This window comes from Thalassobacillus cyri (assembly GCF_900107755.1).
GTDB classification, from domain to species: Bacteria; Bacillota; Bacilli; order Bacillales; family Halobacillaceae; genus Thalassobacillus; species Thalassobacillus cyri.
The window spans coordinates 1-50,412 of sequence record NZ_FNQR01000027.1 but is presented as its reverse complement, the minus strand read 5'-3'; the positions used below and the strand labels follow the sequence as shown (position 1 = coordinate 50,412).

The following is a 50,412-nucleotide window of genomic DNA, read 5'->3' as shown; positions in this document are numbered from 1 at the left end:
TGCGTTGTTTTATTTCCTCATATAATGAAGAAATTAATTTGACGTACTGGTTGGTTCGTTCAGTTTTCAAAGATCAAATTGTTTTGCCGCTCAAATTGGCGACTTAATAAATATATCATGTAGTTGTTTTAAAGTCAACAACTTTTCGTGAATATTTTTTGGCTTGGTTGCTTTCTCTCTTAACGCAACGTTTAATAATTTATCATGGTTCTAGAAATCAATCAAGGGGAAATTAAAATATAAATTAATTCTGATTATTTAAGATTACTTTCAGTATTAAAAAGCTGGCTTAGTTACGTTTCTCATCCTTCGTTCTGCGCGTTCCGCACCAACATCAACACCTCAGATAAATGGGTGTAAACCTAAAAAGAACTCCGGCCAGTAATCAGCCGGAGTTCTTCTTTATTACATTCTATTCGCGATTTCTCATTTGCGGGAACAGTAATACGTCACGGATTGACGGTGAGTTGGTCAATAACATAACAAGACGATCGATCCCGATACCCAATCCGCCTGTCGGTGGCATCCCATATTCCAGAGATTCTAAAAAGTCTTCATCCATCATATGCGCCTCATCGTTACCTTGCTCTCTTTCTTTCAATTGACCCTCAAAGCGCTCACGTTGATCAATTGGATCATTTAACTCAGAGAAAGCATTCGCATGTTCACGGCCTACGATGAATAACTCAAAACGATCTGTGAAACGAGGATCTTCTGGATTCTTTTTAGCGAGTGGAGAGATTTCAATCGGATGACCATATACAAATGTAGGCTGAATCAATTTTTCTTCGACTCGCTGTTCGAAGAATTCATTTAAAATGTGTCCAAAGGTCATGGTTTCATTAATTTCAATACCCTGCTCTTTGGCTAAAGCCTTCGCTTCTTCATCACTCATCTCTTTCCAAAAATCTACCCCAGTATACTCTTTAACTAAGTCTGCCATATGGCGGCGATCCCATTTTGGCTCCAAATCAACCTCTACTTCTCCATAAGCCACTTTTGTGGTGCCAAGTACATCTTTGGCAATATGGGCAACTAGATTTTCAGTCAAGTCCATGACATCATGGAAATCTGCATAAGCCTCATAGAGTTCGAGCATGGTGAACTCTGGATTATGGCGGGTAGAAACTCCTTCATTTCGGAAAACTCGTCCAATTTCATATACTTTTTCTAGTCCACCTACAATCAAACGCTTCAAGTGAAGCTCGATAGCAATTCGCATGTATAAAGGAATATCAAGCGCATTGTGATGGGTAATGAAAGGTCGCGCAGATGCCCCGCCTGGGATTCCATGCATCATTGGCGTTTCTACTTCAAGGAAGCCAAGACCATCAAGGTAGCGACGCATCGATTGAATGATCTTACTACGTAAAACAAAGGTATCCCGGCTGTCCGGATTCGTAATCAAATCAAGATAACGCTGACGATAGCGTTGTTCTACATCTTTTAAGCCGTGAAATTTTTCTGGAAGAGGGCGCAATGATTTCGTAAGCATCGTGAATGCATCTGCTTTAACCGACAATTCCCCAACCTTTGTTTTAAAAACCGTGCCTGTAACACCGACAATATCACCCATATCTGCTGTGTTGAAAAGCTCATAAGCATCTTCCCCGACCCGATCTTTCCTTACGTAGATTTGAATTTGACCGCTCAAATCCTGGATATGGGCAAAACCAGCTTTCCCTTTTCCACGCTTCGTCATAATTCGTCCAGCAATGGTTGTGGTAATCTCCTTTTCTTCCAGTTCCTCTTTCGTGAAAGATTCGTATTGTTCTTTCAAATCCTCAGCTACATGGGTCCGTACAAACTTGTCCCCGAAAGGATCCAGACCTTTCTCACGATAAGAATCCAACTTTTCTCTACGCACCCGCATGAGATCATTCAATTCTTCTGTCACTACAATCACTCCATTTCCTATCTGGTGTAGATATAACAACGCCCTTCTCAGGCTGCCATTTGGCTACTATCTAAAAATGTTACGTTCTTCCATATAAAAACTGCCAGTATGACAACTGGCAGTATTACAGCTAAGATTTAGTATAGAAAAGACTTAATAAAGTGTCAACGTAAAGCATCAGGTCACTTTCATGCGTGCTACCAGATCATTTGAAAATTCATATAAGTTCCCTTACGTGTGTCTACCTGATTGATACGGTTGCGGGTTGCATACCCCAACGGTTGGTGCAAGCGACACGGTTCGGGATAGTAATGCCTTCAACCTTAAACATATAAATCCCCCTCTTGGCTGTTAGTCACGCGCCTAGTAGCAGCAATTTCTTCTAAAGGGACATCCAGCGTCTCAGCAATCAATTCCAGGGTAGCGTGTGTTGGTTGACGTACGCCCCGTTCCAACTCTCCAACCACCGATACGGACATATTCAATTTTTTTGAAAAATCCACTTGGGTCATGCCCTTTAGTTTTCTGAACCCTTTTATTCTTCTTCCCCATTGGTTGTCTGCCATGGAACTACTCCTTTTATTTCATCCTCAGGAATTTTATATAAAACAGCATCAACTGTCATGTTACGAGTAGGTATATAGGCATCTGGATTGATTTCCGCCAGCGGTACCATTACAAATGCCCGTTCATGCATATTAGGATGTGGTACAATCAGATGCTCTGATACAATACTTTCTTGATTATAGAGTAGTATGTCAAGATCTATTGTTCGAGGACCCCACTTGATTTCCCTTTTTCTTCCTAATTCCTGCTCGACGGATTGACATACGTCGAGAAGATCAACCGCTCTAAGTGTTGTCTCGACTTCGATCACCATATTTAAAAAGTCGCTTTGAGCTGTGTATCCCACCGGAACCGTTTCATATATGGCGGAAGATTGAGTTAAATTTATTTCCGCATGCTTCTTGAGTTCAGCTATCGCCTCATCCAAATAGTGTATTCTCGGTTCAATATTAGAACCCAAGGCAATATATACCTTATTCTTCATTCAATCACGGCTCCTGTATATCTCAATCGCCACCGATTGATAATGTCCTGGAATCGGTGGATCCGGCTTAATCACCTTAACCCGGCAGCCTTCTAGCTTTGAAAATGCGGCTAGTAAATCGTCTGCCACGTTTTCTGCAATTGCCTCTACCAGGTTTTTGGCTTCTCCTTCTACTACCGACTTGGTGACTTGATAAATTTCTCCGTAATCGATAGATGCATTCATATCATCGGTTTTTCCCGCTTCTTTCAAATCTACATCCAGCTCCAAATCTACATAAAAGCGCTGGCCGAGCTTATTTTCTTCAGGAAAAAGCCCATGGTATCCATAGAACTCCATTTTATTTACATATATTTTATCCATACTCATTCTCCTTTACCTAGCATAGCGTCCATCATTTTCACCATGCGTACAACTGGTTTGACATCATGGACCCTTACCATATGAGCACCCTTTGATATACCGAGACAAACAGTTGCACCGGTCCCTTCCATACGTTCTTCAGCAGGAAGATCAAGGATTTGTCCGATGAACCTTTTTCGGGATGTCGCCAAAAGGAGAGGGTAGTTCAAGTCCTGAAATGCTTCCAGATGACGCAAGACAATCAGATTGTCCTCATGTTCTTTGGCAAAACCGATGCCGGGATCCAGGATGATATTTTCATCCCGGACACCAGCCTGTTTGGCGATGGTTATACTTTCATGCAAGTCTTGTATCATGTCTTCAATCAAATTCCGGTAATTTTTATTAGTCCGATTATGCATCAGTATAATTGGGACATCCAGACTTGCTGCTACCTCAGCCATATGTGCATCTTTTTTAGCCCCCCAGACATCATTGATAATGTCTGCTCCGGCTTCGATTGCCTGTCTGGCAACTTCCGCTTTATAAGTATCAATAGAAATCGGGATAGAAAGAGATGCGGAAAGTTTTTCGATCACCGGAAGCACCCGTTGAAGCTCTTCATCTTCCGAGACAGGTTCATGACCCGGGCGAGTGGATTCTCCGCCAACATCGATAATGTCAGCACCATCTTCTTCCATTGTTGCCGCTTGTTCTATCGCTTTCTCTATATCAACGAACTTTCCGCCATCTGAGAAAGAATCAGGGGTGACATTCAAAATCCCCATTACTAATGACTTTTCATCTAAATCATATACTCGCTTCTTTGTAGTCAATGTAAAACCCATCGTTATATCCTCATTTCCGTACAGTATATCCCTTGTCTATTTTACACTATTTGAAGAATGAATTCATTGCTCACCCCCGACAAGCTTAAGCCAAGCCTTGCCGTGATGTTTGTCGTACTTTCATTCCAATTAAGTTTAATAAAGGGTTAAAGTATAAGTAAAACGAAGGCTTTCGCCATAAACCATTGGCGATAAGCCTTCGTTTTACTTATCACAGAGAGGATTGACTTATGACCTCGAGGGGGAGGCACTAGAGCTGGATGCAGCCCTTTTTTTGGTTTTCCCAGAAAACCAAAAAAAGGGCTGTGCCACTTCTGCTTGTGACACAGCCCCCCGCTATTATTACTCATCTTCAAATTGATAGAGTGGTGTGGAAAGATACCTTTCCCCATTACTCGGAAGAATTGCGAGTACTTTTTTTCCTTTTCCTAACTCCTTGGCTACTTTCTTAGCAGCGTGAATGGCTGCACCAGAAGAAACTCCTCCTAAGATGCCATCTTTCCGCGCTGCTTCCCTGGCAGCCTCATAAGCTTCATCATTAGAAACCTGAAGCACCTCATCATAGATATCCGTCTCCAAGATGCTGGGGACAAATCCTGCACCGATTCCCTGAATTTTGTGGGGACCAGGTTGACCGCCAGATAATACAGGGGAGGCTTCCGGTTCTACTGCATAAATTTTGATGTCTTTGTAATGCTTTTTTAATACTTTGCCGGCACCGGTTATTGTACCACCGGTTCCGATTCCAGATATGAATGCATCTAATTGATCACCCATTTGCTCGACAATCTCTGGTCCTGTTGTCTTTTCATGGATATCAGGGTTTGCGGGGTTATTGAATTGCTGGGGCATGAAGTAGCCATACTCCTTTTGCAGTTCTTCCGCTTTTTGAATCGCACCTTTCATCCCATCTGCCCCTGGTGTAAGTACTAAGTCTGCACCGTAGGCTCGCAACAGGTTGCGTCGTTCCTGACTCATGGTGTCAGGCATGACCAAAACCGTTTTATACCCTTTTGCTGTTGCAATCATTGCCAGACCGATACCCGTGTTTCCGCTTGTCGGTTCCACAATTGTATCGCCTTCCTTCAACTGACCATTTTCTTCGCCAGCCTCAATCATCGCGAGAGCAATACGATCTTTTACGGAACTCCCGGGATTCATAAATTCAAGCTTCAAGTATATATCCGCACTGTTTTCGTCCACGCCGCCATTCAGCTTGACGACAGGCGTATTCCCTACAAGCTCACTGACATTTTTAGCAATTCTCATTATCTCACTCCTAAAACCAAGTATTTTTATAGGATTTATTAATAATGTACGCAAAATCTTTTAAAATGTCAAACAATTTGAAGTTATTTTAACGATTTCCACCTTTGTTACTGGATTGCATTTCCTGCAAGTCTTTCACATCGAAATGGTAAGCTTCATTGCAAAAATGACATTTTGCTTCTGCCCCATGATCTTCTTCAATCATTGTTTGAAGTTCTGCGTCATCCAGGCTGGACAGTGCAACTTCTACACGTTCCCTTGAGCAACGGCACTTAAACTGTACGGGAACACGGTCAAGTATATGCAATGTTTCTTCTCCTAATAGTCTATTCAAAATCTCCTCCGGTGTATTACCTTCCCGGATCAGGCTGGAGATAGGAGGTATTTCAGTCAATCTTTTTTCGATGGTACTGATGGTTTCATCATCCGCTCCCGGCATCATTTGAATGATGAACCCACCAGCAGCAAGGATGGAATGATCGGTGTTAACCAGTACCCCAGCACCTACAGCGGAAGGCACCTGTTCAGAGTTCGCAAAGTAGTACGTGAAATCTTCGCTTACTTCCCCTGATACAATCGGAACCTGACCGGTGAAATGGTCTTTCATCCCTAAATCCTTAACAACACTTAAAGTACCCTCGGTGCCTACCGCTCGGGCTACATCCAATTTCCCTTTTTCATTCAAGTCAAAATCGACATGAGGGTTCTTTACATATCCTCTGACATTGCCATGTGCGTCAGCATCTACAATGACCGCTCCAATTGGCCCATTTCCTTCAAGTTTGATGGTAAGTTTATCTTCACCTTTAAGCATGGTCCCCATCATTGCACTAACTGTCAATGTCCGGCCGAGCGCAGCTGAAGTGGTTGCCCATGTATCCTGGCGGCGGCGCGCTTCCTCAACTGTCTCTGTAGATTGAATTGCGTAAGCACGGACCTTCCCTTCATAAGCGGTAGCACGAATTAAATAGTCTGCCATCTATCATCATTCTCCTTTGAATTCTTTTTTTTCTCTATTTCTTTGATATATCGTATAAAGACCCTTCAAGGTCAAATAGGGATCCACGACATCGATTGTCCTGGATTCACCCGCAATCAATCCGGCTAATCCGCCGGTAGCGATAACCTTAGGATTAGATGGAGCTGTCTCTTTCATTCTTCTCACAACTTCATCCACTTGTCCGACATAACCGAAGAAAACACCGGATTGCATCGCCTCCACGGTACTTTGACCGACTACCTGACCTGGGTTTTTTATTTCGATTTTAGGAAGCTTGGCCGCTTTAGCATAGAGAGCTTCCATAGAAACATTAATCCCCGGAGCTATTACACCCCCGAAGTACTCTTCTTTTTCATTGATATAACAATAAGTAGTAGCTGTACCGAAATCGATGATTACAAGCGGAGCGGTATGTTCTTGCAATGCACCCACTGCGTTGACAATCCGGTCGGCTCCGATTTCTTTTGGATTCGGATAAGCCATGGACAACCCTTCATCCACTTCTTCGGCGCCAATGATCATCGGCTTTCTTTCAAAATAAACACGGGACATGCGCTCTAAAGCGAACATAATCGGTGGTACTACGGAAGAAATAATTACCCCATCGATATCTGAAAAGGACAACCCTTCATGATCGAGCAGTGATTTGATCAACATACCAAATTCATCTTCTGTTTTATATCTATCCGTTTTGATACGCCACTGATACTTCAATTTATCTGCTTCAAAAACCCCAAGTACGGTGTTTGTATTCCCCACATCCAACACAAATATCATGACCTGACCCCACTTTATATATCGTTTTTGCGCTTTTATCATAACACACTACTCATTCATGCTTTATGATATATTTTCCTGCCAATCCAAAGCAAGGCCAAAGGCTTATCATTAAAAATAACAATATAAAAAGTCACGCTGCATTGGTACAGCGTGACTTTTTATAAAAATTATTCTTTACGGTCCTGATCGTCTTTTTCTTCTGTTGCTTCCCTGTCACTCTCCACGGATGAGCCTTCAGCTGGTTCTGTAGGTTTATTATCCGTTTTGATTTCGTCCTCTTTCGTTTGGACATTGACACGGACATCAGAAGCATCAGTTTTAGTAGATGTTTCTTTTTTTCTTTCTTTTTCTCTTTTTTGCGCCAGTTCTTCTAACTCTTCCTGGGTAGGAAGGCGGCCTTTTTCGAAAAGGGATTTGATTTCAGTCGCATCCAATGTTTCGATTTCCAGCAATGTAGAAGCAACCAACTCTAGTTTATCGCGGTTTTCTGTAAGAATCGTTTTGGCACGCTCATAGCAATAATTGATGAAGTTCTGTACTTCTTTATCAATATCATAAGCGATCTGATCACTGTAATTCTGTTCATTCTGAATGTCACGGCCAAGGAAGACCTGTCCACCAGAATTAGAACCGAATTGCAACGGGCCTAATTTTTCACTCATGCCATACTCAGTAACCATCTTACGGGCAATGCTTGTAGCACGCTGGAAGTCATTATGAGCACCGGTACTTACTTCGCCGAAAATGACTTCTTCCGCTACACGCCCACCGAGCAGCCCGGTAATCTTGTCAAACAGTTCCGGTTTGGTCATGAAATAACGGTCTTCACGCGGAAGCATGACAGCATAGCCGCCAGCCTGCCCACGAGGCACGATTGTAACCTTGTGTACCATATCTGCATCGTCTAATACCATGCCGATGATGGTATGTCCACTTTCGTGATAAGCCACGATGTTGCGCTCTTTCTTAGAAATGACCCTGCTCTTCTTAGCAGGACCAGCAATGACACGATCAATCGCTTCATCGACATCTTCCATGTCAATACTATCTTTGTCACCACGCGCCGCTACAAGCGCCGCTTCATTCAGTAAGTTTTCCAAATCTGCACCTGAGAAACCAGGTGTACGCATTGCAATTGTCTTCAAGTCCACATCTTTACTTAATGGTTTATCTTTAGCATGAACCGCAAGCACTTCTTGTCTTCCTTTTACATCAGGACGATCGACTGTAATTTGACGGTCAAAACGACCTGGACGCAGTAAGGCTGGGTCTAAAATGTCCGGACGGTTAGTTGCTGCGATAATGATGATTCCTTCGTTTACACCGAAACCATCCATCTCGACTAGCAATTGGTTCAAGGTTTGTTCACGCTCATCGTGACCGCCGCCAAGCCCTGCACCACGTTGACGTCCAACTGCATCAATCTCATCAATGAAAATGATACATGGTGCATTCTTTTTAGCATTTTCAAACAAGTCACGTACACGGGACGCACCGACACCGACGAACATTTCTACGAAGTCGGAACCACTGATGGAGAAAAACGGAACACCTGCTTCTCCTGCAACAGCACGGGCAAGCAAGGTTTTACCTGTACCTGGAGGTCCTACTAACAGGACACCCTTCGGAATACGCGCACCGACTGCTGAGAATTTCCGAGGATCTTTAAGAAAGTCGACGACCTCCACAAGTTCCTGCTTCTCTTCATCTGCACCCGCCACGTCTTTGAAACGGACCTTTTTCTTTTCTTCCGTATATTGTTTTGCCTTACTTTTACCAAAGTTCATGACACGGCTGCCGCCGCCTTGAGCCTGGTTTAGCAAGAAGAAGAATAAGATGAATATGATGATGAACGGAATCATCGTTGTCAGGAACGATACCCAGGCACTAGGCTGTTCCTCTTCTTCTACGCTCAGAATACTTTGTTCCGTAGCAGTCTCGTAAACATTTGAAATCACTTGTTCATTTGCTGGAAGCTTGGCTGTGAAGGAATTCTCACCCTCTTCACCGCCATCTTTAAGCGTTCCTTTGACTTGATACACTCCATTGACAGGTTGAATCGTCATTTCTTCAATCTGACCGCTATTCAGCTGTTCATTGAACTGATTGACAGTCAGTGTTTTCTGTGGTTCACCTTGTCCTCTAAATAGACCGACTACGCCGATTACTACGAGGAAGATAAGTAAATAAAAGATTGTGTTACGAAATATCCGGTTCATTGCCTACCTCCTCCCAATCAACAAAAACTATATTAAATAGTATCATACTAAAAAGTACCAGCACAACTAATTACCCTTAAACAATATGTGAATATTTTGTGTTTTATACACCAACATTATTACCCTCCATAAACTTCCGGTTTCAACACTCCGATATAAGGAAGGTTCCGGTATTTTTCATCATAGTCAAGACCATAGCCTACAACAAATTCATCTGGCACTTCAAAGCCGATGATATCAGCCTTGATATGGGAAGTACGACCCGTCGGTTTATCCAATAAGGTGACGATCTTAATTGACTTCGCTTTACGATATTTGAATAGATCGACCAGATAGCTCAAGGTCAAGCCGCTATCGATGATATCTTCGATAATCAGTAAATCTCTTCCTTCAACCTGAGTATTCAGGTCTTTTTCAATCTTAACCTCTCCGGAAGACCTCATCCCTTCATAACTGGATACATCCATAAAGTCCATCTCTAAGTGTGTTTCTACTCGTTTAAGCAGGTCTCCCATAAACGGCATGGCACCTTTCAGGACGCCGATTGCCAGAGGAAATTTCCCCTCATACTCTTCGGTCAGCTGCGCACCAATTTCCTTACACTTCGCTTGTATTTCTTCTTCAGAAATTAATATTTCCTTAATTTCGCTATGCATTGTTTGCTCCTCCTACGTGTCTTCCTTTGGCTGTTTATAGTGTATTTGAAGCCATTCTCCCGGCCTCTCACTTTCTGGTCCTGCACTCTTCTTCAAGCCGACGAGCCACAGAATCTTTCCTGTCTGATCTGTGATGACCGGCCAACTATCCCTTAGTTCTTTCGGGATCTTGTGGTCAATGAAAATATCTTTGATTTTTTTTGAACCTTCCATACCCTTCCATGTCATACGATCGCCTGCACGGCGAGTCCGTACAATCAAAGGAAGCTCTACGTGAGTCAAATCACAAGTAAAGGTCCAAGTGTCCTCTCGCAAATGATTCCCAGATACCACCTTGGCAGAAAGTTCGGAACCGTCAGGCAACCGATATGTATCTCCTATATCAAGCGTGCTCCTATATGGGACAGGTTTTTCCGGATCGCCGAAATGAAGAGTAATCCTTTCGTAATTACGCTGTAACCATAATCCACCAGGCCAGTCCAGCTTGGCATTAGCGATATTCCGTGTCAAAAAATCAAAAAATTGTTCTTCATGTATATAAGAAAAATCTTCAGAGTTTCCATCATAAAGATAGTTTAATATTAGATGAAAGGACCTTCTTTGTAAAGCTATCGGAAACGCTTTGAATGCAGAAATGGAAAAAGACACTTTTTTAGGATTCTTCTCAAAATCAACTGCCTGCTCCAAGAGCTTTTCTGCCTCTCTTTCCAGATATTCTTGATCCTCTTTCACCACTTGGCTGAGCTTCCATAAATGTTCAACCAATTTCGGGTTTTCTTCTTTCAATAGCGGCAAAATCTTGTGTCGAAAATAATTCCTCGTATATTTCGTATCCTGGTTCGAAGCGTCTTCTCTTGGCTCGATGCGATGATCTTCGCAATAGGTGAGAATCGATTCCTTAGGGATGCCTAGAAAAGGCCGGATGATTTTTCCACCAGCAAATTCCCTTGTTACAGGAATACCTGTCAACCCTACAGGGTTCGCGCCTCTTACCAGGCGCATCACTATGGTTTCTGCCTGATCGTCCCCATGATGTCCCAATGCAAGAACATCCGCTTTCTTCTCTTCCATTTGCTGATGAAAAAAACGATAGCGTAAAGTACGGGCAGCTTGCTGTGTATTCAAGTGGTTCTGTTTCTTATACGTATGGACATCGATAGAAGTTCCAATAAACTCAATATTCCATTGCCTGGACATTTCTTCCACGTATTTCAAGTCTTCAGCGGAGGCTTCACCGCGAAGACCATGATCGACAGAAACAGCTATCAGCCTCAACTTCCACCGCTTGCGGATGGTCGTAAAATAATGAAGCAGCGCCATGGAATCCGGCCCGCCGGAAACAGCTACCAGAACTGTCTGCTCTGGTTTGAGCATTTGATTTCGTTCCATGAATGAATCGACAGCCGTTTTCATGTCCACTTCCACCTCAAGTAGTATTAGTATTTGATCAATACTGAACACCATTATCCTATCATTTGTAGCCATGCTACTGCAAAATATAGGAGCTTTACCAGGCAACTATCGAATATAGGAAATAAAAAAGAATGACTGAAATAAAAATCACTATTGCTTCCGCTGATGCGAATGACGTTTTTTCAGCTTCTTTTCTTCTGGAGACACGGGTGTTTTTCATTTCTGCGGCTTTATACTTTGCCGGGCTGCTCAACATGGAGGAAAGATCCCTTTTCATTTCTCTGCTATGACCATATCCCCCTGCCCACACTTTTTGAATAAGCGGACGATAAGGCTTTAAAACTGGCGCATGCTGTAATTTCTTTTCCAGGGTTTGCTTTGGTTGAGCACCTCGCTCAAATCGGCTTCCATAAGCGATTTCTAACATGACCATCGTGAGAGCAAATAAATCATAGGAAGGGTCGGCTTTCCTTGAACCCCTCTGCCAATAACCACGGTCGTAGAATTCTGTATACTCTTTAATCGCCCGACCGGTTTGCGTGGTCCCTCCCACATCAATCAAACGCAACTTAGGAGGAGGAGTGGTGACGAGCAGATTATCTGTCTTCAAATCTCCGAACACCCAACCCTGATCATGAAGTTCTTCTAAATCAGTCAATAATTGCAGCATCATGACCCCGAGCCACTCTTTTCCCTTACCACGAAGAAAACTGGCAAGTTCTGTCCCTCTCAGATACTCCATCACATAGTATGGGAAAGTAATACCATCAGGAGTCACCCAATCATCTACATCCAACAAAGAAGGCCCAAGGCGTTTTCCCTGGACCTTTTGAAAGGTTTTCAGAACATTCACTTCCGTAATGATCCTCGAACTGTCGGTACCAATCTTCAGTGCCGCCTGAACGCCATTTCGCTCACACAAATAGACAACACCACACGCACCTTCACCCAGCTTTTGAATCACCTGGTATTTCGTTCCGTTCCATTTCCCCCGGATAATGGTCCCTCGCTTTAAGTTAGTAACCAGTTTCTTCGTATGGTTCACTTGCATGTTTCATGCTCCCAAACAAGCTTTTTTTGCCGAACTGGTACATCGCTTCTTTCAAGGCTGGTCCAGTAGGCGTTATTCCTCCACTGGCCAACTTAGGAAAAACTTTAGAGATCCCGTCCAACTCCGGGGTCCAATCCATCAGCTTTTGAATCGGTTTTATTTTATTAGGGAAGCAGAAGATGCTGAAGCGATTGTTCCCAGACCGTGCATTCAGACTCAAAGACAAGTCAAAAAGAGCTTCCTTGACTGTAGAAAGCTTCGGAGTCATACTGGCACTCGTATCGACAAGAACCAGCACCTCAAGGTCACACGTTTCCCCGAGGTCTTCCACTACTTCCATCACCTCGCCACGTTGATCAGGAGGCAATTCTTCAAACGTCTGCTTCTCCCCAAGAATTTGTTTCAGTTCCTGGTTCACAACCCCCTGCAACGTTTGTGTCATTGCTTGTTTGGTGACCATCTGTACGGTCTGGGAAAGAGCCTTCTGATATACAATCTGGCTGACACCACCACCAGACATAGCAATCGCTTCAACTTCTTCCAGTCCATCCGGCTGCTCGCTTTGATCATCATCCAGTACTCCAATAACATTCACCGTGATACCTTGATTATTAGCGAGAGCAGCAACTGCTACTGGATCTTCCCCCTGATTCGAGCACCCATCCGTCAACAACAAGATTTGCTTCAATGTACCTTTTTTCACTGGATCACCCCTCCTGTTCGTTATCTTCATCATCGCCGAACATCGAGGGGTTTATACCTGTGCCCCGGTTTTAAAAAGTTAAATTATGCCTCCTTTCGTTTATATGGTATTGCTGCCCATTGTGGCTGATTATGGTCCAACCTTGCTACCAGTACAGTCATGTCATCTCCGATCGATCCACGGGTTCGAATCACTTCCTCCAATATCAAATCCGCTACCGCCTGCGGATCGTCTGTCTCTAATTCTCTTATCTTCCGCTTCAGCCATGCTTCGATATTTTCTACGTGCTTTGGTCCTTCTAATATGCCATCGCTCATCATAATTAATAAATCACCTGGAGCCAGCTGTTCACTGACAATTTCAACATCTACATCCTGGATAATCCCTATAGGAAGATTACTGGATTCTACTTTCATCATTTGCGAGCCACGCTTAATGTAGCTTGGAGTGCTCCCGATTTTAATAAATTTTGAAGTAGCATCCTGTAAATCTACTACCGCTAAATCTAAAGTGGAGAATATCTCATCAGTCGTTCGCAGCGATAGTATAGAATTGATCGATTTAATCGCTACTTGTTCCTGGATACCTGATTGCAGGATTTGTTGTAAGAGCCGCAGCGTTTCCATACTCTCTTCATGCGCGCGGATGCCATTCCCCATTCCATCACTGATAGCGAGGGCATACTTCCCCGCCCCTAATTCCATCGTTGAATAACTGTCACCAGAAATAAACCCTCCATCCTTGGCGGCATGTGCGACTCCTGTCTCCATGATATATCTCTTCGCTGACTGAAAAGACAGTTCGCAATAACCATTCGGAAATGGGGCGATATTTTCCTTTGTTACGACAATCGTTTCTTTTAAAATATCAGAAAGCAGCGGAGCAATTAGTTTTGGCCCTTCCCCATGATAATTTCGCACATAGAAAGTAAGATCGATATCGATATTGCCGGCATCAAGTGTATAGATATCGAGCGTTTCTATTTCCAACCCTAATTGATTCAAGGCATACGTAATCTCTTGCTCCTGGAGCTCATGATTCTCCCTTTCTTTGGTAATTTCTTTTGCAAAGTCTTCCATAACTTCTGATACTCCGCGAAGCTGATCAGCAACAAACCTCCTGCTCTCAAGGACTTGCTTTTTCAACTGTTGATTCGCCTGGTAGAAAGAAATCTCGTACTTCATCGTGTCAATGAGCTTTTGTGGTTTGACGCAATATTGGTCCACATTTTTACGCACTAAGCGGCTTGGCTCGTCCCCCTCTTCGAGATCAGTCATCAAATCAGTCATCACCTGATACGTTTGATCAAATTGTTTGGCCCAGCATCGCTCCTTCTTAAAGCAAGATTGGCATGTCTTTTCCGTTACGTGGCTTAAGAAATAATCTTTTTCCCGCTGTTCCTCATCATTATCTGTTTGATGATCGATCAGATGGAAACTTTTTGATAACGCACGAAAAACGTCCGAAAATTTTTCCACCCTTACAGCAGTTACATCCCGTACTTTTTGCAAATATTGTTCTTGTTCCTGAGAATGCTCCTGCGTACCTGGAATAAAACGTGACAGCTTTCTTATCCAGCCTTCCGGCGTCAACGCGAACAGGATGATAGCCAAACCGGTTTCTGTTAGTGATGGTGATAGTGTCGATACACTTCCCCCATATATACCGATCAACAATGTACCGACAATCAAACCAATACTGACACCGGTTTTCTTCCCTTCTTTCAGCAGCCCCCCCAGCAAACCTGAAAAAGCAAGCAGACTCATTTGATAGAGGTTTGCTACATTTGCGAGACTCAACACCAGTCCCGTTACAACCCCGACAGTAGAACCTATCGCTGCTCCACCGATAAATGCAAGGAATAAAACCAGGTACCTGGAGAATATTTGTTCCAGCGAAACATCCTGGATTTGCCAGCCAATCGTACCCGTCAGCACGGAGGCCAGTAGAATGATCATACAGACGATTTCTTCATTTTTTAATGTTGCTTTATATCTTTTTGGTGATAAAAGCGGCACACTCTGCATAAATATAAGGACAAGCATCGCGCTTAGTACGCCTTCAGCAGCCATAAGCAGCGCTTCGTATGGCTGCCATGCATCCAGTAACGTAAATGCGATGGCCCTCGGGAGGACGCAGGCTAAGAATGCCATTAATGGCAGCAGCTTCTGATGTTCTCTCCACGTATGTACGATGAAGGCGAGAATCAAGAACGTCAGCATAGCTGTAAATACAAAGCCCGTTTGCAGCCATCCATAAGTAGAAGCTCCGATGACGGCAAATAAGACGACAGCCGGTACACGGTCTCTTCGCAGCCACCACACAGATGCAATCAATGCGATGACGAACGGGGAGATAGAAGATAAGATGACCGCTCTGCCCAGGAGCAAAGCTATAATCATCAACAACCAGCCCTTGTCGATCAATAAGTACTTCGCTCTACCTTCCGCTTTCTTCTTCAATTTGCTCCATCTGGCTTTTTCTACCCCAATTGTTTGTGAACCCTTTCTCGTTAATGTCCCCAACATCTTCACCACTCCTTCTTGTTGCTCTATTAAACCACATATCTATCATGTAATTTGTCAAAACAAGAGGAGAGCAGTAACAAAAAGTTCGACTGATTTCCAGTTTGAGAAGGACTCTTCTACAAATTCAACGACGCTTATTCGAGCTTTTAAAAACGCAGCTAAGGGCTAATCCCTTTATCCACACGGTTTCTATCATTTTCAAAAATTGACAGACTAATTCGAAAATATAAATTCTGTTGACACGTAATCTATCATGTTGTAATATATTGCTTGTGACTTTGAATCATGACTTTATGGCGGTGTAGCTCAGCTGGCGAGAGCGTACGGTTCATACCCGTGAGGTCGGGGGTTCGATCCCCTCCGCCGCTACCATTTCTTTTTAAAAAGGTTACATAACGACAAGGCCCGTTGGTCAAGTGGTTAAGACACCGCCCTTTCACGGCGGTAACACGGGTTCGAATCCCGTACGGGTCATCTATTACATTCTTGTCCTGCTGAGGCGGTTTCTTCGGAAGCCGCCTCAGCTTTTTATGTTTAAACATTTATATTTGGTTATTAATAATTTTAAACACCTATAATAGATTGGGTTCCATTAATAAAGGTTAGGGTAAGGAAAGCGAGTGGTATTCATCACCACGGCGCATAAAAATAAAAATATTTTTACAAAGTAAAAACGGGCTGCCATTTCTGGCAAGCCCGTTTTTTTGCACGTCCATGATATATTTACATAGGCAGCAAGTTAGCCTTTTTTAGCACCTCGACCTCCACGTTTTGATTCCGTATGCTTCTTCAAAGAAGCAAGACGCTCATCACTATCTTTCAGAAAGCGATTCATCTTTTGTTCGAATGATTCTGCCGGCTTCCGATTCTGCGGCTTATTGCGACGTCCGTAATTCTCTTTCGCTTTCTTGATGGAAAGGCCGATCTTTCCGTCTTTACCGACATTAATGACTTTCACTTCTACTTTGTCGCCTTCGCTTAAATGGTCATTAATATCTTTGACATAGTTGTCGGCAACCTCACTAATATGGACAAGACCTGTCTGCCCATCGGGAAGTTCCACGAATGCTCCAAAATTAGTGATACCAGTTACCTTACCCTGCAGCTTGCTGCCTACTTCGATTGACATAAAAAAAATGCTCCTCCTTAAGTTTTCGATAAATATCCTTCTTTACTATTATATATAAGGAATGAAAAGTGTGTCAATAAGATGGGTCTTCTTCGGGAAGTTTAAAGATAATTTCGCCTTCTTTAGAAAAGAAATAATTCGTCCGTGCAATTTGGAGAACATATTCTTCATTATTCAATAGCTCAATTTCTTCCTTGAGGTTCTTTTCCTGATTCTCAAGCGCGATTTTCTGTTCCTGCAATTCTTCCATGCGCTCCAGCTTTTCATTATAAGTTGCTTGTTGTTTAAAATGATAAGTCAGCATCGAGCCCATAATAACCAGGGTCAGGACGGTGAAAAGTGCCAGCCGACGAAACAGACGTTTTTTCTTTCGTTGTTGACGTGCTACGTATGTATCATACTGTTTCATATAGTTCGATTCTAATCGTGTCACTTGTTTTTCGGCCATCTACTCTGCCTCCTTATCGTTTCCATAAATCTGACAAGTTTATTAATGTATTCTTTATTGTAACGCAAAATCCTGCTAACGTGTGTAAGTATTTTTTCATATTTTTAGGAAGAAGCTTCCACAACAGGCGAAGCATCTGCCTAACGGGCCACCAAATCACCCGTAACATCAATATGCTACCCGCTAATAAGATGGATGAAACCCATAATACAATAGCTGAAGCAACATTCCATAACCATATTATCGGCTTTAAAATTAAAATTTCAAAGCAACGCAGGAAAAAACGCACCATCGCCATGGTCATATGGATCATCCGCTCAAGAATTCGAACATAAATACCTTGAAAAAGTGCACGGTATGCCGCATACCCACAGAGAACCGAAAGGAAAATATAAAGACGCAGCTCACCATAGTTCACTTGATATAAAAGAAAAAAAAGAATGAATGCTTGTAAAAGCCAAAAGCTGATGACAATGGTATAGTTCATCAGCGTCCGTTTTCGGTACAGCTTTTCAAATCTTTTTAGTGTATCCATGGCTGCACCCAAATAGATTCCCCCGGCAATCATTACTGCCATTGCGAGGAATTGGGTTGTCAACGTCATTTGAACAGCTTGCTAAAGAACCCTTTAGCTTTCTCCGCATGGTGTTCATCCAGGTATGTCATTTCAAAAACCTTCCCCTTGATTGACACAACTCCCTGGTCAACATCGAGATTCTTCATTTGCAGGTTTTCACCCCGGATCACTAAATACCCCATGCTGGTCTGCAATAAAAATTCTTCATTATCAAAGCTGTCTACTTCTTTAACCCCTGTAATCTCTAAGTTTTTTCTATTCATCATCCTGACGTGATGCTCGGCTTGTCCACGTAAGTTATTCGATTCTTTTTCATAGTATTCCATGGTTCTGATCCCCCTTCACTTAGTACAACCTATGATGAAAAAAGGGAAATTAGAACACGTGGAATGCTTAGATGGTTTATTAAGGAACATTAGAAAACTTGGCTTTTCGCCAAGTACTTATGGCGAAGCCCTTCGTACTTTTTTACACTTTAATCTTTTAACGAAGGTAAACTATCTTAAAGAATGACTCTGTTAAAGGTTGCTGTTGATTCATTAGAGACCTATTCAACTATAGGGCCGTATAATGGAAGACTCGATTCCGGGATATTGTAAGAGAGGAAGGGCGTTGGGGAACAACTCGCTTTCCGTGGGCGAGTGATGAGCCTCCTCGAGCTGACGCTCTGTGGGGTCTCATCTAACACGCATTTCCCACAGGACTTTGCATTTTCAACTTGACTTAACCCACGCACGAAGGAAATGCGTAGCATTTTCGAGGAGTCTCGCAGTTCCCCTACGCCCTTTACCATAGGAAGTTCTCGAAATCCCACTTGTGGTAAACGCCATGATGGTAGAAAGAAACCTTAGCCCCATATACCTCTTTATAAATTATGAAATGAAGATTTTAGTAGTTAACACTCTTTTTCCTTTTGAAGGGTCCGTTTAGTATAAAACTGGCTGGATGGGAAGGGAAACGGCGAGACTCCCGTGGGAGAAGGGGCTAGGCGAGATCCTGCAGGAAAGCGAGTCGTTTCCCGGACCATCCCATTCCTCTCATGGTAACGGCCCCAACTATATCGAAACTTAGTCTTCAGCAAAAGGGTGCTTTACTGTAAAATCAACTCGGAGATTTAACAGAGATTAAAGTACAAAAATACCACCTCATATATATGAGGTGGTACAAACTAAGACTGATGTACAGCTTCTTCTTTTACGATTTCATATAAGGTGGTCGCTTCGTCTTTTTTCACATTTTCCCGAAGATTCTTTACCTCCAGTGTCAATACTTTCTGTCCGAACTGAATTACCAATTCGTCTCCAACCTGAATGTTCGTGGCAGCTTTCGCCTGGTTGCCATTGACGGTGATCCGTCCCTGGTCGGCCACTTCTTTAGCTAACGTTCGCCGCTTAATCAAACGGGAAATCTTCAAAAACTTATCTAAACGCATCAGGCACAATCTCCTTTTTATCGTTTTTTTGCTTCATTCCACCATTTTTCCAACTCATCCAACGTCAACTCTTCTAATGCTGCTCCTTGTTCCCATGCTTTTTGTTCCATATGACGGAAGCGATCCCGAAACTTTTCATTCGTTCCTTGCAGAGCGCTTTCTGCATTGATCTTATAGTGGCGGGCAAGGTTTGCGATAGAAAACAAAAGATCCCCAAGTTCTTTTTCCATTTCTCTTGCATCAGCTGCTTGCTGAGCCTCTTTGAACTCCTGCCACTCTTCTTCTACTTTGCTCCATACCGGCCCTGCTTCTTTCCAGTCAAACCCTACCTTTGCTGCTCGCTTTTGGATATCCTCTGCCTGCAATAAGGCCGGGAAGCTGGCTGGTACTTGATCCAACATAGATTCCGGCTGGACAGCTTTCTCCTGCTTTTTTATTTCATCCCAATTCGTGATCACTTCTTCCGAAGAGTTTACCGATATATCCCCAAAAACATGCGGATGTCTGCGGATCATTTTTTCCGTTATTGATAATATTACGTCATCGACAGTGAAAAATCCTTCATCTTCTCCAATTTGGCTGTGAAGCATCACTTGTAATAGTACATCGCCAAGCTCTTCCACCATTGATTCATCATCCAGATTATTGACTGCGTCAATGAATTCATATGCTTCTTCAATCAAATACTTGCGTAATGATTCATGGGTTTGCTTTTTATCCCACGGACATCCGTCAGGTCCGCGCAGTTCCCTGATTACTTCCCGCAGTCGGGAAAATTGATGATTCAAAACTTCTTTTGCCACGGGAGCCAAGTACACACTTGTCAGATTATCGAGCTCAACAGAGCGGTCCAGCTCTTCCAGGGTTACGGGAACGATTTTCTCTTGTTCACTTCCTGCCGCTGTTACGATGGTAACGGGATGTTCTGGTTTCAAATCCTCTAACAAAGCCAGCTTCACTTCAGAAGCAATCATAGCGTCATATACCTGTGAAAAAATGATATGACCTTGATACTGCAGCTGGAATCGATCAAATGAGGTTGCATTGATAAATTGCATCCCTTCGATAGGATCGATTCTGAGCGCTGTATACAGATCATCGAGGTAGCTCTGTCCTCCGGCAATTTCTACTTTCAGCTCGCCCTGTTCCTCTTTTTCAAGCAGCAATTGAACGGTCCGTTCTGCAAGCATAGGGTGACCAGGCACAGCATAGATGATTGACTGCCCAGATGAAGCTTCCATTAACTGTTGTACGATTTGATGGTAAACCTCTTCGAACTGAGCATGCGCTTCATATATTTCATCAAAGGATTGATATGGAATACCTTCTTTCTTCAGCTCCTCAACGACTGGATGATGTTGTGTCCTCATATAGATAAAGTGAGATTTATTAGTCAATTTCCTGTAAATTCCGAGGGGAAGTTGATTGATATCTCCCGCTCCCAGCCCAATCACTTCAATCGTATTCATTTGTGCTTCCTCCTTGAAAACCATTTATCCAGCAGCTCTCCAGATGGTATTTGCCCCAATTCTTCCCTGGAAAAAGCCCCACTTTTGATTAATATCATCAAATAAACCAGCCCTCCAATGCCAGCCACTGTCAATGTGAACAGTAATAAAATACCTCGTGATTCAATCGGCAGCCAATAGGTTTCCAACATACTTATACCAACCAGAAACGCTGTCATTCCCCCCAGGGCTAAGAGGAGTTTAAAAAATGGCAGTTTGCGCCAGGCAGACGGCCTAAACCTGCGACGCATCAGCCATAAATTCCAAGCCAGTACTACAAACGCTCCACTGACCGAGGCCCAGGCAGCACCATACAAACCGAATAAAGGCACGAGCAGCACATTGCCGCCCCACTTTACTGCAGCTCCAGCCAGTATGACTCCTGCTGTCTGATAGACAGCATCCACTCCCTGAAGAACAGAGGATGTGGTAATCGCTATCGAACTGAACAGGATAACCACCATCAATATTCTTAAATAAGTTTCCCCATGATTGTTTTGGTAAAGAAGTTCATTTACATAAGGAAAAATCATGATTAATCCCACTGTAGCTCCAGCTGCTAAAAATAAACTTATCTTCAACGCTGAATGTAAATGATTATGAAATTTATCCGGCTGCTGCTCAAGACGCTGTTTAGTAATAGTTGGAATTAGAGCCAGAGCAAGTGACGATCCCAGCACAATGCCGAGCTGAATCAGTGGCTGGCCTCGGTCAAATATCCCTTTCATCACTTTTGCGTCATGTGAAGTAACTCCATAGCTTTCTAGCGCAGGAACCAAGGTAAAAGCATCAGCCAGTTGAACAAGCAGCAAAAACATATAATTCACACTAATGAATAAACCGTATAAGAAAACCGTTTTGAAAAAATAACTGTAAGGGAGTTCTCTATGTACGTTACGGCTCCATAATTGCCGCTTTGTCAAAGCTGTACCCAGATAGATAGCAGCAATCCCCGCACCAAAAATTGACGCGATAGCCGCCCCTGTACCGATGGCGTAGAAATCAGAATGTTGAAGCAATAAAACAGCTACTATGATGATAATACTCACGCGCACCATCTGTTCCAGAACTTGTGATACAGCAGTGGGCTTCATATCGCCCGTTCCTTGAAATATTCCTCTAAACAATGATGTGAACGGCAAAACCAGGAACACATAGGCACTTGCTCTTATTGGAACATATAAGGCTTTGTCTCCCATTAATCCTGCTATCCTGCCAGCTTGAGTAAATAATAATAAAAATAACAATAAGCTAAACAGAAATATAATGCCAAATACCGGTATAAAAAAAGAGCGTAAAGCCAGCTCTCGTTGTTGGTCTCTGAAATCTGCCACCATTTTAGATACTGCCACCGGAAAGCCGTATAATGAAAGCATGATTGCAATTCCAAGGAAAGGATAAACCTGCTGATAAATATAAAAGCCCAGATCCCCTGTAATATTTTGAAGTGGGATCCGGTAGCCTGCACTTAATATTTTACTGAATAGTCCTGCCAATGTAAGGATGAATGCACCCTTAAAGAATTGTCTGGTTTCCATATTGTCATTCATATTGGAACGCCTTTCCATAATAACTTCCATTTATTATAGCACAGGAGTATTCCCTGCTTCACATGTAAGAGGCTGTAAGTAAGAAAGGACTATTTAAAAAAGCCGTATGACGCCATTATGGTCATACAGCTCTTCCCAACACGTATAGAATAAATTCGCGTACTGTTATTCCATTTGACGAGCGAGAAAGCTTGCAGCTGTCTCTACAGACTTCGCTTCCACATCTCCTAATGCCGGCCCTTCTTTAGAATAAATGACCACACAACCGATTGGATCTCCTTGAGCAATGATCGGACCTACGACATACGACGCCAGCTCTTCTTCACGCCCCTGTACTAATTCTACCTGGCTGGAGTTTTTTTCTGTAACTACTGTACGATTATCAATGGCTTGTTCAATCTTTTGACCGATATGTTTGTTCAAATAATCCTTTTTAGATCCTCCTGCTACCGCAATAAATTCATCCCGATCGCAAATCAGAACCGGCTGGCCTAGCGAGTCAAATAAGGCATCCGCATATTCCTTCGCGAAATCTCCGAGTTCACTGATTGGTGAATATTTTTTAAGTATGACCTCACCTTCTCGATCGACGAAAATTTCCAAAGGATCTCCTTCACGAATTCTCAGAGTTCTACGGATTTCTTTAGGTATAACCACTCTTCCGAGGTCATCAATGCGACGTACAATTCCTGTTGCTTTCATAACTGAGAAGCCTCACTTTCCTTGATGATTAGTCTTAATATTTCTGGTGATAGGATACAACAAAAATACAGTTGATGACTTTAGTATGAATCAACAATAAAAACCTATTCACCTAAACAATGGATTTATAGCAATAAATAGGCGCGAAATCATAAAAAAGGAGAAGAGCCACAGCCCTTCTCCCCATTATTATTGTATCAAGCAGTGGAAACTTCTCGTCTCATTGCAGGCAGTCTTTGCAAGAATTCATCTACCACTTCGTAGCGACGCACATATGTCTTTTTATCCCATTGGAAAGTGACTTTCAGCTTTTGGTCTTCTGTCCCTAATTGGACCATCCGGCCATAGCTATTAGCGAGGTCGAATAATTTTGCCCCATCGATTTCCTGACTGGCTTCTGCTTCCATCACTAGTTCAATTTTGCGTTTTGTTTCTGACACAGCTTCGATGCGTGCTTGTTTCGCATGCATCTTCATAGAAGAAACAAGGAATAAATTCTCCACCTCATCCGGATAGTCTCCAAAGCGGTCAATCACTTCATCCCTTAAGTCATGGATATCTTCCACGCTTTCTATCGCCTGGAATTGTTTATATATATCGATTTTTTGTTTTTCATCAGCAATATACGTATCAGGCAGATAAGCATCGATTTGTAAATCGAGTTCAACCTGGAATGGCTGGATTTCTTCCGGTTCTTTTCCCTGTCTTTTAGCTTCGATAGCATCCTTCAGCATTTGAGAATACATATCGAAACCGACCGAATCAATGAACCCATGCTGTTGTGCACCTAGCAGATTACCCGCTCCCCGGATCGAGAGGTCACGCATAGCAATTTTAAACCCGGACCCCAGCTCTGTGAATTCCTTGATTGCCTGCAGTCGTTTTTCTGCAACCTCTGTCAGTACTTTGTCTCGTTGATAAGTAAAATAAGCATAGGCGACACGGTTAGAACGACCGACACGGCCTCTCAATTGATACAATTGACTCAGCCCCATCTTATCTGCGTCATACACAATCAATGTATTGACATTCGGGATATCCACCCCGGTTTCAATGATTGTGGTACTGACCAGGACATCGAATTCTCCTTCTAAAAAGGAGAACATGACATTTTCTAATGTGGTTTCGTTCATCTGCCCGTGCGCAGAAGTAACCCTTGCCTCCGGTACGAGTGCCGAAATCTCTTCTGCCATCCGCTCGATATTTTCTACGCGGTTGAAAAGGAAAAACACTTGTCCGCCCCTTGCCATTTCACGCTCGATTGCTTCCCGCATGAATACTGGATTGTATTCGAGCACATAGGTCTGGATCGGAAACCGGTTTTCTGGCGGTGTTTCAATGACGGACAAGTCCCGGACCCCCAGCATCGACATATGCAAGGTTCGTGGAATCGGTGTCGCAGTCAACGTCAACACGTCAACATTGGTTTTCAGTTGTTTGATTTTCTCTTTATGCTTAACGCCAAAGCGCTGTTCTTCATCAACGATCAATAACCCGAGTTCCTTGAATTGAGCATCTTTTGATAACAGCCGGTGGGTCCCTATCACCACGTCTACTAACCCTTTTTTCATTTGCTCGGTTGTTTCTTTTTGTTGTTTTTTTGTACGGAAACGGCTTAACAAACCGATATTGATAGGGAAATCCTGAAATCTTTCCTGAATTGTTTCATAATGCTGTTGTGCGAGGATAGTGGTGGGGACAAGGATTGCCACCTGTTTTCCTTCCGCAACAGCTTTAAAGGCAGCACGGATAGCTACTTCTGTTTTCCCATAACCGACGTCCCCGCAGAGAAGCCGGTCCATCGGACGGATTTTCTCCATATCCTCTTTAATTTCTTCGATACATTGCAACTGATCTTGTGTTTCCTGATACGGGAACGATGCTTCGAATTCTCGTTGCATTTCGCTATCTTCCTGGAAGGCATGCCCCTTTGAAGCTTCCCGCTCGGCATACAACTTGATCAAATCATCGGCAATATCCTCGACGGAGGATTGCACTTTACGCTTGACTTTACCCCATTCACTGCCACCAAGCTTATAGACCTTAGGTTCTTTGCCTTCAGAACCGACGTATTTTTGAATCAAATCTATTTGCTCGATCGGTACAAACAGTTTATCGTTACCAGAATATTTGACGAGTAAAAAATCTTTATGCACCCCGTTCATCGTCAGGGTCTCGACGCCAAGATACTTTCCGATCCCATGGTTAGCATGAACGACATAATCGCCGACCTTTAGTTCCTGGTAATTTTTGATGCGTTCAGCGTTGGATAATTTTTGTTTCCGTTTCGGTTTCGATGTTTTCTTTTTGAACATTTCATTTTCTGTAATGACAGCAAGCTTATGCAACGGCAATTCAAAGCCGCTGCTGATATTGCCTGTTAAAATCGTCGGTTTGGTAACGGGGAGGGTGACATCCTGTTTACTGATGACCGCTTCCATTCCATAGTCATCAAGCACAGATTGTACCTTTTCCGCTCTCTCGTCATTAGGTGCCAGGATTAATACAGAAAAATTCTGTTTTTCCCATCGTTCCATTTCATTTTTCAATAGATTCATCTGACCATGGAATTGCTGCATCTGACGACAGGAAATATTGACGACATTTTCCGGTTGTGTGTTAGGAATATGCCGCAAGAAAACTGACAAATATAACCTTGGATGTTTGATATTAGACCATACATCATGCCAATCATAAGAGATCGAGAGGTCCCGTACAATTTGATTGGCTTCTAAAAGACTTTGATACCATTCCGCCTCTTCCTGGTCCAGTCGCTGGGCAGTCTCCTGGATTCTGCTCATTTCATCCACTACTACAATGCCATCTTCTGGCAAATAATCTAGTAAATTAGCGGGCTCTTCATAGTAGAAGTTTATATATTTATACATTTCCTGAAAACGCTCTTGCTGGTTAAGTCGTTCCAGATCATGTTCGATTACTTCCGTCAGCCGAGACTTAGCTTCCGATTTGGTAAGTTTTTTCAGTGAATGACTTAAGGCCTCTCCTAAGCGATGAGAGGCTCGTGTGAAATCTTCTTCAGTTATTAAAAGTTCCGTAGCAGGAGCGATCGTGACCTGATCCAATTTTTCCTGTGAACGCTGGCTTTCGGAATCAAAGGTACGAATGGAATCTACTTCGGTGTCGAACAATTCGATCCGATAGGGAAATTCAGCAGTCAGCGGATAAACATCCATGATTCCCCCGCGAATACTGAACTCACCAGGGGAGGCTACCATTCCCGTGCGTTCATAGCCCATTTCTACTAAGCGTGTTAAATAATTCTCGACATCTATTTCCTCCCCCACTTTAAAGGGAAGACGGTAACGTTCCCAATAGGGCTTAGGGGGAAGTATCCGTTTTAATGCCGCTATAGGTGTAATCAAGATACCTGAGCCTTGTTTCAACCAATTATTCAATGATTCGATACGCTGGCTCTTTAACTCCGGACTTGCAATGGCAATCTCCGAAGCGATGAGCTCGTTGACCGGATATAAATGGACCTTCTCAGCCTCGGCTATCTCCTGTAAATCTTCATACAATTGTTGTGCCTGGACCAATTGGTGGGTGACAAGCAAAATAGGACGTTCCAACGACTCGTTTACAATGGAGACGAGCGCACTGCGGGCAGATCCCGATAACCCTGATACCATTTGTTCTTGCATGCCGGTAGTAAACCCGGAAGCTATGGAATGGATATCATCTTGGCCATGCAAATATTTCTTTAATCCTTGCATTAACGATTCCTCCACAATTATCGTTCTCACCGTTCGATGACCCTTGTTTTTGAATCCCGGCGGTTTATTGAATGAAAAAGTCTAATTCATGATATTGGGGATTTTGATCAAGTGCCTCCTGGCAATCATCGCAAATCGTTTTTATGCGTAGGTCTCCATTGTGTTGGAACTCGATCATTTCTTCTCGCTCCTGTTCCGTCAATTTTCCAAGACCAAGCATATTCTCATCTGCTATTTCCTGTTCTAATTTCCCCACAGTATTATTACAATGACGGCAAACGTATATGATCGACATCGCACAACCTCCTATTTAGAGCAATTGTGCTTAGTTTGACCGTCTCTAGTCTGATTTATACGATTCATACAGTTTATGACCAGCCGATTTAAGACATACCAATCTCTCACTTTTAGTAATGGAACGGGTGATTATTGATTGAAATCATTCATCACTTCCTGAAACGGGCGCTCAAACCACGCTTCACATGCCTTAGCTGCTTTATCAATGCTTTCCTGCACAGAATCGAGCTGTTCTTTATCGAAAGTACCCAGCACATAATCAATGACCGACATCGGCACATCAGGGCGCCCGATACCTACACGAAGCCGCTTGAAAGATTTATCCTGGAAATGGTCGATGATATTACGAATGCCATTATGTCCTCCATGTCCACCTTTCTGACGGAGGCGGATTTTACCAGGTGGCAAATCCAAATCATCATAAATGACAAGAAAGTCACCAATATCAAAATCATAATAATCCGCAAATGCACGGACCGCTTCACCGGAAAGATTCATATACGTTTGAGGTTTTAACAGCAAGACCTTTTCCCCGTTGATATGTTCTATCGTATAAAGGGTTTTGAATTTTTCTTGTTTCAGCTCCCAATGGTTATTAGCAGCCAAATGATCGATGACCATAAAGCCTATGTTATGTCTCGTTTTTTCATATTTTTTACCAGGGTTCCCTAAACCCACTATACACTTCATCTCTTCAACTTCCTTTTACAAATAAGTACTTATATTAGCATTATAGCAAATTTAAAAGCACAAGCGCCTTGCTCACCCCATACAAGATCTAGAGAAGCCTCATCTTGGCGCTTTTTGCCACAATGAGGGTAGACTTAAGAACTCGGAGGGTCAGGCGCTCGAGCCTGATTAAACTCACTATCATTCCAAGCCTAATTGTCCAGACGATTAGAAAAGCTTGGCTTATCGCCAAGTCCTTATGGCGAAAACCTAAGTGTTTCTTATACTTTAATCCTTTATCTTAAAGTAAAATAAAAGGGGCGCAACACAATGTCACGCCCCCTGTACACTTTCAAAGAATTACTCTTTATCGTTTTCTTCCTCTGATTCTTCACTCTTCTCGGCACCAACCAATTCAGGTTCTGCATCTGCATCATCCGTTTCTGGTTCTTCCGGCATTTCTTCCGGTGGAGTGACAGAAACGATTGTTTGATTTTCATCATCCAGGATTTCGTAATTACGGCCTTGCTTCAAGTCGCTGACCATGATACTGTCTCCGACTTCCAGTTCAGATACATCGACTGTAATCTCTTCTGGAATATTGTTTGGCTTAGCACGTACTTGCAGGTGGTAAAGCGGCTGTTGCAACACACCGCCTTCTTTGGAGCCAACAGATTCTCCATCCAGACGGACTGGCACTTCTACGTCCATTTCCTGTTCCATGTCGACAATATAGAAGTCCGCATGAATTAGCTCGTCCTTAAGCGGGTCGACCTGGTATTCATGTAACATGACATCTACTGTTTTATTTCCTTCTACATCAAGGGAAATAATTGCGTTTCTTCCCTCATCACGTACTGTTTTTAATAGTTCAATGCTATTGACAGACACGGTGATCGGTTCCTTATCTTTACCATATACAACGGCAGGTACATTGCCTTCCTGGCGTAATTCCCTACTCGTTGATTGTTTCAAATCTGTTCTTTGATTTGCTTTTAATTGAATTCCCAAGTTAATCACCCTCCATTGAAATAAAAACCATCTATTTAGTAATGTTTCCCTTTCGCTGTCTGAGCTAAACCTGTTTTTCTATTAAAATCAGTCGAACAAGATACTAATGGATTTGAATTCATGCACACGGATGATTGCTTCACTGATCAATGGTGCAATGGATAGTTCTGTTACTTTATCAATTTTCTTGTCTTCACCAAGTGGAATAGTATTGGTGACAACAAGCTCTTTTATCTTAGAGTTTTCAATCCGTTCAATTGCAGGACCGGAGAGTACCGGGTGGGTACAGCAAGCATACACATCTTTGGCGCCATTCTCCACTAAAGCATTGGCGGCAAGCGTGATTGTACCTGCGGTGTCAATGATATCATCAATCAGAATAGCCGTTTTTCCTTCAATGTTACCGACGATATTCATCACTTCAGAAACATTCGGGCGTGGTCGGCGTTTATCAATGATGGCAATCGGCGCTTTCAATATATCAGCCATTTTTCTGGCGCGTGTAACGCCACCGTGATCCGGGGAAACGACAACTACATCATCAAAATTTTTCTCCTGGAAGTACTCAGATAGAATCGGGACTCCAACGAGATGATCAATTGGAATGTCGAAGAACCCTTGGATTTGCGGCGCGTGCAAATCAAGCATCAATACACGTGTCGCCCCTGCTGTTTGTAGCAGGTTCGCTACAAGCTTAGCAGTGATCGGTTCACGAGAACGTGCTTTACGATCCTGACGTGCATAACCATAGTAAGGCATCACGATATTAATTGTTCTCGCAGACGCACGCTTCAATGCGTCAATCATGATTAGAAGTTCCATGATATGCTGGTTTACTGGAGCACAAGTGGATTGTACGACATAGACGTCACAGCCCCGGATGCTCTCTTCAATATTAATTTGAATTTCTCCGTCACTGAAAGTCGTTACAGAGCATTTTCCTAGTTCCGTACCAATATTTTCCGCAATTTCCTGCGCCAATGAAGGATTGGAATTCAACGAAAATACCTTCAAAGATGGATCCTTATAACCAGTTGCCATTTGAAATACCCTCCGTTAACCTTTTTTTGAATTTTTCATTTTAGAAGCGTAGCCTTCTTTGTTCGTTTGACGCGAGCGTGCAATCGAAAGTGCTTCTGCCGGCACATCTTTATTGATGGTTGAACCCGCAGCTACATAAGCCCCTTTACCCACCGTCACAGGTGCAATCAAGTTCGAATTGCACCCGACAAACGCATCATCTTCAATCGTGGTCAAATGCTTGTTGGCGCCATCATAGTTGACGGTAATAGTTCCACAGCCGATATTTACTCCGCTGCCTACCTCTGCATCACCGATATAACTCAGGTGGGAGGCTTTACTCTTATTACCGAAAGCAGCCTTCTTCACTTCCACAAAATTACCGATCTTCACTTCGTCTCCCAAATCAGATTGCGGACGAATGTGTGCAAAAGGACCAATTTGAACGCGATTTCCGATATTACTGTCGGCAGCTACGCTTTGCTTGATGACTGTACCAGCGCCTATACGGCAGTTTTCTATCGTAGTGTGCGGCCCGATGATGGCATCATCTTCAATTTCTGTTTCGCCATCAATCACTGACCCGGGATGTATAATAACATCCTGGCCAATCTTTACATCCGGGCCAATATAAGTATTATCTACATCAATCAAAGTAACCCCGTTCCGCATATGCTGCTCATTTATGCGCTGTTTCATTGTTTTTTCGGCCTGGGCGAGAGCAACACGATCATTGACTCCCAATGTTTCTGAGAAATCACCCGTTTGGTAAGCGCTGATTTTTTCTTGTTTATTTTTCAGGATTTCAATGACATCCGGCAAATAATATTCCCCTTGTACATTATCATTGGATACATTTTGTAAGGCATCAAATAACGCACGGTTATCAAAACAATAGGTGCCTGTATTGATTTCCTGGATCTCTCTTTCTTCTCTATTTGCATCTTTATGTTCGACGATTCGTTCGACTTCTCCTGTTGCCCCACGTATGACACGGCCATAGCCTGTTGGATCGGCAGCATGAGCAGTCAAAACTGTCGCCAGTGCTCCTTCTTGATCATGATGATCAATCAATGATTGTAATGTCTCACCTGTCAATAACGGAGTATCCCCACAAACGACAAGCGTCGTACCTTCTTTATCTGCCAGGATATCTTCCGCTTGAAGTACCGCATGTCCTGTTCCAAGCTGCTCTTCCTGAATGACATAGTGGCTGTCTTCGCCTAACTGATCTTGAACTTTCTCAGCCCCGAATCCTACAACTGTAATCAATTCACTTAAATCGACTTTATTCAACTGATCTACAACATGCTGTACCATTGGTTTGCCGCATACAGGATGCAAAACTTTGTATAGTTTAGACTTCATCCTTGTACCCTGACCAGCCGCAAGCACAACGGCATATCTATTCCCCATGAAGTAACCCTCCATCCTATTTATCCATAAAAATCATATCTTAAAACCATTGTTATTTCAACAATACCCTACTTGAAACAACAATTATTACAAATAGGAAGAGCTTCCAAAAAAAGACATGATGAAACCCGGTAAAAACCGGGTATAAGAAAACAAAATAAAGAAGCCTAACTCCTGTGAAGTTAGACCCCCTGTTGTCACGATATTCACTTATGAAGCGCCGGCTTCTTCATACTCTACTTCTGCTTCACCAGCACGGTGGTATTCTTCAAGTACAGCGTCTTGAATTTTTCCACGGGTGTTCGAGTTGATCGGATGTGCAATGTCCCGAAACTCTCCATCAGGCGTGCGCTTACTTGGCATAGCTACAAATAGACCGTTGTTGCCATCAATGACACGGATATCATGTACGACAAACTCCTGGTCCAAAGTAATAGAAGCAATTGCTCGCATTCTTCCTTCGGTATTCACGCGTCGCAGTCTAACGTCAGTTACTTCCATTAAAATTCACCACCTTTTTCCTATAAGAACTTATTACATAAATTCCACAAAACGGCAAAAATTCCTTCTTTATTTAATAAAAAAATTTTACCTTCATATAAATCAAAAAAAATTTAATAACATTTTATATTAAAAAACGGAACCCTAACTGTTGGTATAACAGGGATTCCGTTTCTAACACGTTGTATTATTAATAAATTTTATCATGTAATTTTATCTAATAAATTTCCATTTGTAACCTTAATTTGTTTGTTTCGATCATCCACATTGATGATTTGGACAAGGGACAAATAATCATGAACGACACGTTCTTCCTCTTCGTCTTCAGCCTCTGCCAAAACACCTATCCCTGCGGTTATGGCATTGAATTCCTCAAGCAGGTTTTTCATGCCGGTAATCGTGCCTCCAGCTTTCATAAAATCATCAATGATCAATACACGTGATTTTTCCTGAAGACTCCGTTTCGTCAGTACCATCGTCTGGATTTTTCTTGTAGACCCTGAAACATAATTGATACTTACCGTGGATCCTTCCGTGACTTTAGGATCTCTGCGGGCGATGACTACAGGTACATTCAAATAAGAAGCCACAGCATACGCAAGTGGTATCCCTTTTGTAGCTACGGTCATAACCACATCTACTTCTTTATCTGCAAACGCGGAAGCAAACAATCGTCCTATATTTCTCACCGTTTGCGGTTCCCCAAGTAAATCACTCATAAACAAGTAGCCGCCTGGCAGCAGCCGCTCAGGATCTTCAAGCCGATTACATAACTGATTCACAAAGGATTCACTATATTCTTTCGAAAATTGCGGAATATACTTCACGCCACCGGCAGCTCCTGATACTGTCTGTAAGTATCCAATGCTCTCTTTTTGGAACATCTGATTAATGATACCTAAATCCTCGCTGATCGAAGACTTGGCAGCTTGATACGTTTCTGAAAAGAATGGTAAAGAAACCAACTCTCTAGGATGATCTAATAAATAATGGGTCATTACAACAAGACGTTCGCTTCTTTTCATAAGCACACCTCAAAATCCGAATATTATCATCTAATAATATCAGATTCATACGGTTTTAATCAAGCGTTCGAACGATATCCTAACATTCTGACGAAGTAAACTTCATCACAAAAACCCTTCAAACTATTGAAGATACGATGAGCTCTAGTCTCCTGACGTGCGAGTGAAAAAACGGTAGGGCCACTTCCGCTCATTAATACTGCATCTGCTCCCGCTTGTGCCATTTGTTCTTTAATCTGACGTACTTCAGGGTGAAGCTCTAATGTCACTGATTCAAGAACATTACCGACGTTATCGCATAATTGGCTGAAATCTTGGTGCTCAAGCGCTCCAATCATTAGCTCCGTATTAGGGTGGTTAGCGTTTTCTCCACTATATTTTTTATAGACGGTGGCGGTAGAAACGCCGATTTCCGGTTTGGCGAGGACTACCCAGCAAGAAGGCGGTGCAGGTAATTCCTTTATTTGTTCACCACGGCCTGTTGCAATTGCTGTCCCCCCATAAACGCAAAAGGAGACATCGGAACCAATGGTACTTCCTAAATGAGCTAACTCATCCATGCTCAGTCCCAACCCCCAAAGGCGGTTAACCCCACGCAACACGGCTGCAGCATCACTACTCCCACCAGCAAGGCCAGCAGCAACAGGAATATTCTTATCAATAAAAATCCTTACTCCAGCGTCCAGATTATATGTATCCTTCACCAATTTAGCGGCCCTGTACGCCAGATTTCGGTCATCATTAGGGACAAACCGGCTTTCCGATTCAATAATGATGCGATCTTCTTCTAATAACTGCAGCGTAATCCGATCCGCTAAGTCAATAGTCGTCATCACCATCTCTACTTCATGGAAACCATCATCTCTTTTATATAGAACATCCAGCGAGAGATTTATTTTAGCCGGGGCTTTTTCATACACATACATTGCTACACCTACTTTTCCTCATCATTCCTATATGAGATTGTACCACATTTCATTTCAAAAAAGGGAGGGGCCCGTCAGGACCGCTCCCTTATCATTTGTTCCTGAGCCTTTTGGATGGCATGTTTCACCATGTTCCCGGCATCGCGAGTCGTAATGCCACCCCAGCCTTCTTTCTGTACCTTGTCGTAAAAGCCAAGTTCTTTCGCTATCTCTTCCTTCAAGCCATCGGACATGATCCCTCTACGTCTGCTCACCTGTGTGCAGCCCCTTTCGAAAAAAGCTTTAATACGACATTTATAGCATATGAGTTTAAACGATACTCATTCAGGTACTAATGGGTAAAAGGGACAAATATTGCCTGCATGATATTTCCCTTAGAGACTGTTTCCACTATTTCTGGACATGAAAAAAGAACAGTAAACAATGTTTACTGTTCTCCGATAGCCAGTTTGCTCATCTCGTCGAAGCTTAATTCAACCGTTTCTGTAAGTACATCTGCATAGCTATAAGATACTCGTTCAAAAGCATTTTCCTCTTGGTCAAGCTCGACAATGAATACCGAAGGGTATGTTTCGGCCAGGATGCCGGAACGCTGAATCGTTTTCCTCCGACCACCATTTGCTGTCAAAGTCAATCGCTTACCAATTTGGCCTTCAAGGGATTCTTTTATTTCGAATAACGTTTTAGCCACTACACTCCACCTCACTGTATATAAATATAACACAAGCCATCGATTATGTCAAATAAAATCTTATATTATACCAGTATGACAAAATTGATGTCAACAAAATAATCACTTATGTCATGATATCTTTATTATTCCTGAAAAAGGAAATTATATGTATAAAAAAATAAAACGCTCTCTGTCTCAAAACCCGCTTAGCCGAAAATGGTGATCAAAGGCATTCTTTGAACGTTTAAGGCAGCAATATTTCGAGACAGTGCGTTTTATATTTCAGGTGTAGTTCCTGATTCCGCTTCTGTCGCTTTTTCTTCCTCTTCAAGTATTTCTAATGACCGGTACGGCATACCGACACGAAGCAACCCACGCGTTTCTACACCACCCAGCCCTTCTTCACCAGTCAACGTATTCCGCAACACTTCACGGACATTGACTTTATCCATAAACGAGGTATAAGCAATACGCGCAACGATATACACTGGATCCAGCGCATGGATATTTATCCTTTTCGGTGAACTGGCGTAGTTCGCCCCGGCCTTAATCAACGATTCAAAATGAGACTGGCAGGCTCCTGCGAATACCACTGTTTGATCGAGATGAGAAGTTTTACTTCTGATTTCCCGTACCGTATCAACGAAATATTGGGAATGCCGGTAAGCACGTAAGTCACGGACAGTGCCCTTATTTTTTGAAAAAGAATCATGGCCGGTTATAACTACAATATCCGGTTGTATTTTTTCTAATAGTGCTCCAATTTGCAGTGGCATTTCCTTTTCATCCATATGGGTACCGTGGACCTGAAGTCCAAGCTGTTGGTAAAGTTGGATGCATTTTTTTAAGAAAAGCTGGTCTCCATCTACGTGCAGGACACGGGGGGATAGTTGAAAATAGTTATTTTCGTGCTGGTAGCCATCGGTCGATTCATGATCCCTTTTCTCTTTAAGAAGCTGATAATCCTGGCGAAACAATCGATATGAATAATCTTCTTGGACCTTAACCTTCTTCTTGTGCTGCCGATATTCTTCCCCTGTCACCTTTTTCAAATCAGCAAGCGGCGCATCTGCTTCTAGACGGAAATCTTCTCCAAATAAGAGGATACGGTCTCTGCTTACAGATTGGACGCGGAATAAGAGATCATGGTTATATGACCTGCGTGTAACCAGGTCCCCTTTGACAATCATGTTGCCACCACCTCACACATATCACTAACATAGCCTATGTGAAAGGCGTAAAGATGTGTATAGCAAGTATTTTAATTCGTTTCCGGCTCTTCATAAAGTAAATTAGCGAGAGTTGCGAATTCTTCCATGGTTAAAGACTCCCCACGACGGGAAGGGTCTATAGCAGACGCTGTCAGCTTATACCGGAGCTGTTCCTTATCAAACTTTCCTTTAAAATGACGGGATAAATTATTCATCAAAGTCTTGCGGCGCTGCCCGAAAGTCGCCTGTACGACCGTGAAGAAAAATTCCTCATCTGTCACCTGAACCGGCGGGGTATCTCGCAGGGTCAACTGCAGGACAGAAGAATCAACATTCGGCTGAGGCATGAACACAGTTTTCGGGACATTCATCACTACTTTAGCTTCCGTATAGTATTGAACCGCTATCGACAAAGACCCATAGCTTTTCGTATTAGGTGAGGCAGCCATACGGTCGGCAACTTCTTTTTGGATCATCACAGTAATGTTTTCTACAGGGAGACGTTCCATCAGTAACTTCATCAAGATAGGTGTCGTGATGTAATAGGGAAGATTAGCTACGATTTTCAAACTTTGCCCAGGTTCAAATTGCGTACGGATCACTTTATTAACATCGGCTTTTAAAATATCGTTGTTAATGATTGTTACATTTTCATAAGGGGAGAGCGTTTCTTCTAAAATCGGCACCAGACGCTGATCGATTTCGAATGCCACGACACGGTCGGCATGCCTTGCCAGTTGTTCTGTCAACGCTCCTATCCCCGGCCCTATCTCAATGGCACCAGAGTGGTCATCCACGCCTGCGTGCTGAACAATATTCTCTAATATATTGGCATCGATTAAAAAATTCTGTCCCAGACTTTTCTTAAAAGAAAATCCATATTGATTCAGAATCTCTTTCGTTCTCGTCGGGGTGGCGATCGCTTTTTGGTTACTCATCTTTTTCCTCCTGTATCAACACTTCCATCGTCTGTTCAAACTCTTGCTTAGAGATATGAAACATATTAAGCCGCTTCAATAACTGCTTGCCATTCGTTTTTCCTATGTTAAGAAGCTCTCCCAACCTATCCCTTCTATAGCCTGCGCGAGCTCCACCTAAAAGTCCATATGCGATTAAGTCGGATTTGGTTATCTCGGTTCCTGTTTTTTCAGTCAACTCATAAACAGACACCAAAGCATCCTGAATCGCTTCTATGGTAGCATGTTCAATTCCAAGTCCCTTATCAAATTTGGAGCGGGCCTGGTCTTTTGGTAAAAAAGCATGCTTACAGCCAGGAACTGCCTCAGAGATAATCGCACGGATTCTCTCCCCTGGAGCATCAGGGTCCGTAAAGATGATTACGCCCCGCTTTTCTTTTGCATGCCTGATTTGTTCAATGGTTTCCTTATTGATAGCAGATCCGTTCGATTCAATGGTATCCGCCTCAACAGCCTGCTTTACTTTTGCAGTATCATCTTTTCCTTCTACTACAATGATTTCTTTGATTTTTTTCAAACCTGTATTCCTCCGTGCACTCGCACTGTTTAATTGTTTTCAGCATACCACGAAACGATTACAAAAGAAAAAGCAGAGGAGTGACTCCCCTGCTTTCCTGTGCTATTACTCAAGGATTTTAACCTGAACAGTTTTTCTCCCAAAACTTAATGCATCACTTTTCGAAGACATGAACAAGTCAATCTTATTTCCGTTAATTGCTCCACCTGTGTCTCCAGCGATAGCGTTTCCGTAACCCTCAACCCATACACGCGTTCCTAATGGAATGACACTTGGATCGACCGCAATCACCTTAGCATCAGGATTTGCTTTCAAGTTGATGCCGGTTGCAGTAATGCCAGAACACCCTGAGCAGCTCGCCGTATAGGCAGTTGCGCTCATTTGCAACGTTTTAACTTCGCTTTCTGAGCTGCTCCGTGATACTGTGCTGTCACTATCGTTGCTGCTTGATTCAGTTTTACTGGTATTATTGGAAACAGTAGTCACTGTTTGCTTTTCCGGCTGTTTGGTACCAATCGCTACAATTTTATTTTTGCTATCTTTCTTATTTTCTTCTTTAATCAGTTTACGATTGACTTCTTCGCCGTTTTTCAAGGTCACTTCATACTTTTTAGTGACAAGGCCTTTTTCACCATCAGATACGACCTTTCTTTTTCCTTTCAAAAGTGAACTATCCTGTTTAGTTACTACAGAAAAGTCAATTTCTTCTTCTACCACATCTGTAACTTTTTCTACACGTGTGATATGTATTGGAGTCTCTCCATTAAGTTGTTTGGACTTCTTCGGTTTCAATTCATCCAGCTTCCCAAGTTCGATTTTCTGGTCTTCAAGAAAATCACCTACGGTTGAAGCTGTCGTCCATACTTTTTTCTTTTTCCCACCATCATGGATGGTAACCGGGAAAGCTTTGTCTACTTCAATATTCATATTTGCTTGGATAGGAGCATCCTGCTTATGCGAGACCTCATCACGATCTTTAAAGCTGAGGTTTTGTTCGTTGAAAAATTCTCCTACGGTTTCTGTAGTTGTATAATATTCTTTTTGTTCACCATCAATGACTACTTGAACCGGTTGAGCAGTTTGATAATCTACTTCCATTCCGTCAGCTAAAGCAGTACTTTCCGGATGAGATAATTCATCATATTCTGAGATGTCAATGTCTAGTGTTTGCAGGAGTTCACCAACTGTATTCGCATGTGTGCGTACTTGAGTTGGTTCACCGTTATTATTTACGATGACTTCTGCTTTTGTTGCTTCATGAGTTATAACACCAAGTAAGGCAAACAATACGACGCTGCTAATAATAGTCAGAACCATCGTGGCTTTCGAAGCTGGCAACAGCTTTGAAAATATTTTTTTCATGCCTTCTTGCCTCCTTTTTTGATAAAAAGCCTTAACAAATAAATGCGTATCTACAAAACCAAGCCAGCAGGCCCGTTTACACAATACCCAATATACACGTCCGACAAATGAAATAACATAACAAGCATGTTACAATTCTCATACATTTGTATAATAAAATAGGCATAAATACCCTTTATTTCAAAAAATGACATGGATACGACAATCTAATGCAATCTTTTACAAGACATTTTACCTAAGGAGAAAATAAAAAAAACGCCCTACATTATGAAGGGCGGTGAAAATTTGTTCTTTACAAATCAATCATTCCTTTATATTAAAGAATTTCAAAGCATTTCTAGTCGTTTTTTCGCTTACTTCTTCCAATGAAACGCCTTTCAATTCAGCAATTTGTTCTGCCACTAATTTGACATAAGCAGGTTCATTTCGTTTTCCGCGGTTTGGATGGGGAGCTAAAAATGGACAATCGGTTTCTACAAGTAAGTGATCGAGGTCAATCGCCTCTGCAACTTCTTTCGGCCGCTTGGCATTTTTAAAAGTAACTGGTCCTCCCAGTGAAATCATAAAATTCATTTTCACGCATGCTTCAGCGATTTCTACAGAGCCACTGTAGCAATGCATGATACCACCGACTTCTTCTGCTTTTTCTTCTTTCAAAATATCCACGATATCCTGAGTCGCTTCCCGGTTATGAATGATGATGGGCATATTCACTTTTTTTGCTAATTGTATCTGTTTACGAAATACTTCTTTTTGGACATCTGCCGGGGATTTATCCCAGTGGTAATCCAGCCCCATTTCACCTAAAGCCACTACCTTAGAGTGGGAAGATAACTCTTCAATCCAGTCCAGATCGGTCTCTTCCATATCGATAGCATCTACGGGGTGCCAGCCTACAGCAGCATAGATATTATGATGCGACTCGGCGATTTCAATCGCTAGTGGGATGGTTTCACGGTCGAATCCTACTACCACCATATATTCAACGCCTTCCTCTTTTGCGCGCTGAATCACTTCCTCGCGGTCTTCTTCGAATTGTCTGGCATTCAAATGGACATGCGTATCAAATAACATCGTTACAACCACCTTTTAACAATTATTTACTTTATTAGGATAACTCGTCCTGTCGCCAAGTCCTTATGGCAAAAGCCTAAATGTTTCTGATACTTTCATCCTTTAACAAAGTTAAACTTTCTTAAAGTGCAAGAAGGGAAAGCCATTTATCAGCTTTCCCTTTTTGAGATTCTATTTAACTTTCGCCCCATTCTTCAAGGTCTGGTCAATGGAGGCCAAGGCCAGTTTGCCGCTTTCATCTTCACCAGCTAAAATCATGCCCTGGGAAAGCTCGCCACGAAGTTTTACAGGCTTTAAGTTCGTAATACAAATCACTTTTTTACCTACCAGCTCTTCCGGTTTATAGTGTTCAGCGATGCCGGATACAACCTGGCGCTTTTCATAACCTAAATCCAGTTGGATTCTTAGCAGCTTATCGGCTTTTTCCATTTTATCAACCTGAGTAACCTCGGCCACACGAAAGTCCAGTTTCATGAAGTCGTCAATGGTGACTTCCTGCTGTTCTTCTTTCTTAGGCTCTGGTTTGTCAGGTTCAGGCTTTTTCATCATTTCTTTTATTGTTTGAATTTCGACTTCTGCATCCAGTCTAGGGAAAATAGGATCATCTTTTTGGACCTTTGTCCCTTCAGGGAGCATACCGATTTGACTCAAGCTGTTCCATTCCTTCAATTCCTCTTGCTCTATCCCCAGCTGCTTAAAGATTTTCTCCGGCGTCTGGGTCAGGAAAGGCTGTAACATAATCGCGATATGACGTAATGACTCAGCGAGGTGTGCCATGACATTACCAAGACGTTCTTTCTTACTTTCATCCTTCGCCAGTACCCACGGCTGTGTTTCATCGATATATTTATTGGTACGGCTGACAAATGTCCAAAGTTGTGAAAGAGCTACCGAAAACTCCATATTCTCCAGGTTCTCTTCTACTTGGTCTTTCGTATCTTTCGCCAGCTGCTCCAGGTTTTCATCAAATGGGTCTTCCCCGGTTCGGAAGGCAGGTATTTCACCATCAAAGTATTTACTGATCATCGCCACCGTACGGTTCAGTAAGTTCCCTAAATCATTGGCGAGGTCATAATTGGTACGTTCGACAAACCCTTCCGGCGTGAATACACCATCAGAACCGAACGGAACTTCACGAAGCAAGTAATAACGCAGTGCATCAAGACCATAGCGGTCAATCAGTTTGACCGGATCCACGACATTCCCTTTTGATTTGGACATTTTACCGTCTTTCATCAAAATCCAGCCGTGAGCAAATACCTTCTTTGGCAATGGCAAGTCTAAGGCCATCAACATAATCGGCCAGTAAATAGTATGGAATCGTACAATTTCTTTACCAACCAAATGAACGTCTGCCGGCCAATACTTTTGGTAGCGTTCGTCCTGGTCTGTACCATAACCAAGCGAAGTGATGTAATTGCTGAGTGCATCAATCCATACATAAATGACATGCTTGGCATTACCAGGTACTTGGACACCCCAGTCAAATGTTGTACGAGAAACCGCCAAATCTTCTAATCCTGGCTTAATAAAATTATTGATCATTTCATTTTTGCGGCTTTCCGGCTGGATGAACTCTGGATTTTCTTCATAAAACGCCAGCAGTTGATCGACATACTTGCTCATCTTGAAGAAATAAGATTCTTCTTTGACCTTTTCTACCGCTCCCCCACAGTCCGGGCACTTTCCATTATCTAATTGACGCTCGGTAAAAAAAGATTCACAAGGCGTGCAATACCAGCCTTCATACTGATCCAGGTAAATATCTCCCTTTTCAAGTAGGTGAGAGAAGATCTTTTCGACAATGTCTTTATGGCGATCTTGAGTGGTGCGGATAAAATCGTCATAAGAAATATCCAGCTTCCCCCAAAGATCCTTGATTCCAGTTACTATCTCATCTACATAGGTTTGAGGGGTCACGTCTTTCTCTTTCGCTTTACGCTGAATCTTTTGACCGTGTTCATCCGTTCCAGTCAAGTACATGACATCAAACCCTTGTAATCGTTTATATCTAGCCATCGCATCCCCAGCTACAGTAGTGTAAGCGTGACCGATATGCAGATTACCACTTGGATAGTAAATTGGTGTTGTAATATAAAAGGTGTTTTTTTCTTCAGGCATCCTTTTCCCTCCTCGACTATATTCGAAAGACTATAGTTAGCCTTCATTGAATAACTTTCCGTATCTCCTTATTGTATCGATTTATAAAGAGGATTTCCATTCCTAGCAACAAAATATACCATAGAATACATTTTCGAGGTGAAAAATTAAAAGTATCGCAAACATTTTTTACTTTTCTTGTCGAAACACCCCCATATACTGACAGAATTTTGTCGAATGCTATTGGCGGAAACCAGGTTAAGGTTTTGAGGTAATTGTAATATTCTTTCAAAAATGTTACATAATACAATTCTTTAATATCCTCCGAATCCCAATATGGGTCAATACACTAGTCAATAAATACTACATATAGTATCCTTGATGGTTTGATGTAATTGATAAAATGGAAAATTAAAGAATTGACATAGCTGGGAAAGGTTGGTACTATTACCTTAGACAGATGTCGAAATCTGGCGAAAATTTTTGATTGAGGGGAGAAACAAAAATGAAATCTACTGGTATTGTAAGAAAAGTTGATGAACTTGGACGCGTGGTTATTCCTATCGAGCTACGTCGCACCTTAGGAATAAACGAGAAAGACGCATTGGAAATCTATGTCGATGATGATCGTATCGTACTTAAGAAATACAAGCCAAACATGACTTGTCATGTTACTGGCGAGGTATCCGAGGACAATCTTTCCCTCGCGAATGGCAAACTGGTTCTAAGCCGTGAAGGTGCGAACAAACTGATGAAAGAAATTCAAGACAGCATGAAATAATTAAAAACAAAAAAAGAGACCCACACAAAAAGAGAACGGTCTCGCAAAAAGGCACGGACTGAACCGACTGGCAGTCCGTGCTTTTTTATTTTTCGTTTTTTAAAATTTGATTTAGTCAGGGAAACTCCAATAATTAATCCCCTACATGGTAGACCTGGTATACTTCACGTTTAGGAAGCTTACGATCACTGGCTACTTGCTTTATTGCTTGTTTACTGGAATAATCTTTTTCTTTGATATAATGTTCGACATGCTCGATTACAGATAAACTGCTCCACCACAATATATGTTCCGCTACTTCTTCTTTGTTCCCTTCTACTACAATACAAAACTCCCCCCGGAGCTCATTATTCTCGGCCCACTCCAACGCTTCGGCTAAACTGCCACGCACATATTCTTCATAGCGTTTCGTCAACTCTCTGGACAATGCAGCTTTTCGGTTTCCAAACACGCCCTGCAGCCCTTTCAATGTTTCTTTCAAGCGATGGGGTGATTCGTAAAATACCAGTGTGGAGCGGAATCCCTTTAGTGCTTCCAATTCTTGGTCCCGATCCTTTTTCTTCCTTGGCAGAAAGCCATAAAAGTGAAAATGTTCCGTTTCCAAACCAGAACCGACCAAAGCACATAAAGCAGCGTTCGCTCCTGGTAATACAACGACAGGAATGTTGCGATGAATTGCGGCTTGAATAAGATCGTATCCCGGATCAGAAATTCCAGGCATACCCGCATCGCTTACCACTGCAAGGTCCTGGCCATTTTCCAAGACATCCATCAACTCATTTTCCCTGACATGTTTATTATGCTCGTGGTAGCTTATTAAGGGAGTATGGATATCGAAATGGCTTAACAATTTTTTGGTATTACGAGTATCTTCTGCTGCAATTTTAGCAGCCTCTGTTAAAATGCGGACAGCTCGGAAGGTCATGTCCTCAAGGTTACCAATCGGGGTTGGTACAATATAAAGGATGCCGTATTCAGACGTTCGAAAACTTTTTTGTATTTCCATTTAAACTCCCTCATTTTTTAAAGCAATCAATGCTTCTTTTTTGGAACGGCTCCATTGCTTTATTTGAAACTCCCTTTGCAACGCTGCGGTTTTCGTATTACACCGTTCATAAAATACTAACTCGAAAGGGCCACGTCCTCTGGTGTATTTAGCGCCTTTACCGCTTTCATGCTTAGCCAGACGCTGATACAAATCATTGGTATACCCCGTATAAAGGGTACCGTCTTTACATTTCAATATATATACAAAATGATCACTTGCCATAAATAATCTTCCTCAGTTCATCCGTATATTCTCCTCCATCGGTGAAGGCATAAAGAGGCGGGAGATTTTTCAAATCGGCATTGCCATCTCTGATTCCTTCCACTAACAGGACATTAGCTTCTCTTCCCATTTTGGGATATACCAGCCGGAGCCGCTTCGGTTCAATCCGATACTTACGGAAGAGTGTCAATATATCTGCCATTCGTCCGGGGCGATGCACCATGGATACTTTCCCCCCAGAGCGAACCAGTTGACTGCATGAGCGGACGACATCTTCAAGGGAACAATATATCTCATGACGGGCAATTGTTAAATAATCATTCAAATTCTGCTCTTTTTTCCTGGGTGTAGGAAAATAAGGAGGGTTAACGGTCACCAAATCGAATTTTCGGTTGCCGTATCGTGCAGGCATATCCTTCAAGTCACCATGTATCATTTCCAATTGATCATCTAAACCGTTGAGCTCGACATTGCGCACCGCCATATCATATAGCCTTTCTTGAATTTCCACCCCTGTTATTTGGGCTTTCGAACGGCAGGACAGGAGCAGGGGAATGACGCCATTCCCTGTACACAAGTCAATGATTTTCCCCCTTTTGATTGGAACGTAGGTGAAGTCAGCGAGCAAAACAGCATCCAGGGAAAATGCAAATGCGGTCGGGCTTTGGATGATCTGCATGTTTTCCTTAGCCAATAAATCATCGATACGTTCATCATTTTTCAATTCAACCATCTGTTTCCAGCTACCTTTCATGCTCATTTCTATTGAATAAGTCTTTTTAAACATACTTAACGGTTTCGTTAACAAAATTCAGCAAAGGGATCCAGGGAAATTGATCGCTTTCTGGGAAAAGGGCGTTCATTTCTTCCCCTATCAACATTTCTGAGTAAATATCTGCGGTAAAAAGAAAGCCTCTCCTTATGGCAAGGAAAGGCGGTGTTCTGTTTATTTTTTCTTGTTTAGGAAAGATAGACAGAACAAACAATCTTCATCTCTTGGACTGCCAAAATGTAAGTTGCAAATATGGAAACCTTCTTCATAAAGGCGGGCAAGGTTATCATAACCTTCCCCTACATAAGAGTCCTTGGAATGGCTCTTTTCCTTTGATGTCTCCTGCTGGGCAGGCGATGCTGCCTCCCGATCCAGTCGCTTTCTTAAATGGTGGTTCTCCAGTGATAAATGCTGATTTTCCTCTAAAAGGTGAGCCAACTGTGTTTTCAAATCACCTAATTGCTGATAAAGCTCTCCAATTTGTGATTCTAAATGGGATACTTGTTCAAAAATTTCTTTCTTGTTCACGCTTCCTTCCACCCCGTCATTCTGTGGCTTGGGTTGAAACGGCTCCTTCATCAATCAAATCCTGCAACGTATATTCCAGGGTACGTTCAAGTTCAGGAAATTCAATTTGAACAAGACGTTCCAGCATATTGATTCCAACTACTTTTCCTTTACCCATAGAAGTGGTAATCCGCTGACCTAGGTCAGGGAGTTCACGTTTAGCTGCTTCATAATCATCATTTTCATATTTTAAGCAGCACATCAAACGTCCACATAATCCGGATATTTTTGCCGGGTTCAGCGAAAGGTTCTGATCCTTTGCCATTTTGATAGATACTGGTTCAAAATCACCAAGGAATGTGGAACAGCATAACATCCTTCCGCAAGGTCCAATGCCTCCAAGCAATTTTGCTTCATCCCGGACACCGATCTGACGCAGCTCGATTCTGGTCTTAAATACGGAAGCCAAATCCTTTACCAGGGTCCGGAAATCGACCCGGCCGTCTGCGGTGAAGTAAAATATCACCTTGTTACGGTCAAATGTATATTCCACATCCACAAGCTTCATATCAAGCTTATGGTCTTTTATTTTTGCTTCACAGACAGTATAGGCTTCTTTTGCATTTTCCTTATTCTCAGTCACCGTCAATTTATCTTTTTCGTCTGCAATCCGGATGACTTTTTTCAAAGGCAATACAATATCTTCCTCATCCACCTGCCTGTTAGCAATGACGACTTTACCGAATTCAATACCGCGGACTGTTTCCACGATTACATAATCATCGGTTGTCATCTGAATGTTCCTTGGGTCAAAATAATATATTTTACCCGCTTGCTTGAAGCGGACGCCTATCACTTCGATCAATTATGATCACCTCTTCAAGTGAAGTGTAAGTTGTTCCATCACAAGTGTAGGATGGACATTCTGATTTATCTTCCGCTTCGCCTCAAGGATCGATGATAAGCCTCTTACCGCGCTTTGGCGAGACCAGGACATGGACATTTGCTCCATCCTATCTCTTTCTTGTGAGTAAATGATAGCCTCTTCTCTTTCCAACTCGTAATTGATCAAGTCTTTAAACCAGAACATTAACAAGTCTAAACCGCGTTGAAGCTGTTCTCTTTCCTTAAAATGAGGCATCCACTGATGATTGATAAATAAAAGCGCTTCATTGGGTTTATTGTTCAGCACTTCTATTAATTGTATCACTAATTTTCGTGCATTAGCAAACCAATCATCGGCATTAATTTCTAATGCTTCCGATAAATTGTTAGTCATTTGAGAGAGTAACTTCGCAGTAGATTCACTTACACCTTCACCGGTAAGTTTTTCTTCGACATTTTGAGCGTTGAGGGGCTGGAATGCCATCAATTGACACCGGGAACGAATCGTATCAAGAATCGCATGACTGTTTTCAGTCAGCAGCATGGCCGTCGTTTGTTTACTGGGCTCCTCTAAAAATTTAAGGAGCCGATTTGCAGCGTTGACCGTCATTTTATCTGCACTTTCAACAATATATACTTTTTGATTCGATTCAAGGCCCGTATAAGTGAATTCTTTTTGGAGGTGAAGAATTTGATCTTTTTTTATCGACTGCCCATCCGGCTTGATCCAATGGACATCAGGATGATTTCCAGATTCAATTCTTTTACATGCATTACATCGATGACATGGCTCTGCACCGTCTCGGTTCGGACAAAAAATCGCTTTCGTAAATAGCAGGCCTATCTCTCTTTTTCCAGTTCCTTGTGAACCCTGAAAAAGATAGGCATGTGAAATACGGTTCTTTTTAAAACTATTAATCAGCATTTTACTGACTAGGGGCTGGATCTGTTTCATGTCTTCCCATGTATGCATAATGATTCCGTCCTTAAGTATACAAATTGATTAATAAACCCTTGATTTCTCCAACAATCCCTAAGATGTCAATGGACCTTTTTTCTTGAACGACCACTGTATCCGTCAATTCTTTCAGCTTCTCATCGATCGAGTCAATAGTGGTAAGTTTCCGAGGTTGTCCATCCATATTCCAGCTATGTGAATGCTTCAGGTTCATCCCGTGCTGAACAGATTCTTGAAGAAAGTCTTTGATCATTCGCTTATATTTTGCTAAATCCCGGAAGGAACGATGCCGGGCGACACGTTCCCCTTGTGCAGTGATATCTTTTATTAATTTTCCCAGTTCCTGCTCTTTCAACTTTTGGTTTTGGGACTGCACGAGTGCATCAAATTCCTTCCGTCCTTTTACATTAGTGGGAGAGGGTTTTTGCGCGGCATCTACTTGTGCCCGTATATCCTGACTGATCTTCATTATGAAAAACCCCTTTCCCTAAAATTGGAAGTAAGATTCAACGGGTAATATAAACACGGTAGCACCACCGACTTCTACTTTCACTGGTTTAGGTATATAGGAATCTGCATTCCCGCCCATTGGAGAAATCGGTGCTACCATCTGTTCCCTCTGACTGCAATTATCTTTGATAATTTCCAAAGCCTCATCGACCGACTCATCATTGCACCCGATCATTAATGTTGTATTTCCAGCTTTCAGGAATCCACCGGTTGTAGCCAGTTTTGTCGACTGAAAATTATTCTCTGCTAATGCATCTGTCAGACGACTACTGTCTTTATCTTGAATAACCGCAATGATCATTTTCATAATGTTGTAGCCTCCTGTTTCCTTTTTTTACATTATACCAAATATCACCTGTCCCCATTACTGTCTGGTATATATGGATGGAGTTTTGCTAACACATCCTTTTGCACAGTTTCGAATGACTGAGAGGCATCGATAACATGGATACGTTCCGGGAACTTCTTGATCAACATTTGATAAGCTTCATAAACGCTTTGGTGGAAATCTAGCTTTTCCAAATCCAGCCGGTTCTGCTCCCTACCCTTATTAGCAGCGATTCTCTGAAGGCCTTCTTCCGGTGAAATATCAAAGAATAATGTAACGTCAGGCATGCAATTTTCAATGGCAAATTGGTTGATTTGGAATACTTCCTCTATGCCAAGTCCACGGGCATGTCCTTGATAAGCCAGACTGCTGTCGACAAAACGGTCGCAAAGAACAATTTTCCCTTGTTTAAGAGCAGGTAATACTTTCTCGACCAGATGCTGTCGCCGTGCTGCAGCATATAATAGGGCTTCTGTACGCCCGTCCATAGCCGTATGTGCTGGATCTAAAATAATCTGGCGAATTTTTTCTGCAATTTCTATTCCTCCTGGTTCCCTGGTAGCCAGTACGTCATATCCTTCTTGTTGTAATTTCTGGGAGAGCGCCTGGAGGATCGAGGTCTTCCCGGCACCTTCTCCGCCCTCAAACGTTATAAATAATCCTTTCACACTCATTCTCCTCAAATCTATTGAAAGGTGATAACTCCTGTTTCTATCTGCTCATTGTGGAAACGGGCACCCTGTTCAAGTAATAACCTAATCAGTTCTACATGCTGTATGGTAATCTTTTCCCCTTTAACTAGTAATGGAATACCTGGCGGATAAGGTACCACAGGTTGTGCAACAACCTTACCAACTGCCTTTGACCACTTCACAAATGTGGTTTGCATCGTTTTCATTTCTTCGTAGGAATATAGCAATTCCTGAATTTTGGAAGGGAATAAGACTCTACCCTTTATTGTAGCATGCTTTGAAGTCGTTTTTAATTGCTCATTTACAGTAGCGATACACTTCTTCAAACTGGAAAGCTCAGCGTATTCTCCAATACCCATAATAAGCAGTACCTGGTTAGAATCCGCCAACTCAGGATATATTCCTGTTTGTTCTAGTAAGCCCGCCAATTGGAAACCTGTCCACCCTTGATCCGCATGCAAAACTATTTTCAATGGATCATCTTGATCACTGACTGGTAGAACCGTCCATCCGTCCCCTTCCACCAGGATTCTTCGGACATTTTCTGTATGATCAAGCGCTTTTTCTACATTTTTTTTAGTTGTATTAGCTAAAAAATGCCGGGCTAAGTCCAAACTTGCCATTAGCGGGTAGGAAGGACTACTGGACTGTACCACTTGAAGAAAATAACATAATTTTTCTAGATTGATGCGACCTTTCAGTCCATGTATAAAAGAAGCCATCGTCATGGCAGGCGCCATTTTATGAGCGGACTGTACCACGACATCCGCCCCGGCTGTCAAAGCTGGTGTTGGAAACGGAGGGCCTAAGTGAAAATGTACACCGTGTGCTTCATCTACCAGCACTGGGACATCATGTGCATGGGCTGTACTAATAATGTTTTCTATCTCATAGGTTCGCCCAAAATAATCCGGGTAAGTCAGTATCAACCCTTTTGCCTTTGGAAAACGGACTAATGCTTTCTCTACCAAATCTATTTCCATTTTGCTGTATCGCTTTGTATCCTCCTCATAAGCTGGGGACAAAAAGACGGGCTGAGCCCCTGCTAATTCCAATCCATGCAGAATTGATTTATGACAATTTCGCTGGACAAGAATTTGATCTCCCGTCTTACACACAGAGAGAATCATTGCTAAATTCCCCGCAGTACTACCATTTACTAAAAAGTAGGAGAAATCACTTTTAAAGAAATCGGATGCCAATGTCTGCGCTTGTTGAATTACACCATGAGGGTCGTGCAAGTCATCCATACCTGTTATCTCGGTAAAATCGAGGGAGAGAATAGAACGGAAGTCTTCATATCCTCGCTCTGAAAATATTCTTCCGTTTTTATGGCCTGGAACATGAAAAGAATCGTAACTCTTGTTTTTATAGTAATGCAGCTTATCGTATAGCGGCGTTTCTGTTTGATCAAGATTCATCGAGCTTCACCTTCTCCGTGCAATTGAAAAATCTATTTTATCTTACCTAACTCATGGATGGAATACAAACAAAAAAAGATCTTCGCTTCTTTGCAAAGATCTTTTTAATTTTATGAATGTATTTTGGTTGGCGTGATATTCTTTAGCTTATTGATGTAAAAAGAATATCTAGCATCGCCTGGTTCTGTTTCTAAAATTTCTTTTTCACAAGATTCACAAATGAATAATTGATAGATATGAATGCCCTCTGTCGTATTACGGTCACATATGCCACAGCGGTTGATTGTTTTCATCTTTCCACCTCCATGGCATTAGTATGTGCAAATCTATCATCTCTTATACTATTTTTTAGTTGGTATTTTTAAAAGGGCATATGATTTAATAGGATCTAATGAAATTTTCATCTTTCGCTAACAGAATTTTATATACAAGCAAAAACCCGGAAGCCTTGGAAGACTTCCGGGTTTCTTGATTGCCTAGCGGCGTCCTACTCTCACGGGGATAAACCCGACTACCATCGGCGCTGGAGAGCTTAACTGCTGTGTTCGGCATGGGAACAGGTGTGACCTCTCCGCTTTCGCCACTAGACCTTGATTATGCAATTGAGGTAAACCCTCAAAACTAGATAAGCAACATTCAACGATTCAACTGCTTCACGAATTGTATTAGTTA

General features: G+C 42.4%; 51 protein-coding genes, 2 tRNA genes and 1 rRNA gene. 3 read left to right on the top strand and 51 right to left on the bottom strand.

Annotated elements, in window-relative coordinates:
* Positions 1-412: 412 nt before the first annotated feature.
* The 14 genes from lysS to spoIIE form a co-directional block, all read right to left on the bottom strand.
* The gene (gene lysS, locus BLV00_RS21010) at positions 413-1,897 is read right to left on the bottom strand and encodes a lysine--tRNA ligase (RefSeq protein WP_093046866.1); all 1,485 of its coding nucleotides are present in this window, start codon (positions 1,895-1,897) and stop codon (positions 413-415) included.
* A gap of 323 nt (positions 1,898-2,220) precedes the next feature.
* Complete coding sequence (locus BLV00_RS21005) at positions 2,221-2,463, bottom strand: helix-turn-helix domain-containing protein (RefSeq protein WP_093046865.1); 243 nt, start codon at positions 2,461-2,463, stop codon at positions 2,221-2,223.
* Positions 2,433-2,948, bottom strand: a complete 516-nt coding sequence (gene folK / locus BLV00_RS21000) for a 2-amino-4-hydroxy-6-hydroxymethyldihydropteridine diphosphokinase (protein ID WP_093046864.1) — start codon at positions 2,946-2,948, stop codon at positions 2,433-2,435. Before folK ends, BLV00_RS21005 begins: the two co-directional genes overlap by 31 nt.
* Positions 2,949-3,311, bottom strand: coding sequence for a dihydroneopterin aldolase (gene folB / locus BLV00_RS20995; protein WP_093046863.1), 363 nt, complete (start codon positions 3,309-3,311; stop codon positions 2,949-2,951). It abuts the gene before it with no gap.
* Positions 3,312-3,313: 2 nt separating this feature from the next.
* Positions 3,314-4,138 (bottom strand): dihydropteroate synthase, encoded by an 825-nt coding sequence (gene folP, locus BLV00_RS20990; protein WP_093046862.1) that lies wholly within the window; start codon positions 4,136-4,138, stop codon positions 3,314-3,316.
* Positions 4,139-4,480: 342 nt separating this feature from the next.
* Complete coding sequence (gene cysK, locus BLV00_RS20985) at positions 4,481-5,407, bottom strand: cysteine synthase A (protein ID WP_176791771.1); 927 nt, start codon at positions 5,405-5,407, stop codon at positions 4,481-4,483.
* An 88-nt stretch (positions 5,408-5,495) separates the two neighbouring features.
* Positions 5,496-6,386 carry an Hsp33 family molecular chaperone HslO gene (gene hslO / locus BLV00_RS20980; protein ID WP_093046861.1) on the bottom strand — a complete coding sequence of 297 codons (891 nt, stop codon included), beginning with the start codon at positions 6,384-6,386 and terminating at the stop codon, positions 5,496-5,498.
* A 6-nt stretch (positions 6,387-6,392) separates the two neighbouring features.
* Complete coding sequence (locus tag BLV00_RS20975; protein WP_093046860.1) at positions 6,393-7,184, bottom strand: type III pantothenate kinase; 792 nt, start codon at positions 7,182-7,184, stop codon at positions 6,393-6,395.
* Positions 7,185-7,354: 170 nt separating this feature from the next.
* A complete protein-coding gene (ftsH, locus tag BLV00_RS20970; RefSeq protein ID WP_093046859.1) occupies positions 7,355-9,406 on the bottom strand; it encodes an ATP-dependent zinc metalloprotease FtsH in 2,052 nt (683 codons plus the stop codon).
* 119 nt (positions 9,407-9,525) lie between these two features.
* Positions 9,526-10,062 carry a hypoxanthine phosphoribosyltransferase gene (gene hpt / locus BLV00_RS20965; RefSeq protein WP_093046858.1) on the bottom strand — a complete coding sequence of 179 codons (537 nt, stop codon included), beginning with the start codon at positions 10,060-10,062 and terminating at the stop codon, positions 9,526-9,528.
* Between the two features lie 12 nt (positions 10,063-10,074).
* Positions 10,075-11,475, bottom strand: a complete 1,401-nt coding sequence (gene tilS / locus BLV00_RS20960; RefSeq protein ID WP_093046857.1) for a tRNA lysidine(34) synthetase TilS — start codon at positions 11,473-11,475, stop codon at positions 10,075-10,077.
* A 94-nt stretch (positions 11,476-11,569) separates the two neighbouring features.
* Positions 11,570-12,526, bottom strand: a complete 957-nt coding sequence (locus BLV00_RS20955) for a serine/threonine protein kinase (protein ID WP_093046856.1) — start codon at positions 12,524-12,526, stop codon at positions 11,570-11,572.
* A complete protein-coding gene (locus tag BLV00_RS20950) occupies positions 12,492-13,229 on the bottom strand; it encodes a vWA domain-containing protein (protein WP_093046855.1) in 738 nt (245 codons plus the stop codon). The genes BLV00_RS20955 and BLV00_RS20950 overlap by 35 nt, the downstream gene beginning before the upstream one ends.
* A gap of 83 nt (positions 13,230-13,312) precedes the next feature.
* Positions 13,313-15,757 carry a stage II sporulation protein E gene (gene spoIIE / locus BLV00_RS20945; RefSeq protein WP_093046854.1) on the bottom strand — a complete coding sequence of 815 codons (2,445 nt, stop codon included), beginning with the start codon at positions 15,755-15,757 and terminating at the stop codon, positions 13,313-13,315.
* A 295-nt stretch (positions 15,758-16,052) separates the two neighbouring features.
* Between spoIIE and BLV00_RS20940 the strand changes: the two genes are divergently transcribed.
* Positions 16,053-16,129, top strand: a tRNA-Met gene (locus tag BLV00_RS20940).
* Positions 16,130-16,159: 30 nt separating this feature from the next.
* Positions 16,160-16,231: transfer RNA gene (locus tag BLV00_RS20935), tRNA-Glu, on the top strand.
* A gap of 265 nt (positions 16,232-16,496) precedes the next feature.
* Here BLV00_RS20935 and BLV00_RS20930 read toward each other — a convergent pair.
* The 25 genes from BLV00_RS20930 to metG form a co-directional block, all read right to left on the bottom strand.
* Positions 16,497-16,886, bottom strand: coding sequence for a S1 domain-containing RNA-binding protein (locus BLV00_RS20930; RefSeq protein ID WP_028781789.1), 390 nt, complete (start codon positions 16,884-16,886; stop codon positions 16,497-16,499).
* A gap of 73 nt (positions 16,887-16,959) precedes the next feature.
* On the bottom strand, positions 16,960-17,334 hold the full coding sequence (locus BLV00_RS20925; RefSeq protein WP_093046853.1) for an FtsB family cell division protein: 375 nt from the start codon (positions 17,332-17,334) through the stop codon (positions 16,960-16,962).
* 13 nt (positions 17,335-17,347) lie between these two features.
* Positions 17,348-17,938: a spore cortex biosynthesis protein YabQ gene (gene yabQ / locus BLV00_RS20920; protein WP_093046852.1), complete on the bottom strand. Its 591-nt coding sequence runs from the start codon at positions 17,936-17,938 to the stop codon at positions 17,348-17,350.
* Positions 17,935-18,237: a sporulation protein YabP gene (gene yabP, locus BLV00_RS20915; protein WP_093046851.1), complete on the bottom strand. Its 303-nt coding sequence runs from the start codon at positions 18,235-18,237 to the stop codon at positions 17,935-17,937. Before yabP ends, yabQ begins: the two co-directional genes overlap by 4 nt.
* 842 nt (positions 18,238-19,079) lie before the next feature.
* Positions 19,080-19,343 (bottom strand): RNA-binding S4 domain-containing protein, encoded by a 264-nt coding sequence (locus BLV00_RS20910; RefSeq protein ID WP_093046850.1) that lies wholly within the window; start codon positions 19,341-19,343, stop codon positions 19,080-19,082.
* A gap of 17 nt (positions 19,344-19,360) precedes the next feature.
* Positions 19,361-20,812: a bifunctional methyltransferase/pyrophosphohydrolase YabN gene (gene yabN / locus BLV00_RS20905; RefSeq protein ID WP_093046849.1), complete on the bottom strand. Its 1,452-nt coding sequence runs from the start codon at positions 20,810-20,812 to the stop codon at positions 19,361-19,363.
* The gene (locus tag BLV00_RS20900; protein ID WP_218131916.1) at positions 20,809-22,401 is read right to left on the bottom strand and encodes a putative polysaccharide biosynthesis protein; all 1,593 of its coding nucleotides are present in this window, start codon (positions 22,399-22,401) and stop codon (positions 20,809-20,811) included. The genes yabN and BLV00_RS20900 overlap by 4 nt, the downstream gene beginning before the upstream one ends.
* A 165-nt stretch (positions 22,402-22,566) precedes the next feature.
* On the bottom strand, positions 22,567-23,103 hold the full coding sequence (gene spoVT, locus BLV00_RS20895) for a stage V sporulation protein T (RefSeq protein WP_093046847.1): 537 nt from the start codon (positions 23,101-23,103) through the stop codon (positions 22,567-22,569).
* A 197-nt stretch (positions 23,104-23,300) separates the two neighbouring features.
* Positions 23,301-26,837 carry a transcription-repair coupling factor gene (mfd, locus tag BLV00_RS20890; protein ID WP_093046846.1) on the bottom strand — a complete coding sequence of 1,179 codons (3,537 nt, stop codon included), beginning with the start codon at positions 26,835-26,837 and terminating at the stop codon, positions 23,301-23,303.
* A gap of 64 nt (positions 26,838-26,901) precedes the next feature.
* Positions 26,902-27,132, bottom strand: coding sequence for an anti-sigma-F factor Fin (fin, locus tag BLV00_RS20885; RefSeq protein WP_028781780.1), 231 nt, complete (start codon positions 27,130-27,132; stop codon positions 26,902-26,904).
* A 131-nt stretch (positions 27,133-27,263) separates the two neighbouring features.
* On the bottom strand, positions 27,264-27,824 hold the full coding sequence (gene pth, locus BLV00_RS20880; protein ID WP_093046845.1) for an aminoacyl-tRNA hydrolase: 561 nt from the start codon (positions 27,822-27,824) through the stop codon (positions 27,264-27,266).
* Positions 27,825-28,163: 339 nt separating this feature from the next.
* On the bottom strand, positions 28,164-28,814 hold the full coding sequence (locus BLV00_RS20875) for a 50S ribosomal protein L25/general stress protein Ctc (RefSeq protein WP_093046844.1): 651 nt from the start codon (positions 28,812-28,814) through the stop codon (positions 28,164-28,166).
* Between the two features lie 87 nt (positions 28,815-28,901).
* Positions 28,902-29,855 carry a ribose-phosphate diphosphokinase gene (locus BLV00_RS20870; protein ID WP_093046843.1) on the bottom strand — a complete coding sequence of 318 codons (954 nt, stop codon included), beginning with the start codon at positions 29,853-29,855 and terminating at the stop codon, positions 28,902-28,904.
* 15 nt (positions 29,856-29,870) lie between these two features.
* Complete coding sequence (gene glmU / locus BLV00_RS20865; protein WP_093046842.1) at positions 29,871-31,250, bottom strand: bifunctional UDP-N-acetylglucosamine diphosphorylase/glucosamine-1-phosphate N-acetyltransferase GlmU; 1,380 nt, start codon at positions 31,248-31,250, stop codon at positions 29,871-29,873.
* Between the two features lie 210 nt (positions 31,251-31,460).
* Positions 31,461-31,751 carry a septation regulator SpoVG gene (gene spoVG / locus BLV00_RS20860; protein WP_028781775.1) on the bottom strand — a complete coding sequence of 97 codons (291 nt, stop codon included), beginning with the start codon at positions 31,749-31,751 and terminating at the stop codon, positions 31,461-31,463.
* A gap of 203 nt (positions 31,752-31,954) precedes the next feature.
* Positions 31,955-32,776, bottom strand: coding sequence for a pur operon repressor (gene purR, locus BLV00_RS20855; RefSeq protein WP_093046841.1), 822 nt, complete (start codon positions 32,774-32,776; stop codon positions 31,955-31,957).
* A gap of 59 nt (positions 32,777-32,835) precedes the next feature.
* The gene (ispE, locus tag BLV00_RS20850; RefSeq protein ID WP_093046840.1) at positions 32,836-33,702 is read right to left on the bottom strand and encodes a 4-(cytidine 5'-diphospho)-2-C-methyl-D-erythritol kinase; all 867 of its coding nucleotides are present in this window, start codon (positions 33,700-33,702) and stop codon (positions 32,836-32,838) included.
* 74 nt (positions 33,703-33,776) lie between these two features.
* Positions 33,777-33,956: a small, acid-soluble spore protein, alpha/beta type gene (locus BLV00_RS20845; protein ID WP_028781772.1), complete on the bottom strand. Its 180-nt coding sequence runs from the start codon at positions 33,954-33,956 to the stop codon at positions 33,777-33,779.
* A 173-nt stretch (positions 33,957-34,129) separates the two neighbouring features.
* Positions 34,130-34,393 (bottom strand): biofilm formation stimulator Veg, encoded by a 264-nt coding sequence (veg, locus tag BLV00_RS20840; RefSeq protein ID WP_093046839.1) that lies wholly within the window; start codon positions 34,391-34,393, stop codon positions 34,130-34,132.
* Positions 34,394-34,650: 257 nt separating this feature from the next.
* Complete coding sequence (gene yabG, locus BLV00_RS20835; protein WP_093046838.1) at positions 34,651-35,565, bottom strand: sporulation peptidase YabG; 915 nt, start codon at positions 35,563-35,565, stop codon at positions 34,651-34,653.
* A 71-nt stretch (positions 35,566-35,636) separates the two neighbouring features.
* The gene (gene rsmA, locus BLV00_RS20830; RefSeq protein WP_093046837.1) at positions 35,637-36,524 is read right to left on the bottom strand and encodes a 16S rRNA (adenine(1518)-N(6)/adenine(1519)-N(6))-dimethyltransferase RsmA; all 888 of its coding nucleotides are present in this window, start codon (positions 36,522-36,524) and stop codon (positions 35,637-35,639) included.
* Positions 36,517-37,080 (bottom strand): ribonuclease M5, encoded by a 564-nt coding sequence (rnmV, locus tag BLV00_RS20825; RefSeq protein WP_093046836.1) that lies wholly within the window; start codon positions 37,078-37,080, stop codon positions 36,517-36,519. Before rnmV ends, rsmA begins: the two co-directional genes overlap by 8 nt.
* A gap of 105 nt (positions 37,081-37,185) precedes the next feature.
* Positions 37,186-38,442, bottom strand: coding sequence for a resuscitation-promoting factor (locus BLV00_RS20820; protein ID WP_093046835.1), 1,257 nt, complete (start codon positions 38,440-38,442; stop codon positions 37,186-37,188).
* Between the two features lie 303 nt (positions 38,443-38,745).
* Positions 38,746-39,516: a TatD family hydrolase gene (locus BLV00_RS20815; protein ID WP_093046834.1), complete on the bottom strand. Its 771-nt coding sequence runs from the start codon at positions 39,514-39,516 to the stop codon at positions 38,746-38,748.
* Positions 39,517-39,687: 171 nt separating this feature from the next.
* Positions 39,688-41,637 carry a methionine--tRNA ligase gene (gene metG, locus BLV00_RS20810; protein WP_093046833.1) on the bottom strand — a complete coding sequence of 650 codons (1,950 nt, stop codon included), beginning with the start codon at positions 41,635-41,637 and terminating at the stop codon, positions 39,688-39,690.
* A gap of 484 nt (positions 41,638-42,121) precedes the next feature.
* On the opposite strand from metG, the gene BLV00_RS20805 reads away from it, so the two are divergent.
* Positions 42,122-42,397 carry a transition state genes transcriptional regulator AbrB gene (locus BLV00_RS20805; protein WP_093046832.1) on the top strand — a complete coding sequence of 92 codons (276 nt, stop codon included), beginning with the start codon at positions 42,122-42,124 and terminating at the stop codon, positions 42,395-42,397.
* Positions 42,398-42,530: 133 nt separating this feature from the next.
* Here BLV00_RS20805 and rsmI read toward each other — a convergent pair whose 3' ends face one another.
* From rsmI to rrf, 12 genes are all read right to left on the bottom strand, one after another.
* On the bottom strand, positions 42,531-43,403 hold the full coding sequence (gene rsmI, locus BLV00_RS20800) for a 16S rRNA (cytidine(1402)-2'-O)-methyltransferase (protein WP_093046831.1): 873 nt from the start codon (positions 43,401-43,403) through the stop codon (positions 42,531-42,533).
* Complete coding sequence (locus BLV00_RS20795) at positions 43,404-43,667, bottom strand: GIY-YIG nuclease family protein (RefSeq protein ID WP_093046830.1); 264 nt, start codon at positions 43,665-43,667, stop codon at positions 43,404-43,406.
* On the bottom strand, positions 43,657-44,400 hold the full coding sequence (locus tag BLV00_RS20790; protein WP_093046829.1) for a tRNA1(Val) (adenine(37)-N6)-methyltransferase: 744 nt from the start codon (positions 44,398-44,400) through the stop codon (positions 43,657-43,659). The genes BLV00_RS20795 and BLV00_RS20790 overlap by 11 nt, the downstream gene beginning before the upstream one ends.
* Before the next feature lie 213 nt (positions 44,401-44,613).
* Positions 44,614-44,967 (bottom strand): DNA replication initiation control protein YabA, encoded by a 354-nt coding sequence (yabA, locus tag BLV00_RS20785; protein WP_093046867.1) that lies wholly within the window; start codon positions 44,965-44,967, stop codon positions 44,614-44,616.
* Between the two features lie 16 nt (positions 44,968-44,983).
* On the bottom strand, positions 44,984-45,811 hold the full coding sequence (locus BLV00_RS20780; protein ID WP_093046828.1) for a PSP1 domain-containing protein: 828 nt from the start codon (positions 45,809-45,811) through the stop codon (positions 44,984-44,986).
* A gap of 6 nt (positions 45,812-45,817) precedes the next feature.
* A complete protein-coding gene (holB, locus tag BLV00_RS20775; protein ID WP_093046827.1) occupies positions 45,818-46,804 on the bottom strand; it encodes a DNA polymerase III subunit delta' in 987 nt (328 codons plus the stop codon).
* 13 nt (positions 46,805-46,817) lie between these two features.
* Positions 46,818-47,258, bottom strand: coding sequence for a YaaR family protein (locus BLV00_RS20770; protein WP_093046826.1), 441 nt, complete (start codon positions 47,256-47,258; stop codon positions 46,818-46,820).
* Between the two features lie 18 nt (positions 47,259-47,276).
* The gene (locus BLV00_RS20765) at positions 47,277-47,606 is read right to left on the bottom strand and encodes a cyclic-di-AMP receptor (RefSeq protein WP_093046825.1); all 330 of its coding nucleotides are present in this window, start codon (positions 47,604-47,606) and stop codon (positions 47,277-47,279) included.
* Positions 47,607-47,650: 44 nt separating this feature from the next.
* Entirely contained in the window at positions 47,651-48,295 is a 645-nt protein-coding gene (tmk, locus tag BLV00_RS20760; protein ID WP_093046824.1) for a dTMP kinase, read from the bottom strand.
* A 17-nt stretch (positions 48,296-48,312) separates the two neighbouring features.
* Entirely contained in the window at positions 48,313-49,740 is a 1,428-nt protein-coding gene (locus BLV00_RS20755; RefSeq protein WP_093046823.1) for an aminotransferase class I/II-fold pyridoxal phosphate-dependent enzyme, read from the bottom strand.
* Between the two features lie 110 nt (positions 49,741-49,850).
* Positions 49,851-50,033, bottom strand: a complete 183-nt coding sequence (locus BLV00_RS20750) for a sigma factor G inhibitor Gin (RefSeq protein ID WP_028781754.1) — start codon at positions 50,031-50,033, stop codon at positions 49,851-49,853.
* Positions 50,034-50,214: 181 nt separating this feature from the next.
* A 5S ribosomal RNA gene (gene rrf / locus BLV00_RS20745) occupies positions 50,215-50,328 on the bottom strand.
* Positions 50,329-50,412: the final 84 nt, after the last annotated feature.

Excerpts from the sequence above, each read along its gene's own strand:
- BLV00_RS21005 (WP_093046865.1), bottom strand. The coding sequence starts at position 2,463 with ATGGCAGACAACCAATGGGGAAGAAGAATAAAAGGGTTCAGAAAACTA.
- folK (WP_093046864.1), bottom strand. The coding sequence starts at position 2,948 with ATGAAGAATAAGGTATATATTGCCTTGGGTTCTAATATTGAACCGAGA.
- folB (WP_093046863.1), bottom strand. The coding sequence starts at position 3,311 with ATGGATAAAATATATGTAAATAAAATGGAGTTCTATGGATACCATGGG.
- folP (WP_093046862.1), bottom strand. The coding sequence starts at position 4,138 with ATGGGTTTTACATTGACTACAAAGAAGCGAGTATATGATTTAGATGAA.
- cysK (WP_176791771.1), bottom strand. The coding sequence starts at position 5,407 with ATGAGAATTGCTAAAAATGTCAGTGAGCTTGTAGGGAATACGCCTGTC.
- hslO (WP_093046861.1), bottom strand. The coding sequence starts at position 6,386 with ATGGCAGACTATTTAATTCGTGCTACCGCTTATGAAGGGAAGGTCCGT.
- BLV00_RS20975 (WP_093046860.1), bottom strand. The coding sequence starts at position 7,184 with ATGATATTTGTGTTGGATGTGGGGAATACAAACACCGTACTTGGGGTT.
- ftsH (WP_093046859.1), bottom strand. The coding sequence starts at position 9,406 with ATGAACCGGATATTTCGTAACACAATCTTTTATTTACTTATCTTCCTC.
- hpt (WP_093046858.1), bottom strand. The coding sequence starts at position 10,062 with ATGCATAGCGAAATTAAGGAAATATTAATTTCTGAAGAAGAAATACAA.
- tilS (WP_093046857.1), bottom strand. The coding sequence starts at position 11,475 with ATGAAAACGGCTGTCGATTCATTCATGGAACGAAATCAAATGCTCAAA.
- BLV00_RS20955 (WP_093046856.1), bottom strand. The coding sequence starts at position 12,526 with ATGCAAGTGAACCATACGAAGAAACTGGTTACTAACTTAAAGCGAGGG.
- spoIIE (WP_093046854.1), bottom strand. The coding sequence starts at position 15,757 with ATGTTGGGGACATTAACGAGAAAGGGTTCACAAACAATTGGGGTAGAA.
- BLV00_RS20930 (WP_028781789.1), bottom strand. The coding sequence starts at position 16,886 with ATGTCAATCGAAGTAGGCAGCAAGCTGCAGGGTAAGGTAACTGGTATC.
- BLV00_RS20925 (WP_093046853.1), bottom strand. The coding sequence starts at position 17,334 with ATGGCCGAAAAACAAGTGACACGATTAGAATCGAACTATATGAAACAG.
- yabQ (WP_093046852.1), bottom strand. The coding sequence starts at position 17,938 with ATGACGTTGACAACCCAATTCCTCGCAATGGCAGTAATGATTGCCGGG.
- yabP (WP_093046851.1), bottom strand. The coding sequence starts at position 18,237 with ATGGAATACTATGAAAAAGAATCGAATAACTTACGTGGACAAGCCGAG.
- BLV00_RS20910 (WP_093046850.1), bottom strand. The coding sequence starts at position 19,343 with ATGCGTTTAGATAAGTTTTTGAAGATTTCCCGTTTGATTAAGCGGCGA.
- yabN (WP_093046849.1), bottom strand. The coding sequence starts at position 20,812 with ATGAATACGATTGAAGTGATTGGGCTGGGAGCGGGAGATATCAATCAA.
- BLV00_RS20900 (WP_218131916.1), bottom strand. The coding sequence starts at position 22,401 with ATGAATGACAATATGGAAACCAGACAATTCTTTAAGGGTGCATTCATC.
- spoVT (WP_093046847.1), bottom strand. The coding sequence starts at position 23,103 with ATGAAAGCAACAGGAATTGTACGTCGCATTGATGACCTCGGAAGAGTG.
- mfd (WP_093046846.1), bottom strand. The coding sequence starts at position 26,837 with ATGCAAGGATTAAAGAAATATTTGCATGGCCAAGATGATATCCATTCC.
- fin (WP_028781780.1), bottom strand. The coding sequence starts at position 27,132 with ATGTCGATCATATACGTTTGCCGTCATTGTAATAATACTGTGGGGAAA.
- pth (WP_093046845.1), bottom strand. The coding sequence starts at position 27,824 with ATGAAGTGTATAGTGGGTTTAGGGAACCCTGGTAAAAAATATGAAAAA.
- BLV00_RS20870 (WP_093046843.1), bottom strand. The coding sequence starts at position 29,855 with ATGGCAACTGGTTATAAGGATCCATCTTTGAAGGTATTTTCGTTGAAT.
- glmU (WP_093046842.1), bottom strand. The coding sequence starts at position 31,250 with ATGGGGAATAGATATGCCGTTGTGCTTGCGGCTGGTCAGGGTACAAGG.
- spoVG (WP_028781775.1), bottom strand. The coding sequence starts at position 31,751 with ATGGAAGTAACTGACGTTAGACTGCGACGCGTGAATACCGAAGGAAGA.
- purR (WP_093046841.1), bottom strand. The coding sequence starts at position 32,776 with ATGAAAAGAAGCGAACGTCTTGTTGTAATGACCCATTATTTATTAGAT.
- ispE (WP_093046840.1), bottom strand. The coding sequence starts at position 33,702 with ATGTATGTGTATGAAAAAGCCCCGGCTAAAATAAATCTCTCGCTGGAT.
- yabG (WP_093046838.1), bottom strand. The coding sequence starts at position 35,565 with ATGATTGTCAAAGGGGACCTGGTTACACGCAGGTCATATAACCATGAT.
- rsmA (WP_093046837.1), bottom strand. The coding sequence starts at position 36,524 with ATGAGTAACCAAAAAGCGATCGCCACCCCGACGAGAACGAAAGAGATT.
- BLV00_RS20820 (WP_093046835.1), bottom strand. The coding sequence starts at position 38,442 with ATGAAAAAAATATTTTCAAAGCTGTTGCCAGCTTCGAAAGCCACGATG.
- BLV00_RS20815 (WP_093046834.1), bottom strand. The coding sequence starts at position 39,516 with ATGTTATTTGATACGCATGTCCATTTGAATGCCAGACAATTCGAAGAA.
- metG (WP_093046833.1), bottom strand. The coding sequence starts at position 41,637 with ATGCCTGAAGAAAAAAACACCTTTTATATTACAACACCAATTTACTAT.
- BLV00_RS20805 (WP_093046832.1), top strand. The coding sequence starts at position 42,122 with ATGAAATCTACTGGTATTGTAAGAAAAGTTGATGAACTTGGACGCGTG.
- rsmI (WP_093046831.1), bottom strand. The coding sequence starts at position 43,403 with ATGGAAATACAAAAAAGTTTTCGAACGTCTGAATACGGCATCCTTTAT.
- BLV00_RS20795 (WP_093046830.1), bottom strand. The coding sequence starts at position 43,667 with ATGGCAAGTGATCATTTTGTATATATATTGAAATGTAAAGACGGTACC.
- BLV00_RS20790 (WP_093046829.1), bottom strand. The coding sequence starts at position 44,400 with ATGGTTGAATTGAAAAATGATGAACGTATCGATGATTTATTGGCTAAG.
- holB (WP_093046827.1), bottom strand. The coding sequence starts at position 46,804 with ATGCATACATGGGAAGACATGAAACAGATCCAGCCCCTAGTCAGTAAA.
- BLV00_RS20770 (WP_093046826.1), bottom strand. The coding sequence starts at position 47,258 with ATGAAGATCAGTCAGGATATACGGGCACAAGTAGATGCCGCGCAAAAA.
- BLV00_RS20765 (WP_093046825.1), bottom strand. The coding sequence starts at position 47,606 with ATGAAAATGATCATTGCGGTTATTCAAGATAAAGACAGTAGTCGTCTG.
- BLV00_RS20755 (WP_093046823.1), bottom strand. The coding sequence starts at position 49,740 with ATGAATCTTGATCAAACAGAAACGCCGCTATACGATAAGCTGCATTAC.
- BLV00_RS20750 (WP_028781754.1), bottom strand. The coding sequence starts at position 50,033 with ATGAAAACAATCAACCGCTGTGGCATATGTGACCGTAATACGACAGAG.